Origin of the sequence: Rhizobium sp. NZLR1b, from assembly GCF_019685155.1 — a bacterium.
GTDB lineage: Bacteria > Pseudomonadota > Alphaproteobacteria > Rhizobiales > Rhizobiaceae > Rhizobium.
Genome location: NZ_JABDWC010000027.1, coordinates 1 through 57671 on the forward strand (window position 1 = coordinate 1; position 57671 = coordinate 57671).

The following is a 57671-nucleotide window of genomic DNA, read 5'->3' on the forward strand; positions in this document are numbered from 1 at the left end:
ACAGAATCGAAATCCTGTCGCCGATGCAGGGAGGTTGACTGATGCTGACGCTTTATGGGTCCGAAATTACCTCCCGTCTGCTGCTTGGCACAGCGCGATACCCCTCTCCTGCCGTCCTCGCCGAGGCTGTAAGGCAATCGGCGAAGGAAATCGTCACCGTCTCGCTTCGTCGTGAAATGTCTGGCGGCCGCAGTGGGGGCACCTTCTTCGAAATGGTCCGCGCGCTCGGCGTTCGTATCCTACCCAACACCGCAGGTTGCCACAGCGTCGCGGAAGCGGTGCTGACGGCAAGGATGGCACGCGAGCTGTTCTCCACCGACTGGATCAAGCTCGAGGTTATCGGCAACCATGATACGTTACAGCCGGATGTCTTCGGTCTCGTCGAGGCGGCTCGCATTCTCGTCGGTGAAGGTTTTGGAGTCTTCCCGTACACGACGGACGATCTGGTTGTGGCCGAACGACTGCTGGACGCCGGCTGCAAGGTGCTCATGCCTTGGTGCGCACCGATCGGCAGTGCCGCCGGGCCGCTCAATCCCACGGCGCTCAGAGCAATGCGGGCCCATTTCCCTGACGTGTCGCTGATCGTCGATGCCGGTATCGGTCGGCCGTCGCACGCAACTGCGGTCATGGAGCTCGGTTTCGATGCGGTTCTGCTCAACACCGCCGTTGCCGGCGCGGCAGATCCCGCCGCGATGGCAGCCGCCTTTGCCGCGGCAATCGCCGCCGGCAATCAAGCCTTTAACGCCGGACTGATGGAGCCGCGCGACATGGCCGTACCCTCCACGCCGGTGATCGGAAAGGCGGTGTTCACTTGAAGCGCGACCCGTTTTACCTGATCGTCGACAGCGCCGAGTGGATTGCCCGACTGGTACCCTCTCGGCATCAAGCTGGTACAGTTGCGCATCAAAGATCGTCCGGAGGCTGAATTATGTACCGAGATTAGTCGCGCAGTAGCAGTCTGCGCTAAATCGATGTGAGCTGATCGTCAACGACCACTGGCGGCTTGCGATCGAGGAAGGTTGCGGCTTCGTCCATCTCGGCCAGGAGGAACCTTGCGAGAGCGGACCTCGGCGCGATCCGAGCCCTGAAACTTGGCCTCTCATCGCACGACGAACGCGAGCTGGAAACCGCACTGGCGGCAAGCCAGGTCCTTTCTTCCGAGCCGGTGAGCCTTTCGCCGCAAGTGTCGCCGCCAGCTCCCACCCCCGTCGCAAGCCGAAGTGGGAGCAAGAGCGGAGATAGTTAAGGTTACCTGTCCTCATTATAGTGGCCTTCCTTTCTTCCGGAGAAAATCAAGGAAAAGCAGCGTTGAGCCGGTTCGATCCAAGGCAGCGATTGCATAGGCAGATAGCCGTATTGGAGCGGAGCCGCTAAGCGAGCAGGAATTGGGTGGAGGCCGGATGATGTCGATAACGCACGCCCTTGGCCGTCATTGGACGCTCAACTTCGATCGTTCAAGCTAACACTACATCTCTCGCCGTGCCGATCAGGCCGGCTTGGAACGGCGTATTCGCGAGATCTGCGAGAGTGCGCTACGGCTACCGTCGGGGGCATGTGCTCTTAGAGCGTGAGGGTTGAGGCATGGCCATGGACTTCGTTCACGACCAGCTGGCGACCGGAAAGAAGTTGCGGGTTCTGACGGTGATCGACACCTTCTCGCGCTATGTGCCGGTGCTTGATCCGTGTCACATAAGCATTCCGACTCCGGCAATGCCCTGTCGCGTCGCGATACCGAACTCCGCCAAGTGCCCCGGAAGGCATTCACCAGCATTGTGCGCTGCCACGCGCGGTTGCATCCTGTTTGACGTTCGAGTTCCACCATCCTTAAGGCGTCAAGACTATGAGCTCAGGCCGCGCCGTTCTTCGGCCGATTCCTTCAAGACGACGGCCGCTCAACGGCCTCCGCAGGTTTCTCGAACGCCCTGGCCCAACCTGCGGGCCATGAGCGTATCGCGCCGAGGCAATTCTCGAATGTTTGTCCGTCGCTCTCCGCTTGGGAATGATCAGTGCATCACTCCCTAGGAGCTTCCCTACCGGCTGAACGCTCCTGCCAGATTCGGAAGCTGATTGTGGGCCGTCGCGAGTTTGCACCGCAGTTGGGCAGCCGGCGGCGACCCGATGGTGAAAAAATGCCGATCCTTTGCCGCGACGGGTCTGAAAACTTCTCGTCGCTAGCGAACCACCACAATAACGTTACGCATCATGCGAACGCCGTTTGGCAGAGGCCAATTCCTGGAAGTGCGAAACAACCCTTCCTTCGCGGCTAGCGTCCTCCGCTTCCCAACCGAACTTCCACGCGTCGTGTCGCGCAAGCCGATCTCCGAGAGCGCTGCCATCACCAGTAGGCGTCCTGTGGGCGGCGAGGTATGGGTTCTCGTGAGCCTTCAGGCCGAGCACCCGCGCTCTTGAACCTGCTTCCTGTATATCGATCAGCTCTTCAATTGTCATACGCGATCCCCCCAGGTTGTCGGCGAACGGTATCATCGCAGTCTGCGCATGCAAGCGAATGCTAAATAGTGCGGTAATTCGGGACAGTTGTTCGTGGAGAGTGCCTCCGGTCGGATGCTGGCTTGCGGCGTGACCGATGAGGTCCGTCTGGCGCTGGTTCGTGGCCGTAGATCGCGCACGCACCTCACAGATATGGGCGGCACCCGCATCGTTACATCGACTCGGCTCTTCGGACTTTCCCGCATATTTCGTGAAGCGGGCTCGCGGCTTTCCGAATTCACCAGTGGGGTCGGTATCTTGTTGCCGACCGCACTATGTGGCCAAAAATCCTCATACGCTCGAACCACCATCCCGCCTTGCATCTCTGCGCCGATGGCGAAGCCGACGCTGTCGAACACCGTGATCTGGTCGGCGCTTCCACGGCCGTCCACTCTACCAGTCATCAAAGTTCGATAGAGGATGCTGGACCGGCAACTGCTGGATCTGGCCTTCGATGCGGCTCTGTGGCGGATACTCCAAAAAGATGTCCGAGCGCAGGAGGATATCCTTGCTAAGTTCCGTCTCGCCAGGCATCCCCACCACCGCGTTCATGTGGATGCCAGGCTGACATGGTTGTCCGACAGGATGGTCGCGCACTGTTGCCGTTACCGTGGTGACGATATCAGCTTCCTCAACGGCTCCGTTGACCGACGAGCACTGCTCGGTCGTGAAGCCGAGACCAGCGAGATGCGGATGCATTTCCGCGTCGCCGAGGCGTCGATATCTTAAAGCCGGAGCTTATCTGTCATAAAAATGGAACAACGCGCTGCTAAAGGCTGCGGGAGAGGGCGTGAACAAGGTCCGAAGCTGCGACTTGCGCTGTCGACCGGCTGCCACTCTCTTTGAACGTTGCGGACAAAATATCCGGAACCCTCACTCCCTGGCGTAACGTGGCTGCGGCATGTGTCTTGTTCGGAACCTTGGCTACCTCGTGATGATGCAACTCGATTTTGGTGCGGCTAAGCCTTCGAGATTGCACATGTTTCGTTGTCGCTATGCGGAGGGGTTTTGTAGGGTGGCCGACATGTCTTGCAATCCGCCCCGATCACCACCGCTAATGGAGGGCGGTCTCGATAGCTCCTGCGCATTTCAAGAAGGTTGCGATCCCGCTGGTGTCCATGAATCACCAGAGCACCGGAAACTCCTCGAACCCACCAGTGATAATCTCTTTGCGCAACTTTAGTTCTTCGGGCGCCACGGCCAGGCGTAGAGCAGGAAAGCGCTGGAAGATCGAACCTAACACCACTTTGAGTTCCACTCTGGCCAGCCCCACGCCGATGCAGTAGTGCGGCCCGTATGAGAAAGCCAAGTGCGGCTTTCTGTCGCGTCCGATGTCGAAGATTTCTGGGTCTTCGAAATGGCGTGGGTCGAATGACGTCGCCGGCAAGCCGACCAGCACCTTGCTCTCCGCGGGAATATGCACGCCCGCGATCGTCACGTCGGTCCTCGGATAACGCATGATGCCGTCCCAGCCCGAGCCCGGCGGGTACATTCGCAGGATTTCCTCCACCGCCTTGTCAACCAGGGATGGATCGCTGCCGAGACGTTCACGCTGTTGCGGATGGCGGAACATGGCCAGCAGGCCGAATTCGATCTGCGCGACGGTTGTCTCGTGCCCGGCCACCAGCATGCCGGCCGCCAGGCCGACCGCCTCTTCCTCGCTCGCCTTGCCCTGGTCAACCGCTGTGAGCAGATCCGTCAGAAGGTTGTCACCCGGATCCTGACGCTTGTCTCGTATCTTGCCCCGAATGTAGCTGCGCAATTCTTCCCAGGCCGAGCGCGCCGCGTTACGCGGGCCGCTTTCATGTTGGTGCGTCATCACCTCGTCGGACAGCCTGGCGAAAAAGGCGTGATCCTCATAGGGCACGCCCATCAGCGCGCTGATGACCATGGCCGGAAGCGGAAACGAGAGATGACGGCGCAGGTCGGCGGGCTGGGGCTGGGCCGCCAGCGTTTCGAACAACTGTGCGGCGATCGCCTCGACCTGCTGCGCGAGCAGCTTCAGCCTTCCGCTGCTGAAGGCCGGCGCCACGATCGTGCGTAAGCGGGCATGCTCGATGCCCTCGTGCGAGCCCAGCCACCCAGGGGAACCGAGAATAACCGTGGCCGGGGTGAATGCCGCCGGAGGCATTCCCGAGGGCCGAAAGGCCGCATCGGACAGGACGGCCTTAGCCTCGTCGTAGCCTGTTACCCACCAGCCTTCGTGCCCCGAGGGGAAGCGCACGCGGTGGATCGGACCGTTGGCGCATAGCGTCAACATTTCGGGTGAGGGCTCGATGTTATCGACGCGCCACATCGGCAGCGTCGGCAATGATTGTCCAGACATGATGACACTTCTATGCGGTGAAAGGGCGAAAGGTGACCGGCGGGCGCTGCCGGGAGCGAATGACTTAAGAGGCATTTAGAAGACTTCTCAGCGGCGATTGTCAGCCCGCAATACTTTACCGCACGAACAGCGGGGGGAAGGTACCGGCATGAAGCACTGGACGTCTTGCAAGCGTCAGCAGCAACGGGAATCGTTGATCTGTCGAAGCATATAGGAGCGTCGCCCTGCGGTCCCTAGTAGTTGGTGGGCAGCAGCAGATCTATAAGGCCTCCTTTTTCAGGCCGTCCGCATCTGACGTTTCGGCTAACAGACCCACGACCTTCAGGGCGCACTCGAATAATGGCCATGTTCTCTCGCGAAGAACTGGGACCGGTCCACAGCCACGACCCATTGCGGAAGCTCGCGCAAGAAGCGAGCGATCGGGTTGGATCTGCATGCGTTTTGCTCCAATGTTCGTCAGAATTCCTGTTGGAGCTGCCTGAGCAGCGCCAACAGGTTGCTACTTTCAAGGCTACTTCGGCGGAGGCATGATTCCCCCGTAAAAAGCCGCCTCGCCCTTATATTCCGTCAGGACCCGCAGCAAATGCGCCAGCCATTCCTGCTTATCTTCGTCTGGAAGTGGCCCTCCGTCTACCAAATTCAAAGCAAGCTCGATCAACCCCACCGCCAGGCCGTTATCGCCGCTCTCATTGTAGTAATAAGCAATCGTTTCGTAAGACTCAGCCCGTGAGAGCGCATCTTGCTGTGCACACAGTATCAGGATACGTTCGGAGAGCTCCTTGCCCAGCGACAAGCGTTCTGCAAATGGAAGCTCCGAGTAATCATAGTGTGGACCGAAGAGTTCTTCCATCGCCGCGAAAAGCCAATCTTCAGAGTTTCGTTCAATTGCATCGCGAGCGAATTGCCCTAATGCTATCCAGCCCGCCTCCATGTCGCGCATTTCTCCGATCAACATCGAGACTTGCGACTGGCGCAAAGAGATCCTGTCCGGGAAAAGGTTGATGCTTTCTTCAATTACCGAGAGCGCCGACTTCGATGATGTCCCGAGAGGTGGTGTAGCTCGTTCGATCGTCGAGCTTTCCGGTCAAGGCCGGGAGCAGGTCAACTTGCCGCGGGCAAGTTGATGAGCGGATCATCACTCATTGTGGCGATCGTCTCAAGTGTCATGTAGCGCGAGCGCTGAACAGCCCACTCATCATTTTGCTCCAGCAGGAGAGCGCCGACGAGTCTGACGATGGCATCGTCGTTTGGAAAGATGCCGACGACCTCGGTCCTTCGCTTGATTTCTCCATTCAATCGCTCAATCGGGTTCGTGCTGTGCAGCTTGGTCCAGTGCTGCTTAGGAAAGGTCATGTATGCGAGGACATCTTCCTCGGCGCTGTCCATAAGGCCGGCGAGTTTCGGCACTTTCGGCCTGATCTGATCGGCAACGTTGCGCCACTGTTGGCTGGCGGCTTCCGGCGTGTCTTGGGCAAAGGCCGTTGCAATGAAGGCTGAGACCACGCGTCGGCCGCTCTTGCCGGCATGAGCCAATGCATTGCGCATGAAGTGGACCCTGCAGCGCTGCCAGGTTGCTGAGAGAACCTTCGACACGGCGGCCTTGATGCCTTCGTGTGCGTCGGAGACGACCAGCTTGACGCCGCGCAGACCGCGCCGGGTCAGCTTGCGCAAGAACTCCGTCCAGATCGGCTCGGCTTCAGAGGTGCCGATTTCCATGCCAAGAACCTCGCGGCGACCGTCCGTGTTGACGCCCACAGCGATGATAACCGCGACAGACACAATACGGCCGCCGCGCCGGACTTTAAGATAGGTCGCATCGATCCAAAGGTATGGCCAGTCGCCTTCAATCGGACGCTCAAGGAAGGCCTTCACCTTGTCGTCGATCTCTTCGCAAAGCCGAGATACCTGGCTCTTGGAGATACCACTCATGCCCATCGCCTTGACCAGATCATCGACCGAGCGGGTCGAAACACCCTGGATATAGGCTTCCTGGATCACCGCGGTTAGAGCCTTCTCAGCCATGCGGCGCGGCTCCAGAAAGCTCGGGAAATAGCTGCCAGTGCGTAGCTTTGGAATTCGAAGTTCAACAGTTCCAGCTCGGGTCTCCCAGTCGCGATCGCGATATCCGTTACGCTGAGCAAGTCGAAAGTCATTCTTCTCGCCGTAGGCCGCACCGGTCTTCGCGCCAACCTCCAGCTCCATTAACTTCTCGGCCGCAAAGCCAATCATCTCGCGCAGTAAATCCGCATCAGCGCTCTTCTCAACAAGCGAGCGCAGGTCCATCATGTCATTGGTCATCGGTGGTCTTTCCATCAGGTTGTGCTTGAACAACCCAACCCTACCGGAAAAAGCCGATGACCACCGCTATCGAGCTACACCACCTCTCGGGACATCATCCCGACTTCCAATCCTCAATGTCTGTCGCCGCCCGAATTCGACGACGCAACGCGTTCTCCGTTGCATCGATCTCGCCTTCAGCAATCCGCTCCTTTTCGGCATTTTTTGCTTCCGCGCTGGCGCGCCAGCTTCCGTCAGTCACTTTTGGCAAAACGTCCTCGAGCGAGTCCGGGTGGCCGATAAACGCGATGCTGCCGTCTCGGTCGACAACAAACGCCTGTGGATGCTGGAAAGACAGACTGGCATCCATCCAGAGCTTATCCATTTCGCCTGAGTAGTCGAACGCGATCCGTATGTTCGCATTCGGGAGCCATTTGGTCACCCATGCGTCCACCTCAGCTAGGGCCTCGTCAACCGTTGCAGTCCGCTTATTTGCTACAATGCCGATGACCTCAATTCCGATGTACCGGTATTGCTCTTGCAACTGAGCCAGGCGGACCAGCGCCGGCCCGCAACCACTGCAGGTAATCGAAACGAACACAGGGATGTATATTTTGCCCAGCTTGAAGTTGGAAAGCGGATCGCCGCGCAGCCAGTGCTGCACTTTGATAGACGGGGCTGGAGAGCCGCTATTTAAACTAGAGGTCATTTCTTGTTCTCCACAGTCTTTCAGCCAGCGCTCCGTGCTCGAGGAATGAGCCCTTCCTGCCAAGTATCTGCTCGAGTTGCTCCGATATCGAAAGGCGGCGCTCGTTCCATCGGTTGGACAACAAACGCTGGTGATCTCGTCTTCTGAAGAAGTCTCTGCGGGTACGGGCTGCCATTGCGACGTGTCCATCTTGACGGATTATTATCGTAATGACGGTGTAATGCCGTCATGTGGAGCTCATATCGACTATTTTATGCAATGTCGAGGTCCAATATGGTGCCGCGGCTAACATCGGCTCGTTTTCACTCCGCGAGGGCGCAGCGAGCTCGACGATCCGCTCCGGTCAGGTGTAGACCCGTCTTCGGCCAGGAGGAACGATCCCCCATGTCGGTGTGGCCTCGCACGGGAAGAAGCAATCGACAACGCGCCACGACCTTCGCCATTGGCTCGTATGCTCGAGGCCCTAAGGATCAGCTCAAGCGGTCCGCAAGGCGACTGAGTTGCCGGAAAGGGTATGCTAGCCTTCGGGAGCCGGTCTAAATCTCGATGGTACGTCGCTCCTGCAGACAAAGGGACATCGTCGGTGAAAGCCTTGTCCTCGGCGATTGTCAGGATCTGCGCCGTCGCGCCGTCCACACGCAAGTTCCGACGCGCAATTAGCCGAAGCGATCCGGCAACTCCCGAAATCGATACCAAAGGCTTCGACGGACAGACCGAAGATCTCGTTTATCCCACATTCAACGATTGGCATTAAAGGCAGGGAGCACTGTCTCCCACAGACCACGGCATCACAACCGAACCTCCTAGTGCGCACGAGAAGCCTGACGTGCCTGTGGGCGACGTTATCGCTAGCTCTTCGCGACCTGGATCTGTGCGCTGCTGCGCTGCGGTCATCGACCGCCCGGAAGCCGGCGGGTCACCGCACCTGGCATCTGCTAAAGCGGCGATGTGCTGTTGCCGTGACCTAACGCGCGGCGGAACTTGATGCGCTCGCCCTTTAGGCCGCGCGTCCATGATCGCTCCATCGAACCTCCACGCGACTTGAACTTACTAAGCCCATACAGACGGCAACAAGGAGACACCGATGATGACTATCATGGCCTTTTGCTGCCGAGACCAACTAAAGGGACGTTCAGCAATGATTGATCAGTGAACAGAAAAAATTCGATTGCAGTCGCCCGCGGTGCACTCATGTGTCACCGAATCCACTCTCCCCTAAGATGAGTTTTTCTGATGCTTAACGGAAAACGGGAAGCAAATGCCTGTCCTCCCCATATAACTGGGTTAAAGAAGCCACTTGGAGTGATAGGAGGAATGGAAAGCCTAGCAACTGCCAAATTTCTGCAGGCTTTGGCTCAAAAGAGTGGCGGGGAGACAGATCGAGAGCACGTCCCATTTATTGCTCTATCACTTCCCAACATTTCTGATCGATCACACGCAATATCTATCGCCAGCGACGCGCCTTTACGGCAAATCCTGGAACGCGCGCAATGGCTCGAGAAAGTTGGATGTGGAGCTATAGCCATTCCCTGCAATACGGCACATTTTTGGTCGTCCGATATTGCAAATGCTCTAACAATAAATTTCATTAGTATGGTTGAGGTTACCCGCGACTTTATACATCAGCATAACGGCACGGATATAGATAACCTGCGAACAATTGTCTTAGGAATGGAAGCAAATATTGAACGCAAATTATATGGACATTCAGCTGCAGGCTGGGGGGGCGCCGTCCCTGACGTCGACTCAATCCAACAAGACGCAGCAAGGGTCATTGATGACGTCAAGAGCGGAAATATAAGTCGCGCCAGATTTAAAATGGCATTACTGGTAGCGCGAACACGAAGCCTCAAGCCTGACGCTATTATACTTGGATGCAGTGAGCTGTCTAGCGCATCGCGAGACATATTCAAAGGTACTGATGTTATAGATCCGGTAGATGTTCTTGTAGACGCGTGTATTTTGTGGTTTCGCAATTCATAAACGTCATGATCTTAAGATCAAAATGGTAGAAAATCTCGAACTTGTACGTGGAAATGTTGAGGCTGACCAATTCGCATACTCCAGTGGTGTGGTGCATACCGATGGCTATGGGGGTTACAAGAAGCTCTACGGCAATCAGATTTTGAGGCCGCCTGCATAGCGCATGTGCGCCACTGTTCCACAATGTGATCAAGCTCAAGCTATCACCGACCGCTGACGAAGTTCTGATCTGAACCCTTCAAACTAGACCAGTTTTGGTTAGAGTTTTCCGGTGCATTTTCCTCGCAGGGAAAGAAGGGAAGACGATGAAGACATCGCAATTTTCGGACGCGCAGAAGGCATTCATTCTGAAGCAAGGTGATGAAGGTGTCTTGGTTGCTGAGATCTGCCGCAAGGAGGGCATCAGCCAGGCCACCTATTTCAATTAGAAGAAGATTCTCTAAATCGTTGATGATAGAATCAAGATAGTCGAGATAGGGAATCATGCGAGCGAATAGCTCCGGGCTTGGTTCGATTACACCGGTCGAAAGTCCACGCAGATTGCCTAATAGCACGGTCGAGGACGTTCGGACTTCATGCGCAATCGCTGAGTTCCAGTATCTGAGGTCTGCTTGAAACTCCTCCAGGCGCTCGGCCATCGCGTTAATATTGGCGGTAAAAGCATAGGCATCCTCGAACGAGTTCGGGGGCGGTGTGACACGCACGGATAATCACCGGCGGCTATCGAATGGGTGGCAGAGCACTCACGATGTCTTGGGCTAGGCCGACGGCCGACAACGGCGGCGGGAATAAGACCGATTATTGCCATTAAACTGAGTGCGGCGACAACCGTCCAGGGCGACTCGGAGGCGTCCGGAGACAGTTCATCCAGTATCGTGAAGAAGATTGTAGCTTTTGCACACGAGCGCGAACGATCATTTTTTGCAAATTTCTAGCTTTAAATTTAACCATCTGTATTGTCCATTCGGTATCCAATGCCCCTGACGGAGACCAGCATGCCGCGCACGCCTGCGGCACCGAGTTTGTATCTCAGATTGCACATATGAGTATCTATCGTCCGGTCGAGCGGTACATTGTCTGGAAAACATTCGTCAATCAGTTCACCACGCTCGAACACGCGGCCGGGGGAACGAGCCAGACGAGCGATAAGCTTGAACTCCGTTTGAGTCAGCTGCAGATCTTTTCGTCCGGTCGGTTGATCTACCCATGCGGCGCGTGCTGACTGGTCGACAGTCAGTTTTCCAAGGCGGATTGGCAGATTGGCGATGCGACCACCGGCCCTCCGTAGAACCGCTGTGGTACGGGCTACCACTACGTCCGGTTCGAACGGTTTGACAATGTAATCATCTGCTCCGCATCGATAGCCCTGCAGTTCGTCAATAGGCTTGTCCCGGCACGTCACCACAATCACCGACGTGTCGCCGCGACGCCTGATTTCAGCCAATACCTCAAAGCCGTTCCGGCGGGGTAACGAGACTTCGAGCATGACGAGATCGGGTTTCAGCTTCATATGGTGCGCAAGGCCTATTTCTCCATCGGAAGCCTCCACGGTTCTATAACCTTCTCTCTCAAGGTAAAATTTTAGTAGAGCACGCGTTTCCGGATCGTCATCGATGATGAGGATCAACTCATTACACATGGCGTGCCTCCTAAAAGCAGTGGATTCCAGAGAGGCATCGCTACCCGTCGCGTCAGCATCGCTGCACCTTTGTTGAGCATGTAGCTTTTGTGCCCGCCCACAAAGTGGACACCAACCCAGGGAAGAAGGTCAGCGGCGACAACATCGCCTTCCGGCAAATATACTTTGCGAGAAGCGATCGCTAATATTTGGGAATGTCTATTACATTGATCATTATACTCGGCTGGGTCATTGGCATCAACTACCAGCCGGTCGCTTCATGGCGAGTTAACCTGACATCACCCCTGCTCACCCTTATACTCCGCCAGGGTCTGCAGCACGGGCATGTCCGGATCACCTATGAAGGCGATGCTGCCGTCTCGGCCGACAATGAACGCCTGTGGAAGATGGAAAGACAGGCTGGCTAACAGCCAATGCTTAGCCATTTCGCCTGAGTGGTCGAACCCGATCCGAATTTTCGTATTCGGGAGCCATTTGGTTACCCATTTGTCCACCTGAGCTAGGGCCTCGTTAGCCGTTTCAGCTTCCTCATTTGCTGCGACCCCGATGAGTTCAACTCCCATGTCGCTGAATTCCTCCTGCACCTGCGCCAAGTGGGACAGCACCGGCCCGCAATATCCGCAGGTAGTCGAAAAGAAATCGAGGATGTAGATCTTGCCGAGCTGGAAGTTGGAAAGCGGATCGCCGCGGAGCCAGTGCTGCGCGTTGATCGACGGGGCTGGCGAGCCAATACTTATATTAGAGGTCATGTTTTATTCTCCAAGGTTCAGGAATGGGTGTGTTCAGGAATGAGTGTGTTGAGGATCAGCTCGAGTTGCTTCGAGTTCAAAACGTGGCGCGCGTTCCATCTGTGGGACAATATACGCCGGTGATCTCGTCTCCTGAAATGGCTTCTGCGGGTACGGACCATCGTGACAGTATCCTTCTTTTGAGAGAGTGCCGGTGTCCTCATCGTGACAGGAAGGCGCCGACTTGATGCAGATGGAGCAGGAGCGACGACGTCGAGGGCTTCCTCGCCGGGGACGCCAAAGATGTACTCGACCCCCTCATTCAATCGCCGAGACAAGGAAGTTGGACCCCTTGACCATGCGCGGATTCTCAAAATGAGCAAAATTTACCTCCTGACGGACTTATGTATGCATTTTGCTTTTAATCCGTCGGAACGGATATAGAATCGTTATATGCCCGTCAACAGCCAAAAAGCTGCCGCGCCAACAAACTTCCGGCTCCATCGAAAGGCCTTTCGTGCCTAATTGAATTTTCTTTTAGAGAGGGCATAGCGAGACAATTTCCGCAGCGAGCTCCGCGGTCCGGCGTCGGCTCGCCTTCGGCCAGGAGGAACGATCGCCAGGATGTCGGTTGCGGAGATCCGCCGCAAAGCGGAGATCAGCCATACATCTGCAATACACCGCCCTTTGTCACGGTCGACGACATAGGTGCCCGTCATGCCAATCGCAATCTCGATACAACACAGATCGGCGGCGAACATTTCACCGCCTTTCGCACTACGCCGTCGAAGTCGCGGCTGCCGGCGACATTGGCGCAAGCACCGGCCTATCGTAAGAGCGGCATGTCACGGGTGAGACGCGCATACGCCTTCTACGGATGCTCCTTGCAAATGTGAGCGCGGCATCGCGCTCTCAATCGTCTGTCTAGATTTGGACGGGACAGGAACGAACTGTTACCCGAATGGGCCAATACCCGCTGGCGGGTGGACCAGCACACGATTCGGCACGAGCGACCTCAACCTGTTGCGAGATGCGCCCGTCCAAGCGCTAAACGTACACACTAAGGATGTACAAAGTGGAAAGCCTAGGATATAGTACATCCACGTACACACAAGGTTGATGACATGCACACCACTAAAGCGTTCAAGAATGGAAATTCCCAGGCGGTTCGCATACCGGCGGAACTGGCGTTTGAGCGAACCGATGTTGAGTTGGAAATCGAGCGCATCGGCGACGAGCTTCGCATCCGTCCTGTGCATCGCTCCCTGGCCGGCGTTCTGGATGTATTCGCCCGCTTCTCTCCGGATTTCATGCGCAACGGAAGAGAGTCCCATGAGCAAGAGGAGCGGGATAAGATCTGATGGCGCGTTACATGCTCGATACGAACATGTGTATCTACCTGATGAAAAACCAGCCGGAGCAGGTCGCTCGCCGCTTTGCCAGTTGCTATGTAGGGGACGTGGTGATGTCCGCCATCACCTTCGCGGAACTCGAGTACGGTGTTTCCGCATCCGATGATCCGGCACGAGAACTTGATAATCTCACCGCCCTGGCCGAGCTGATCACGGTAGAGCCGTTTGGGATCGCAGCAGCGCGTGCCTACGGTCCGGTTCGAATGGCGACGAGAGACCGGAAGAAAGATCATCTCGACAAACTGATCGCATCGCATGCGATCGCTCTGGACACGGTATTGGTGACCAACAACACGCGGGACTTCCTGGCGTATCCCGGACTGAAGCTCGAAAACTGGCTGGACGCGGAACGCAGAGAAACCAATTAACCCGTCCCAGCGGCTATGCCGTGAGAGGCGGGCAGGGAGTGGACCTTGACGGGGGTCGTGCTAAGAGTGCCAACGACCAAGGTGCGATCGGCGAAAAGGGCGATGTCAAATTAACTTCTCTAGGTGCGTTTGCGGTATGATGCGGGCTCAGGCCGTCACTGCAGTAGCCATTTTCCGTTGGGCGAACGCATCGAGACGATGCAGGTGAACCGCGATGGCGGAACGCGTTGGGTGTGAAGGGACGACGAGATTTCGCACGGCCGAGAAGATGTTGGTGAAGCGTTGCAACGCACCCGGTGAGCGAAATCGTTGCATCATCCGCTGACGTTTTCGCAGCGGCAAATGCGAATTCTCGGCACGATTGTTCGGGCCCCTTGTGCGATCGATGGTCGAGTAGGCATGACCTGCCGCCGTGCCGCTCCATAGGAGCGGAGCTTGTCGGTGACGATGCGCTTCGGCAGGTATCCTTGCTTCCAGCAGGCGTTTGGCCGCCTTGGTCTTTGCGTAATTCTGACCTACCCTGTTCCGTCCTATTCCCTTCGTTGGTTTGAGGAACTGCTTCCGGCGGACACGTGGCGGCGATCGATCGTCAACAGCCTGATGATTGGTGGCGGGACTACGTTGTTAGCCACCTTACTTGAAATGGCGGCTTCTTTGGGCCTTCGAGCTCGAACCCTTTTATTGCGCGGACATTCCGCACACTTTTCCGTCTGCCAATGGTGGTGCCTGCGGTGGTGCTTGGTGTTCGGATGCAGGTGCTTCTCGCTCGACTCGGCCTGACGAATACCTACTTAGGGTCATCATCGCTCATACAGTTGTTGCCGTTCCATTCGTTGTCATCAGTATTGGCGGAGCACTTTCCGGAATCGACGGCGAACGGAGCTTGCATCGCAAAGCCTCGGCGCCTCGCCGTGGATTGTTTTTCGCCGCGTAACGTTTGCCACTTGCAATGCCGGGAATTCTATCCTGTGCTGCGCAGCCGAAATGGCTCCGCACCGCAACCCGCCGCTACCGAACCAACAACAGCAACCAAAAACCGCTGGAGCGAACTCAAAACTGGATAAAACTTGAGGGCAAGGTCAAAACCTGTAATCACAGCTTCAGGCACTTGTCGAAGTCCTTCGCAACGCAAGCTTTGAGCGACGGAATCGATCCAACATCGACAATCTGCCTTATGTCAGTTAAGGAAATCTCATTTGTTCGCTCCCGGTTCCCGTCCTACACAATGACTGACCACCTTAAGACACGATGATTATCGACAGCGGGACCGCTATAATGACTACTGTGTTGCGAGACAAGTTCGAGATGCTGTCGAATATGAAGCCCTCGCTCGAAGACGGCGAGTATGTGTTCTGCTCGTTACCCAATGAAGGGAGCAAAGTTCACAATCTAAACCCGATCGCGACATTTCATGAAAGAGAAGGCTTGGCAGTCGTCCTCGAGAAAGGAGAGGCGCACGGAGCGGGGTTCGAAACTTCACTTGCGTTGCGCCAGATCACTCTCAATGTGAATTCTGCGCTCGATGGCGTCGGCCTCACGGCGGGCGTCGCTGCCTGTCTCGCAGAAGCTGGCATACCGTGCAACATGGTGGCTGCATATCACCACGACCATATTTTTGTGCCGGCGGGCCTAGCCGATCGAGCATTGCAGCTCCTGATATCGCTGCAGGGCGACTCCGCGCGGGCGATGCGCAATGTTGACGGACAATAAATCGCAGAAGGCCCGCGAAGCTTCACTAACTTTGCGAGCAAGCAGCAGCACAGGGTAATATAGAGCCGTCAAATCTACGGCGGATTTTGTCACACACTGGGGCGAGCGCGTATGAACCTAGAAGGCGGGCATCGACGCGGAGAAATCTGCTCGTACGCACGATTATGCGCCCCTACACCAAGCGCGAGCTGGCCCACGACCGAGGCCATCGCGCGGCGCAGGACCATTCAACCCAATATCCAGCGTCGTCCCGGCCGTCGCTCGACCGTTGTCAGGAGCCGATCTGCAGGCGATCACGCCGAATTTACGAGCGAAAGAACTGCGCCAGCCGCGCCATTCCCCTTGAAGAGTCAGCTGGTTGCCGAACATCACAGCCGAGGTTCCCTGCCCTACCCTTGAAAACCGTGCCCGAGTTGAACAGCATCCCATTGAAGCGCCCCGTGAGTTGCTGCACCCACCTTCCTTGAAAAAGGTGCAGCCGTGGAAGAAGCTGTTCAACGATGTCAGCGCGGCGCATCGCATATCTTTTCTAGAATCCCTAGAGCGGATGCAGTCCTTCGAATCCTGGACGCGTCGAAATCCGCGTCATTCTCCAGAGCTGTCACCTCTGCCACAGTCAGACCAGTGGTTTCTGCGACGTCGTTCAGCGAATAGCCACGAGCCAGGCGAGCTTCTGCAAGCAGAGCGCCAACGGACGGGGCAACTGGGGGTTTCGCAATCTTCGAGACCATGTTCATGTCGATTAAGGCTCCTTTTGGCAGCCGGAAAACGTGCATCCGTTTTCTAGCTCCACCGCTGCCGACCGCGTCCGGCAACGGACAGTTTCTTCGAATTCCGCAGGCGCACTTTCTACCAGTTTGTGCAGCAGAGTACAGGTCTGACGCGATGAAGGGCGGACACCCTTGCGTAGCAGCCGACGAGAGGTAACCCAAGCTCCCAACTGCGGCGCACACTCACGACGGCCGACAAGTAGCTTCTGATCTGGCAGGAGCGTTCGCCCCGGTAGGGAAGCTCGTAGAGAGTGATGCACTGATCATTCCCAACCGGAGAACGATGGACAGACAACTCGAGAGTTGCCTCGGCGCGATACGCTCGTGGCCCACAGATTCGGCCAGAGCCTGTGAGAAACCTGCCGGGCGCTGTTGATCGGCCGTCGTCTTGAAGAGATCGCCTGAGAAAGGCGCATAGGGATCAAGCGCAGCAGCCTGAGCTCAAGGGCCCTTCATCTTTAAGGATTTGAGGAACTTCGATCGCCCGAAAAGATGATGCGGGCAAAGCCCGCATCCTGCTTGGCACTCGTCTCAGTTCTTGGCGACGAAGTCCTTGACGTTGGCAGGCGTCACGAGCTGGAAGGGAATGTAGACCTTCTTTTCGATCTTTTCGCCCTTGGCGAGCTTGAGCGCTGCATCGAGCGAGCCCTTGCCCTGGCCGGCGGCATCCTGGAACACGGTAACGTCAAGATCGCCCGCCTGCATGGCGGCAAGCGCGTCCTGCGTGGCGTCAACGCCGCCGACAACGACCTTGCTCATATCCTTGCCGGCCGCCTTCAGCGCCTGGATGGCGCCGATCGCCATTTCGTCATTGTTGGAGATGACGGCGTCGAACTCGATGCCGCTGGAGAGCCAGTTGGTCATCAGGTCGGCTCCCTGGGTACGATCCCAGTTGGCCGTCTGCTCTTCGACGATCTCGATGCCTTTGCACTCATCGGTCTTGATGACGTCATGGACGTCCTGGGTCCGCATGCGCGCAGCCTGGTTGGAGAGCTCGCCCATGATGACGACGGCCTTGCCCTTGCCGCCGAGAATACGGCAGATTTCCTTGGTTTCCAGCGTGCCGGATTCCAGCTCGTTGGAAGCGACGAAGGCCTGCTTGTCCGGCAGCGTGTCGACGTTGACCGGCTGACGGTTGACGTAAACCAGCGGAATGCCGGCATCGGCTGCGAGCTTCGACATTGCCGTGGTCGCATCGGTATCGACAGGGTTGACGATGATTGCATCGACCTTGGAGGCGATGAAATTCTGGATCTGGCTCTGCTGCTTGGAAACGTCGTTCTGTGCGTCTTCGACTTGCAGCGTCACGCCGCTCAGTGTCTTTGCATAATAGGTCATGCCGTTGAGCAGAACCGTCAGCGCGGCTGGATTGATTGCTTCACCTGCAAAGGCCCCCGCGATGGAGGAACATACTTCCGCTCGAAGACTGACCCACGCCCGAGCCCGAAGCGGGTCGCCGAGGAAATGCTTCGCTGCGCTCTCACGAAGAGGAGCAATACAACTACATCAGATGAGGCTGACGAAAGGCCGTCTCGATAGAGCGATGAGGCGAAGCATATTGACTGCTGCCTACCTAATGTCGTAATAGAACCGTCATTCATTACAAAACCCGTCACGAGGTTTTTATGCCACAATCCGAGAAACCAGACGATGAAGAGCGTATAGTGGAGCGCGTTCGGCGCCATAGCGATAGTATTTGGGCTTCCATAAAGGCGCAGGGCGTGGCTGCCAGAGCACCACTTCCAGACCTCAGGACCTTGCGCTCGTTCTCGTTGGGCGAGGTCGCTGAGATTCTCGGTGTGTCGGGTAGCTATCTGCGCCAGTTGTCAATTGATGGGCAAGGCCCGACACCCGAGCTTGGGACCGCAGGACGACGCTCCTATACACTGGAACAGATCAACGAACTCCGTAATCATCTCGCTTCAGCCCGTCCAAAAGAGGCTTTGAAGTTTCGCCCGCGGCGACGCGAGGGTGATAAGCTGCAGATCATCTCGGTAGTCGCCGGTCCCGCAAGCACCACCACATCGTTTTATCTGGCTCAAGGCCTTGCACTTCAAGGTTTCCGCGTCCTCGCTATAGATCTCGATTCGCACGGCTCGTTATCTAAGATGTTCGGTTTTTACTACTTTGGTTATCCAGTCCACAATGCGAGCATCTATGCGGCGATACGCTTTGACGAGCATCAGGAAAGTATGCGGCCAGCAATCCAACCCACCCTTTTTGATGGTCTTGATCTCGTTCCGGGCTCTGCCGAACTCTCTTTTTTTGAAGAGGAGTGTGACCGGCGCTTCCGTAGCGAGAAATTGAGGTACCCGGACGCTAGCGCCAGGATGGTGTCTGCGCTTAAGGAAGTTGAGGCGGATTATGATGTGATCGTTCTCGCCTGCGGAGATGGAGGCTTTCTGACCGCGGGTGCATATGAAGCAGCAACCGGCGTTCTTGTGACGGTCCGCCCTGAGATGCCTGAGATCGTGTCAATGACCTCGTCCCTCTACTCTTTCACGCATTTCGTCGCACTGATCGAAAGGGCTGGGAGGACCGTAAATCATGATTTCTTCAAATATCTGGTGACAAGGCACGATCCGCGTGACGTCTCACAGCAGAAGTCAATCGCAATGTTGCGGGAATCCCTGGGGGATGATCTGTTGACAGCAACCGTCTGGGAGTCGGACGCGATCCGGCAAGCGCGGGACAAAGGCCGATCATTGTATGAGCTCTCAAGCGGAGCGGTAGGCCGATCGTCGTACGAGCAAGCGATGAAATCGCTGAATTGCGCCAATGCAGAGATAATGGACATCATGTTCGAGGTTTGGGGCCGCGCCCCGTTCTATGTCTCGCTGGCTTCGCGCTCGACGACTGCAGGAAAGGCGAGTTCCGAATCCAGAGGCTAAGCAAGTGAACTCACGTATTTTGCGCATCCACGTGCGCTCGACGGATAAGGACCTCAGCAAGAAGATCACATCGGCAGAGGAAAACTAGCAAATGAGGTGTTGCAAGAACATCCCGCATTTGCGTGAGGTTGAACCGCGCCAGATTTACTCGGGACCATTTCGTTCAAGTTATGCGGCCATGGCTGCTTCCGCTTAATACCGCTCTTCAGCATTGGTTGATGGTATATTCCCGCGGGATATCGCGCTTACCGTGTTCGACGGCCTGGTCACCTACCCGCCATCGCATGTCATCGGAGCGGCGGCTGAACTTTGCCGCCAGCGCGGCATCGAAGCTGTCCTATCGATCGGCGGCGGCAGCGCGCCGCATACGGCAAAGCTCGTCGTCTATCTCTCGAAATCCCCGGGTTGGCTTGATGATGTCTATGGTATCTACCTTGCCACCGGCGAGCGGCTGCCGCTTTTGCGGGCGGCGACCACGGCGGGCCGATCGCCATCGTAGCGACACCGCCGAACGGAAAGTCGTGATCTCGTCGCGCCTCATCAGGAGTAGGCGATCCTCGATTCCGAACTGACGCTCAGCATGCCGCCGTACCTGACCGCCCACGGCATATATGGTGCATGCAATCGAGGCCTACTCCGGTCGGCCGCCATCTACGTCGCGTCGCTGCCTGGTCGGCGGGCCGCGAGCATTCCAAGGTTGACAAGGCTGCGCTGCTTGAGGTCGAGGCCATTGTCGGAGCAGGCGGCACCCCAGCAATATTCACTGAGAACTGGAAGGGCGGGAGAAATCGTCGGCATTGCCGAGAGCCCGATTAACATACTCGTCCCCGAGCACCTTGCGCGGGCGCATTAATGATCGAAACCATTACGATCAATACACGCTCCAGCGCCGGTATCGATAAATGAACGGCCGGTTCGCCTGGATCTCTCACAGGGGAGGCGGGCAACAGCCATCTGGTGCAGCCGTGACGGTTCGCCAACGCGCTCGATCGTTGGAAGGCTTCGCCTGCAGTGCGCCATCGTCGCTGGAAGGTCGCAGATCCTCTTGTCGAGAATCTCCGCCGGGTTCGTCTCAATCCGTCGGTCTATGCCGGGCTCATGATTGATTTGCGAAGCGCGTACCTGCAGTCGACGGGCGGAAGGGTTTCGGCTGCGACGATGTTTGGTGCGTTATGTCGCGCAGGACCATTCAACTCAATATGCAGCGTCGCCCTGGCTGACCAGATATCTGAACGTGCAATGATTCCCAGTTCCCGCAAGTGCATGGAAAAATACCTGCTGCTAGGTTTGATCTCCAGGACATGACGAACGCTCCGTCGCTACTCTCCGGGCGAAAGCCGGGGCCAATTACGACAGAACATGTCGGCGACCCTACAACACCCCTCCCTACAGCGACAACGAAACACGTTCAATCTCTAGAGGTTACCGGCGCAACCTGATTGGCACGAGTAGTGCTCAGAGTAAGCCGGGTCCCTGATGCCCGAATCTGATTGGGAGCTTAACTATGCACATCGTGGTCTGTATCAAACAAGTGCCGGACACTGCGCAGATACGCGTCCACCCGGTGACAAATACGATCATAAGCCACTGCCGTCGAGGGTATGCTCGGCCGACGCTTCTTCTATGCATCGGCCTTGCAACTTCGCATCGACTCGTTGCGGAGTTTAAGGTCCCTCTCTCTTCGGAATCAATCAATTGGCACGACGATCACAAGGACCGTTGTGACCAGCAATCGAAAATGAGGGGTGATTATAACGCAATACCTCAGCGCCGCGCTGATCCCAGCCAAAGCTTCGCCGTCAATCGCAATGGCGATCCGGTACCTAAGATTCCGGCACGGTGGCTCTGCAAGTCGCCGCTCGGAGAGGTGCACAGGAGGCTTCCGCGAAATTCCGGACAACCCGAAAGCCGCATACAAACGTCAGGAGTAGGGCTATGAACGAAGTTGTTGGCCATTACGTAGATTACGAAATGACTTCACCCCTTCAAATGGCGCGGCACTCTGCGCAAATAAAGCCAATGGGTGTCGATCTCGCAAGACGTGGACTTCTTTTGCTGACGACTTGTTTGCGAGTTGAAGTTTATGGCGAAAAGTTCGACGTCGAAAGCACGGACATCGAAGTATTCCGTGGTTTTCCACACAAGGTTGTTGAAGGATCAAACGCTGTCGCCCAGCGATTAGCAGAGATCTCCTCAGGTGCCAAATCCCAGATCCTTGGGGAGCCCTACATTCAAGAGCAACTTTCGAAAGCTGTGGGACTGCTTGATCCGGACCTTCGGATTTGCCGCATCTCGCGATTGGCAATTGACGTGAGTTGCGGGTCACGCGAGCGGCAGCGCTTCACGGCACCATTCAACTACGATCGAATTGTCTGCGACATGATCGCGGAGCAGCTTGGGGGTTCAGTTGTACCTGATCGCCTTTACGTGATCGGCGCCGGTATGCTCGGCCGCGAGCTTGTCAGTACTGGCCCGGGAAAAATGTTTCGCTCAACTGTCGTCGTTACGCGGAATCCCAAAAATCTTCGCAAACGTCTCGGTTCCAGGTTAAAAATAGGAGTCGACATGATGCGTCCAGGAGAGATCGGGTGCATACCGGAACCGCATTCCGCCGTTGTCATCGCAACCGCTGACGTAAACCCAGAATACCAAGCTGTTCTTCAAGACGCTCTTCTACGGCTGGCACCGCTAATTGTAATAGATCTCTCGTCAATCCCGGTGTTGCAGGCAGCCGCAGTTGCGAGGCTCAACTATGTGACCATGTACGATCAACAGTTTCTCCAGCGTATAGCGGAGAACAACAAGTATCTTATGTCCAAGCTGCCGCAGCTTCAATCCGATATCCAGACCAGACTTCTGGCGGGGGGCATACCATGACTGAGACTTGCAAATCATTCCACTCAATGATCGGAGGGACTCGATCGGTACACGTGAACCTCTGCATCCGGAGAAATGGCTGCAGAAACCGGTTTTTTTGGAAACCCGTCGCGGACGCCCAGATAAAGCTCGCACGTCAAAGGTCACCACGATGAAAAGAAAAGCACTCATCCTCGTTGAAGGTTCGAGGAATAATGGTCAAATGTATGTTCACGCGGCACAACGCCAGGGACTTCATCCAATTACGCTGGCCACTGACCCAACCGACTATCACTACATTATTGCGGAAGGCAGTGAGGCGATAGCGGTTGATACCGAGGATTTCCATGCGATGTTGCATGAATGCCTCAAGCTAGCTGCAACTTATGATATCGCCGGAATTACGGGTTTTACCACTCGCGGCGAATCAATCTATGTGACCGTCGGAAAACTATGCCGACACTTCAATCTGCCGGGCCCTGATCCTGAATGTATCGAACGGTGCTCTGACAAACTCGCTCAACGTCAACTCCTCATGCAATCCGGTTTACCGGTTCCAGGTTTCCGGCGGGCAACTAGTGCAAAAAGCGTGAATATGGCAGCCACCGACATAGGGCTGCCGGTTATTGTTAAGCCAGCAATGGGCAACGGCAGCAGCGGCGTACGGTTATGCCGCGATGCGGGCGAGCTCGCCGAACATACGGCCTACCTGCTAGGAGAGACGATCCCACGGCGTTCTTCGCAAACGATTCTTGTCGAGGAATTCGCACAAGGCCCTTTCTACGACGTCGTAACAATGGGGAATGAGGTTGTTGCCGTCGGTTCCGGCTACTTCGGTCCCCCGCCGCATTTTGTCCCCTACCAGAGTATTTTCCCGGCCCAGCTGACCGAGGAACAGTATGATCAAATTTCGGATATCTCGTTACGATGCCTGCAAGCACTAGGTCTTGGCTGGGGCCCAGCCAACATCGAATTGCTTTGGACCGAAAGCGGCCCCGTCATAATGGAAGTCAATCCACGTCTTCCAGGGTGGACCACTCCACGGCTGATTCAGCTTGCCCACGGTGTGGACATCATTGAGCAGCATATCAAGTGCGTGATTGGAGAAGAGTCTGATCACCCCATAAGACAATCCCGCGCTTCGGTAGCCCAATTTTTAGCGCCCGATTGCGACGGCACGCTAGCCCACATCCGCGGTATCGACCTTGCCGCCGCTGTACCAGGAATCGCTGAGGTCGCCTTCTATGTTGAGCCCGGTGTTTCCCTTGTCCGGAGAGGCGATTGCTCGGATATAATTGGACATATTATCGCCAGCTCGGCCGATCTCACTGGGGCTGAAGCGATCCTTCGGCGTTCTATCGACTTAATAGATTGGGAGGTCACACCGGTGGATAAGGGGAAACAGCTTGGGACTTGACCTGCATACACAGCCCCTTCTGTGATGTCTGATATGCAATAGACCGTAGTTGCTCTTTTAGGCACCGATAGCACCAATGAGCCACGCGCCAGCTTTGCCTGGTGATTTTGGCTCCCGGTTCATGGCTGGCGCGGCGCTCGGCGTAACGGCAACCGCCTAAATCATGCGGCGAGCGAAAGCGTTGCAATTGGCAGGCAATACAGAGTCGGGAACGACCGCGTCTTTGGGATGACGAAAAAAGCTAGACATTGTCATATCTCTCGGTCGGGGAGGTGCATGACCTTCACACTCATGGGCCGCGGTTTTCCGTCGGCCCTTTTTTCTTTGCCAAAACACGTCGCATGGTGTTTAGAGAAAAGCGGGGTCGAAGCCCCGCGGCTCGGCTACTCAAACGCTGACATCTGGGCAGTCGCGGCTTGTCTGTCGAGTTGGAGGGCTGCCCGAGATCGTGCTTGAGAACCGCGATGACGGACCCAGTCATTGAGATGGCGACATTCGAATTCCTGACTGTCGCGCACATGAGACTGACGGCCGTTCAGTGTGATGCCCGTGACGCGCTCTTAGGCAGTAGGGGAATTGTCGCGAGTCTGCGATCGGCCACCCGCCGCTCATAGCCGTTGAACAGCCGCGGGAACGCATGGGCAACCTTCGCCCCTTCACAATCCTCCCAATAAAACCTGTCGTCATTTGTCCCGTGGAGCACGGTATTGACTTCGTAGATGGCCCGCCAAAGGAATTGGTGGGCCCGATGTCCTCGATCGCCTATGCTGGCGGTTCAGCCTAAACGTCTTCGACGTGAGATTTGGAAGGACTTCTTCGTCACGCTGAACCGCATGTTGACATGGGCGGAATGGATAGTGACACCACAGTTTTATTCCGGGATAGCTTATCCGCTGCTCGATTTTTCATGCCGTTCGAGAGCATCACTCTTAGCCACCCTCCTGGTTGAGTTCCAGCGCCTACCTATAACCACCGGCTCTCAAGCGTCACTCCTGATGATCTGCGCGATCATCAAGCGACCTCAGGTGCTGCACAGTAAGCTTTTTGATCTCCCCGCCCGGCTTGGTGGCTTTTCTACCCACACAGGCGGCCGCTACAGCCTTAATTCCAATTGGACCATAATTAGCCCTCAGTCCATCAGGCGCTCTGTCTTCATTGAGTGCGGCGTCTTTTCCGACCTGAGTATTTTTGCTTGAAGAATGCATCGTTACCTCTCGGCCATTGAAAAAGCCGCGCCCGAAGGCGCGGCGAAGAAGGCCCGCCGCTTAGTGTGCGGGCCAGGGAAGTGATGAAGGTTGTTCTCAGATGGTCGCCAGAGCACGTCGTTTCTCGCCGGTGGCCTTCACATCAACTTTGGAACCATCGCGGACGGGATAGCTGTCGAAGATGACCCCATAGACGTCGGCAGCCCTCTCCTCGGTCTCGTACCGTTCGAGGACATCGTTCAGCACGCGCTCGGGATCACGTTCCAACGGCGAACCGTACCCGCCGCCGGAGCAATCGATTCCGCGAACGGCATCACCTGGAGCCAGCTCGATGCGAGCTGCGTTAGGCAGCTTGGTGCTCTCACCGTTCTTACGGATGACGAAGCGTTCTGCACGGGCACCATCGAGACCACCCCGCACGCCCTTTGGTGGTTCTTCCTGACCATCGCCAGGGTACATCACTGTCATCGCGTCTGATTTAATCCCGAATTCGATTTCAGCGCTCGGCGCTCCACGGAAGCGCCCTGCCCCGCCCGTGCCAGGGAGAAGAGCCAGACGCCGAACTTCCAGCGGATGCTTCAGTTCGTCGATCTCGATAGAATCTCGATACATTAGACCTGCAACGACCGGGATGCCGTAGGTTATCCAACCATCGGCCTTTGGAGACGCCGGACCTCCGTTAATGTTGAGATGGATTTGGTTGATGAACGGAGCACCATTAAAGCGCGGGTCTCGACCGGATACGACCGCCATACCGATGCCTGGGCCAACCGCCCCTTCGGCCAACCCCTGCCCATCCCCAAGCTGAGCGAATGCCGCCCCCGTGAGATTGATCATACGGTCCGACACGTTGGTTGTCGCGACCGAGCAGGAATGCGGGAACTTCGGGATGCCAGCCACCGCACCTTCGCGGAGATGGACGCGAACGCGACGGAATGAACCCGCATTTTGCGGAACGTCGCTGTTCAAGCTGTTGAACAGACCGGCCAAGACGGCGGAGGTCGCTGTGGCTTCGCTCTGGTTGAGACCGCAATCGACGTTGTCTATATTGTCGCGAAGGTCAATGTCGATGTAGGCCGAGTCCGGATCGACCGTGACCTTCACCTGGAGCGGGATACCTTCAGGAAGGAATGGCATGCTGTCATGTCGGCCATGATTTTCAAGTTTAGCCGCTGGAAGAGAACGGACGGCGTTGACCATGCGCTGCTCCGAATAATTAAGCCAGGATGTGATAAAAGTCTTGATCGTTTCCTTGCCGTACTTTGCGCACATCTCTTTCAGACGACGCTCAGCGATGCGAGCAGAACTAATCCCGGCCATGAAGTCACCGTACCACTGCGATGGAACCCGGATGCGCTTCTGCATCATATTCACGACGTCGCCCACCATCTTGTAATCGCGCTGGATGCGTACGGCCGGGAAAATCAACGCCCCTTCTTCGTAAACGTCCTTAGCCATCGACATGTAGGTCGTCGGTAGGCTGTTGCCGCAATCGGCCTGGTGAGCCTTTGCGACTGCTGTAAAATGGTGCTCGCCCTCGAAGAACACAGGCACCATGAAAGCGTGGTCGGCGGCGTGCGTATTGCCGGAATATGGGTCGTTATGCAGAAAGCAGTCGCCCTCGGCGATGTCCGGGTGATTGTCGCACATTACTTTGGTCTGCAAGTCTGTTCCGAAAATGTGGATCGGGAGGCCCTCAGCGCTGGCGAATAACTCGTTCGTGGCGGTCACGATAGCGCACGAGAAGTCACGGGCGGAGTTGATGACGGCGGACCGTGCCGTCTTCAGCATCGTATTGGTCATTTCTCGGACGATGCCATCGACCCGGTTGGCTAGAACTGCCGTTAGGACGGTATCGAGCTTAGAGTTATTAGTGTCGGTCATATCAGGCCTCGGTCAGAACGTGAGAAGATAATGGCCATTGGCCGTTACGCGGGCGGTCATGTCAGGGAACACAACGACGGTTGTCGTGGGCTCTTCGATAATGCATGGTCCATAGAAGATCATGCCGGGCTTAATGTTGTCGCCCTGATGAATCCTGGTCCTGGCTGGATTACCGGAACCGAAAAAGCAGTTGCGGTACATTTCCGGACCGGAGAAACTCTCCGAGTATCCGACCGGCTCTTTGGCTGTCTGCGAGATGCCCGTTTCGACGCTCAAGCGGGCCTTCCAGCTGATGAATTCGATGGAGCTCCCTTCGTCGCGCATTTCAAAGAGACGCTCGTGTGTGCGGTGGAAGCTCTCGATGAGTGCGTTCCTCGCCTCGTCAGACGACAAGTCGGGATCGACCACCGGTGTCGAGATTTCCCAAACCTGGCTCGCGTAACGAGCTTCGACGAAATACTCAATGCGGTGCTTGGTGCCTTGCGGTAGGTTCGTCAGACCGGCGTAGAAGGCGTCAAGCTTCTCGGTCAGACCCTGCAATGTGTTAGCCAGACCGGCGCTGTCGAAGTTGGCGCTTGTCGTGAAGTGGGTAACAGACTCCTCCGTCAGAATGTTCGCGAAGTGCATACCGGACGCTGACAAGGCAGATGCCTGCTTCGGGAGCAGCACGTTGTTGCAGCCCAACTCCTTTGCAATCAGCATGATGTTGACGCCAGCGGCCCCGCCCCCGGCAAGAATGACACTTTCGCGCGGATTGATACCCTGCCCGATGGTGATGTCGTGGATCGCCTTGATCATTACTTCCGAAGCCAGGCTCAGGATGCCGTATGCGGCTTCTTCAATGGACCGACCAATGCTTGTCGCAACCGTTTCCACAGCTTTGCGGGCGGCTTCGTTGTCGAGCGTCATCCGACCACCCAGAAAGTAATCAGGGTTGAAATATCCCAGCACACAGGCGGCGTCCGATACCGTAGGCTTCTGACCCCCGCGTCCGTAGCAAGCCGGCCCCGGAACCGAGCCAGCCGAGTGAGGACCGACGCGCAGAAGGCCACCGTCATCGATCCAGGCAATGGAACCACCGCCAGCGCCTACGGAGCGGATATCGACGGAGGAGATTCCGAGGAGATGACCGGTCCATTCTCCACCCAGCCAGGTGTCACGCGAGTAGACGAGCTGATTCTCTCGGACGAGACCGACGTCGAAGGTCGTTCCGCCGGTATCGCAGACGATGATGTCGCCGCCGCAGTTCTCGATGGTGCTGAACGCACGGGAGGCTACCGGTGCCATCGAGGGACCGGACTTCGCGAGCTGGATTGGCTTGCTGATGACGTCGGAAATCTGGTTGCAGCCGCCAATTGAGGTCGAGACTAGGACGTCTCCTTCGTAACCCGCTTCGCGCAAATCGCTGTTCAGGCGACGGAGATGCTGTTGCATCAGGGGCTTCAGCGACGCGTCGATTGAAGTGGCGGAAGCGCGACGATACTCACGAACAATAGGGATCAACTGGTGCGACAATGTATATGGCAAACCCGGAAGGTGTTGCTCAATCAATTCGCCAATGCGCCGTTCGTGCGCAGGGTTCGCCACGGACCAGATCAGGCTCACAGCAATGGCCTCGTAGCCCTCCTCCTTCAACTGCAGCAACACCTTGACGGCGTGAGCTTCGTTGAGGGGACGGCTTACGGTACCTTCCGAACTCATCCGCTCGTCGATTTCAAAGGTCCGGCGACGAGGAATGTACGGTTCCGGGAAATCGACACTGAAGTCGTGGGGGTTGCGCTTTCCACCTTCCTTGAACACCAAAACATCCGGGAAACCATCCGTCGTCAGGAACGCGGTCTTTGCACCCTGGCGGGTAACAATCGCGTTCGTGGCGCGCGTGGTGCCGTAGATGAACAGCGAAGTTTCCGCAAGCAGCTGGATCAGAGTCTTGCCGAGCTGCTCCGCTGCGTTGGCGATTGAGTTGCTGACGCCTTCGAACGCTCGATCCGGCGTGGTCAGCGATTTACCGATGGTCAGATTGCCTTCGGGGTCCGATACCACCACGTCAGTGAAGGTGCCGCCGGTATCGACCGAAATACGATATGTCATTGGGTTCTCCGTCAAATTCACGTGCGGCAGCGCCGCCAACAAAGGCCTTCACGAAATATCGCCCTAGAGCGATTGCCGCGTGCGATAAATCCAAGCTGTCAGTGTGTGGCAGTCGCCGTTTGACTGGCATCCGCTAATAATTTTTCCGAGTGGCGCTTCCTGCCGGTCAGGGCGAAAAGTTCGCGTCCACCAGCGATGCCACCGGGTCTGAAGATCAGAATCAAAGCCATGATGATGCCAAGACCGATCTCCTGGCTGCCGGGCGGCAGGGCAATTGAAGTGCTGCCGAGCGTAAAACCCCGTTCCAGAAACCGGAGAACCTCGACGATCACCGTCACGACGACTACTCCGGATACCGCCCCGGACAGGCTGCCCACTCCACCGACGACGAGCATCGCCAAGGAGATAAATGTCAGGTTGAGGTAAAAAGCATCGATAGCCAGAATTCCGAGGAACTGGGCGTAAAGCCCGCCAGAGACACCGGCTACGGCAGCGCTCAGTACGAAAGCAGTTAGTCGAACCCGTACCACGCGAACGCCGGAAGCTTTGGCAGCAACCTCATCGTCCCGGCAGGCTCGCAGCATGATGCCAAATCGCGAGGTCTGAAACAGGTTGGCGACCAGAATTGCGAAAATTGCCCCACCAGTTGCTACCCAAGGACCCACGACCGTCGGAATGCCGATGATTGAGCTGACACCGGCGGTGACGCTATCCCAATTGGCAAAAACGCTGTTCACGATGATGAGGAAGGCGAATGTCGCAATCGATGCCGCGATCCCGTTCAACCTCATTATGGCCAGGCCGAACAAGAGCGCAACGATAGCAGGTAGTATAGCCGAACCGACCATTGCCATCCAGAATGGATACTGGTTTTCCTGCAGGAACATCGGAAGCCCCGACAGCATCATTTGCTTGAACATCGGTTCTGCAGTCGCCCAGCCGACCGCGTATGCGCCTAAGCAGGAGAACGCGACGTGACCGAATGAAGTGATCCCTGAGTTACCAATGAAGATGTAAAGGCCGACCACCAGCGTCATTCTGATCAGCATTTCTGTGACGGAGGTTACAATGGCCTCATCGCCAACGAGCGTGGTGACAAGTGCGATTGCTGCGACGGCCAACGACAGCACGACTGCTGAAGAATGCTGGCCGAAAAGCGAAAGATTTGTGTGTCCCTTCATGGCTCAAACTCGCTCAATGATGTTTCTGGATGGCAAGAGACCCGAAGGACGACCGAGCAGGACGAGGACAAGGATGCCGAAGGCAAAAGCATCTCGGAAGCCACGAAGATCGGCAGGTAAGTAGGCTTGCAGCATCACCAGCAGAATGCCGACCAAGAAACCACCGACAACCGCTCCAACCAAGCTTCCCATTCCTCCGATGACGACGGCCACGAACCCGAAGAGTGCCAGTGGAACGCCCATGGTATGGCTTAGAGAGCCAGTCTGAGTGACGTAGAGAAGTGAGACTGCCGTTGCCAGGATACCAGTTACTGCGAATGCCATCCCGATTACGAAGTTGCCGTTCACACCAAGATACTGGGCCATGCGGAAATCTTCTGCGGCTGCTCGCATCTGGACGCCGTATCGAGTGCCGCGCAGGAAAGCGATCAGGGCAACCATCAATACCAATGTCGTCCCGATGGTGGTAAGCTGAAGGACCGGCAGGCGAACAGCGCCCAGTTCGATCTGAGTGTTCAACGACGGCCAGAGATCGACGGCCTTGGCACGTGAGCTGTAGACCAGAAGGAGACCATTCTGGATGATGTAGCTCAAGGCGAATGATCCGATCATCAGAGTTGTCGCGTTCGCGCGCCGAAGGGGTCGGAATACCAGTGCGTCTGTGAGCAGGGCGACGATCACAACGATCAGGCAGACCGACGGAAGCAGCGTCCACCAGCTCCAGTTTCCGATGAGCATCTGGGAGGTAACATCTGCGGATGGCACGATCAGGCTATAGCCACCGATAGTGATCAGATCGCCATGTGCGAAGTTGATGAGCCGAAGAATGCCGAACAGAAGACCGATACCCAGCGCCACAAGAGCGTAGATGCTGCCCAGGCTTAGGGCATCAACCATGTTCTGAATGAAATTGATCATTGTTGTGTCTCCCGAGCGTCAGAGTGCTGGAAGCCGAAGTAGGCTTCACGGATAGCTTCGCCGTCCGCGAGATCAGCCGCCCTGCCCTCAAGTTGGATCACTCCGCCACGCAACACGTAGATGCGGTCGGCATGCTTGAGAATGCGGTTGGAACTTTGCTCGTTGATCAGGAGGGTGAGACCCTCCGTGCGGCGGATATCCAGCAGGATTTGATAGATTTGGTCGATGATTTTCGGGGCCAGACCCAGCGAAGGCTCATCGACCATGATCAGTTTTGCACGGGTCATGAGTGCCCGTCCGATTGCCAACATCTGCTGCTCACCACCAGAAAGGCGGCCAGCCGGAAACTTCAGGCGCTCTCGAAGACCGGGGAAATATGTCAGCACCCGTTCGACGTCCTGCTTGGCCTGACTGCTGTCCTTCTGGATGTATCCAGCGATCTGAAGGTTCTCTTCCACAGTCAACGAGCCGAAGACATGTCGTCCCTCAGGCACCAGGGAAATTCCGAGGCGAGCAATCTTTTCCGGAGCCACTCCGGTGATCGCTTTGTCATTGAACTGAATGTTGCCAGAGACAACCGGTGCGCCGCCAGCGGCGGCTGCGAGCATAGTGGACTTACCCGCTCCATTGGGGCCGATTATGCACACGACCTCGCCCTTATCGACATGGATCGAAGCATCTCGCAACGCGGTCATCTGTCCATATCGGACTGTAATGTGGGATAGCGATAGGATGGTGTTTGACATCGGGTCAGGCCTCCATGCCGAGGTAGGCGGCGAGAACGCCCTCATGTCGTTTGATTTCATCCGGCGTACCGACCGCCAGGGTTTTGCCCCCGTCGAGGACGTGCACGCGGTGACAAATGCTCATCACGACGTGCATGTTATGTTCGATCAACAGGACCCCGCATCCGAAGCGATCAGGGATTTCGGCAATGTGATGTACGAGTTCGTCAGCTTCCGCGTCCGACATGCCAGCTGCTGGTTCGTCGAGGAGAATGAATTTGGGGGCGACGGCGAGGGCGCGCACGATGCTCAATCGGCGCTGATCGGTGTAGGCTAAAGCTCCGGCTGCGATGGAGGCCTTATCTGCGATGCCAATCCATTCGAGCAGCTCATAACTTGCCGCACGCGCTGGATTTCGTGCCAGGCCAAGCCCAAGGCCAGTGACCTCTACGTTTTCGAGAACGCTCAAGTCGTTGAACAACCGCCCCGACTGGAAAGTACGCGCGATGCCCTCAAGGCGAAACCGGTCGGCTCGCCAACCAGCTGTGTCCGAACCATGAAGAAAAATCGCTCCTTCTGTCGGGGTCTGAAACCCCGTGAGACAATTTACCAGCGTGGTCTTTCCGGCACCGTTCGGTCCAATCAGGCCAAAGATTTCCCGGTTACCCACGTGAAGTGAAACATCTGAAATTGCCGCAAGACCCTGGAAACGAACGGTCAGATTCCTTGCAACCAAGCCGCTAGCGGTGGGCGTAGCAGCGTCATTGCCTGAGTGAAGCGACAAAATGTCAGCCATGATATTCCCCTTTTTTTGTAGGGGCACGCCAGTTAACCGGCGTGCCCAGTTCTACGCCTTTACTTCTTCAGGCGGTAGAGAACGTCGTTTGGAATATCTTGGCTTATCTTCACTTCCTCAATGACGTTCTGTTTGCCGTCCTTGATCTCGGTAACGAACATCGGGATTTGCGTCTGGATGTGAATAAGGTCAGAGAACGAGCGCGTACCAAGAACCGTCGGAGTATCCTTGTAGCTGTTCATCTCGACAACAACCTTTTCGGCATCGGTCGAACCCACCTTCGTTACTGCCTTGGCGTAAAGGTCGAGCCACGCATAGATCGGGTAAGCATATTGCGTCGCAGGGCGGCTGCCGTACTTTGCTTCATACGCCTTCGTCAGTGCCTCAACCTCTGCACGCGGATCGCCGGAGAAGACCGCTTGGACAGGCACGTAGAAGTCTTTGAGGTCAGGAACGGCGCTATTCCAATAAAGGCCATCCATGCCGGTGTTGCTCAAGATCGGAATGTTGATTCCAGCAGCTCGGATCTGCTTGATCGCGCTTGCGCCGCCAGGGGTGACTGAGCACAGCATCACGTTGTCAACGCCTTCGTCGCGCACAGCATTGGCAAGTCGAGTGACCTGCGAACTGATGGAGGCGTCACCGTTCTTAAACTCGTCCTTCGCCATGATCGTACCGCCGTGAAGTGGGAACGCCCATTCGTAACCAGCGCAGGAAGACTTGTTGTACTCGAGGAGGTTGTCTACGAGCACGTAGCCCTTCTTGAAGCCACGCCTGTTGATACCCCATTCGGCCATTGTCGCGCCTTCAACCTGGCCAGCATTGTTGGCGGTGAAGGAAAGCTTACCAACGCCAGCGACACCGGCCTTGGGATCAGATGCTCCTAGGAACACGGAGATTAGGCCAGCCTTCTGAGCCTGGAGAGCTGCTGGAGCGCCGTAGTCGTAATCAGCCGTTACCAGGACAACATCTGCGCCACCCTGAACCATCGCCTGGCCCGCTTTGGCACCTTCGACGCGGTCGGACTTCGTATCTTGCTGAATTTGCTTGATCGGTTGGCCGAGAAGCCCGCCCTTTGCATTCTGCTGCTCGATCCACAGCTGAGCCATCTTAGTGGCTTCACCATCGTAAGCTGCTTCCCAACCCGTGAACGCCACAGCGAAACCGAGCGTGACGCCATCTTCTGCTGCATTTGCCGGCATCGCAGAACTAGCTACAGACGACGCCACCAGCGCCGAAGCAATAAGTCTCTTAAACATTGCTATTCCCCTTTTCATCGATTGGCCCAGTACGGGCGCTCAACACCAAACTTTCCAACGGCGTTGGAGAGTACTGCTGGCCTTTGGCCGTCTTTTTGAGCTTTCCGGAGAGAAAAGACGCTCCGCCGGGAAGCTATGTTCTGCTAGGCTCGCTTGGTATTCTTTTGAGCCGGCGATGCCGGTCCCGCGATGAGCATCGTTCCCACGATAAAAAGAAACCCTGCAGCCGCGTTCGCGGGACCGATATTTTCTCGAGTTGTCGAGAACATTTGGCGCGCCGATGTTCTTTGCCTTGGCCCCGCAAAGAACAAGGTCAGCGGCCCCGCAAAGAACAAGGTCAGCACGGTCTCGTCCATCGAAGTGGCGAAGGGGAAACTGCACGAGCCGGCGCGAAGAAGATCTTGCGCCGTGCCTTTTGGATGTTCTCGCCCCGGGATACACTTGTCAGATCACGCGGCTATGGAAACCGCTAGCCGCGAGAACAGTTGACGCGATGAAAGTAGCTTTGCAAAGAACCATAGGACGCTCCCCCTTTTAGTTATCGACCTAGCAAAGCAGGTTTTGCGACTTAGGGAAGCAGGGATAACGCCCCCGGTGACTATACTCACCAGCAATAGATGACAGCAAAGTTAGTATGTCGGAGGGGTAATGGCACTCAAGATTTCACTCTGTCCATCATGTAGGTTTCGAAAGCGATGTGGAAGGCGACTATCGAAGTAGTAGCCGTCACCCGGCTTCAGAACCTTTTTTTGGTTACCGACGGTGATTTCGACCACTCCGGAAAGGACCATGCCTGCCTCTTGTGCCGCATGCGTAAACTCTTCGCCGGTGTCAGCCCCGGGTGCATAGCGCTCGTGTAACATTAGTAATTGTCGATTGGGATGATCGAGGCCGATGACACGATATGAAATTGTTTCAACCTTTCCAATCTCCACCAAGTTCGCAGACGAATAGAATGGAGAATATGGCAGGCTGGATTGGAGATCGGAAAAAAATCCCGGAAGGGTCGTTCCTAGAGCGTCCAATACCGCGCCGAGCGTATCTATTGAAGGGCTCATCTTGTCTCGCTCGATAAGCGAAATCGTCGAATGTGAAATTCCTGAGCGCGCCGCCAACTCCCTCACACCGAGATCGCGGCGGCGGCGCAGTTCCCGGAGCTTACTACCAATCTTTGGCAATTATCGTTCCCCTTTATTGCACCGCCTGAGCATGCCACCTTCGCCACAATCGAGATACCTTCGTGGAGCTAGCGGCTACTGAGTTGGTGATAATAATGAACACGTTGTTTGTAGGCAATTGCGAGGGTGCCAAAGTTTCACGATGCTCATCAGGATCATCCCACATAGGAGGTTTTGATGACGTCGCGTCTCGATGCGCTGAAAGGTAAGTTTACACGGGTCAAGGAACCGACCCGAGATGCTGTCTCGGATACGGCTCCTGTCGAAAAGACCGTAAAGGATATAATTGCGAATGTCCGTAAGCATGGCGACGCCGCCGTTCGCGAATACTCTGTCGCGTTCGATAAGGCCAACGTGACCAACTTCGAAGTTACTCACGAAGAGAAGCTCAAGGCTATCGCCGATCTCGACCCGCAAACTCGCGAAGACACCGAGTTTGCCATTGCAAACGTCCGTCGCTTCGCCGAAGCGCAGCTGGGCACGATACTCCCGCTGGAAATTGAGGCGCTTCCGGGGCTGCACCTTGGCCATCGCGTCATCCCGATAGAAATCGTTGGCTGCTATGTCCCGGGTGGTCGCTATCCGCTCCTCTCGGCACCCGTCATGACGGTTGTCCCTGCAAAAGTCGCCGGGTGTGACCAGGTCATCGCGTGCCTTCCACCGAATGCCCATCCGGCTATGATTGCCGGCTGCCATCTCGCCGGTGCAGACCGAATCTTCCGCGTCGGCGGAGCCCAGGCGATTGCTGCAATGGCCTATGGTACTGAAACGATTCCTGCCGTCGACAAGATCGTCGGTCCGGGCAATGCGTTTGTAAACGAAGCAAAGCGGCAGGTCTTTGGTCAGGTCGGTATCGACCAGCTTGCAGGCCCAAGCGAAATCTTCATCGTCGCTGACGAGACCGCCAACCCCGCAACCCTCGCGACCGATATGCTGGCTCAGGCTGAGCATGACGTGCGCACCCGTGTAGGGCTGGTTACGACGGACCGTAAGCTTGCTGAAGAGACGATCAAGGAAGTCGAAAAGCAGCTCGAAACCTTGACGACCGCTCAGGTTGCCAGCGTTGCGTGGAAGGACTACGGCGAAGTGACCGTCGTCGAAGACGAAGAGACGATGATCGCCTACTCCGATTACATCGCCACTGAACATCTTCAGGTTCACACCCGTGACCCTCAGGCGACCGCAAAGAAGCTCCGCAACTACGGTTCGATCTTTATCGGCGAACTGGCCAGCGTTGTGTACTCTGACAAGTGCTGCGGTACGAACCACACCCTGCCAACGATGGCAGCCGGTCGCTATACGGGTGGCCTTTGGGTTGGCTCATACGTCAAGATTGCCACGCACCAGTGGCTCGACGAGCGTGGAGTCGCTGCCGTAGCTCCGGCAGCTATTCGCCAAAGTGCCACCGAGCAACTGGAAGGCCACCGTCGCGCAGCTGCGCTGCGTCTTAGCCCTCAACAGGTCGCCGCAGAGTAATTTGACTCCCAAGCCTCTGCGATCAAAAGGGCCGCTAGAAATTCTAGCGGCTTTTCAGCTATCTTCCTGATCAGACCGATGTGCTGGGATGTTTCCAAAACGTAAAGCTACTCGGACTCGACGTGTTCGGCACGGTCGTCGATTGAGGCAGCGTCGCCCGCCAGTACTCGGCGGCAGAGTACAAGAGTATTCGATAGGGGACCATCTTCCGCTTTTTGCACCCTCATAATTTCAGCGGCTATCGACGGCTATGGATGGCGATCGGCGGAAATTGCGCGCGCCTTGAAGGGACTCGAACCAGCGACGCGTTATCTAGTAAACTCAAATAATTAAAAATATTAAATAATTACAAGACATCTTAAACGCGTATGGGAGAATAGATACTCACTTGTGTTTGAGCGTTGTGTTGTTCCCACCATCGGCACCTAGGGCGTTGACCAGAAAGGACGGTTGCCCCTCGCTTTCTGTTGCCCGGGCCCATTGGAATGACGCGTGCGGCTGGAGCGCACACGGAGGATCTGCCGCCGCCTGAATTTTGCTCGCCCGAGCAGCCGGCGAAGACGGCGGGGAGATTTTGGCGGCGGCAGGTTTGGCGAGAACCTCAAGCCGCAGGTCGGCACGGCGCGCCATTTGTTGCGTGCTGGTGACCAGGGCGGTCCAGTTACAGTTGCAAGCTGAGCGCTCAAGTGGTAGCGCGACTATGTACCTTCCGTCTCAACGCAGGGTGGATTCAGGGGAGCCGGGATGTCTAGCGAAGTCATATTTTGGCCTGGCCTTCCCAGCCTGCCCGAAGACCTTCTTCTTGCAAGGGATCAAGGACGTGTTCTTTTTGTTGTCGGCGCGGGCGCTTCATACCCGAAACCGACCCAGCTCCCCGATTTTGGCGGGCTCGTCGCGAAAATCTACGACATTGTCGATCCGTCCATGTCGTCTGCGATCAAGGCCGTCTCCAAAAAAGATGGTCCGAAATGGTATGAGGTGACCGATCTGCTCAGCCACGAGCAGAGAACGGAGTTGAAATTTTTCTGCCAGCGCGAATTCGACGTCGTTCTTGGCATGCTCGAGCGTCGGATAGACGGAGATCCAAGCAAAGAAAGCACAATGCGACAAGCAGCGACAACGGTTCTTTCGCAGACGATCGAACCGAACCCGGTCCATGACGCGCTGGTACGCCTCGGGCAGCGTTACGGTCAGACGCTCCTCGTTACGACCAACTTCGACAGGCTCCTGAGCGAGGCTGCTTCAAAGCTTCGCGTCCAGCATGAAGCCTTCGCTCGAGGTGAAATACCTAATCCCAGCAGCAGCCGAGACTTTGCCGGTATCCTTCATATTCATGGGAAACTAGGCTGGCGTAAGGAGAAGGGGTCGGCGCTGATTTTGACCGATCAGGATTTCGGGGACTCATATCTCCGGCGCAATCTCATCACGTCTTTCCTTTATGACGCAGCCAGAATTTTTCACATCGTTCTCGTTGGTTATAGCGCCAGTGATTCACCTGTCCGCTACCTTCTTAATGCGATCGCTGCTGACGAGCGGCACTTTGTCGATCTTAAGCGGCGTTACGCTTTCGTTGGTTGCAAGCCTGGTGATGAGCGGATGGCCGTCGAATGGCAGAGCCGGGGGATCACGCCCATCGTCTACGACAAGATCGACGAACATAAGGCCTTGGGTGATTTATTGGTGCGGTGGGCCGACATCATCCCCGACCGACGGAATGAGAAAGGGACGAAGTCCTACCTAAAGAAACTCGCTGCCCTCGACCCCGACAGTACCGAAGGTTTGGCTGCCCAATCATTTCTCAGATATTATGCGCGGAGGTCCAACCCTAGCGAACAAGCTGAACTTGCAAGAATCCTCTCTGGCGCCAGCCGGTCGCCTCGTTGGCTAACGTTCTTGAATCGTATTATCCGCGATTCCGGGAAAGGGCGCTGATATGCCTAGATTGAGCCTTACCGATACCGAACGTAGGATTAATCTAACAACACGAGCTTTCGCCGACGGACGACTTGAGGACACAGCGATTCTCGAGTGGGCAATCGAGCTGAAACCAGATCAGATCGCAGAACGTGAAGCGCTGCGAGATTTGGTTGAGTACCAGCCGAAGCCCGTTCGCGATCCGTACAGCTTGGCTTGGAGATGTGTCTTCGAATATTGGGAAAGGCCCGATGTCGAAACGCACCGGGAAAAGTACGAGATCCGTAGGCAGCTAAAGGGTGGTGGTAGCCCGCGAGAGACGATCCGTCTGATTGTGGATGCGGTTCGGCCGTGGCTCCAGATCGATACGTCCAAGCGATTAAGGGCCCTTTCCGGAGAGGCGCAGCCCGCCAGACCGCGGCATCTCAAGCATCTCATCTATGCGTCCATATCCAGTGGCAGCCGGTTGATGCCGGCCGACATCGGGCTTCAGGCGAATGAAGATCGCAACTTCCTTTTCGAATTGGCGACGGCCTTGAACGCAGCGCTGCTCGCAGGACTAAATCTCGGGCATATGATTGGTTCAATTTCCAAGGATATGGACGTCACAAACTGGCAGATTCACCGAGCCTATTTCGTACCTCCGGAGCAATATCCGGATGGTGGCGGTGAGCCGGATCGTCATAGTGAAGGGTTCGCACCATCGACCAAGCTGATGTTTGCGGTGATGGAGCGTCTCAGCAGCCTCGACCTTCAGGCCGCCCGTAGGGTTATCGACAATTGGGACCGGGAAGGTTGGACGCTTTATCGGCGGCTTTGGGCCGCAGCGGCCCGGAACCCGGCGCTTGTTGACAGTGATGAGGTCGCAGCTTTCCTCATAGAGCTTTCCGACCGAGAATTCTGGTGGGCGAGCGCATATCCAGAATTCGCTGAGTTGCGCGCGCTTCGATGGGCAACACTTTCTACCGACAACCAAAATCGCATCGAGCAGCGAATACTGAGAGGGGAGCCCGCGAAGCTTATTCCCAGCAGGATCGAGAAATCGGACAGGGCAGGTTACAGGGACCACCACGTGTTCGTGGAGCTTCGACGAATCCAAGCTGCGGGCGGCAACCTTACGGATAAAGGTCAGGAATGGCTCGACGACTTCGCAACCCGGTCGGGAGACCTGCCAGCCATTGAACTGACACACGGTTTCAATCAGGGTGTCCGCCTGATCCATCGCGTAAGGACTGTCGAGAACACCTTCGACGCGATCCCGACAACCAAACTCCTGGACGAGCTGGCGAAATCGCTCGCAGATACGGGCTGGGACGACAAAAGTCAGAACGCTTCGGAATTTATTGCAGAAAACGCATCTGTGGTGCTCGGTCTTCTGACGAAGGCTGAGGGTGCTGTCGCTGCCAAGGTGTGGCAAGCACTTGGATACGCTTACCGGCCCGCGAACCTTAACGCCACGCCTGACACGGCTTCGCAAGAAGACAAGGATAAGATCCTGATCGCGCTGTCCATATGTGTTTCAATTGTCGACGAACGTGCGACTGTTTTGTTTAAGGCCATTGACGGCCTCGCGTCGTTCATGACGAGTTGGGATCGATTGCTCACGAGCCGCGAGGAATTCCAAAATGCCTGGCTTCGGTTGTGGCCCTTCGCTGTCGAGAAAACGAATTCGAGCAAAGCGGATCGCTCCGGTTATAGTCAGGAGGCTTTCAACTCCCCCGCCGGCCAGCTCGCCTTGGCCTTCGTCGAAACCTGCCCGACAGTAAAGAAGGGCGATAATCCACTGTCTCAGGGCCGTTGGCCACAAATGCTCCAAGCAATAAGTGAGACAATCGGGATAGCGCGCCTTCACGCGCAGTTTGTTCTCGTCAGGGAACTGGCTTACTTCATCGCTGCTGCAGAACAGTGGTCGAGAGATTTCCTTCTCCAGCCGCTTATCAACGCACTTGAAAGCCAGGAAACCACCGTCTTGTGGGAAGCGTTTTCGATGGCGCACCTCCCTCAAAAGGAGGTCGTGGCAGAACTCGCCCCGTCGTTGGTGGCAGCAGCTCTATCCGACCGCTTGTCGAGCGAGGTTCGAGGGGATCTGTCGGAACGCGTCGTCTGGTCGGCGCTGACGGATCGTGTTCAGAACGCAGAACCCGCCGTGTCCCTCGATCTGATCCAACAGATGTTGAGGCTGGGGACAGATGAAGTCCGCACGGAGGCGGTGCGTGCCTTTTCGCAGTATCTTGCACCGGACGATGATTTGACGGAGGAGGAACGTTTCGAGATCGTCAACTCCGTCTTCTCGGACGTGTGGCCGAAGGAACTTACTCTTAGCTCAAAGGCCGTTTCCGAGAGGCTTGCTCGACTACCGGCTGAGGCTGCATCCTGTTATGTCGAAGCAACCGAAATGGTTCTCCCATATCTTACGCCCTTCGACTGCTGGTCGCTTTATGATTTCGGAGTGATCGACCTGGATGAAGATCGAGGTGATTTCAATATTATCAACGATCCTAAAAAAGCGGCGGCCCTTTTGTCGATCATGGATCGGTCGGTTGCGGGGGATGACGGAGCGATCGTTCCAAGTGGCCTCGATAAAGCTCTTTTCCACATTAAGAAGGTCGCACCAAAGCTCGAGAAGGATCCTCGATATCAGCGTCTTCTTACGCTCGGCAGGCGCTGAAAAAACCTCGCGCTCCGTAGCCAAGAGAGCGGGTTTGGACGGCTGCTTGGAGATCGCCAGATCAGGGTAGGGTATTTCTGCATCACGTCTGCGCCCGGCTCCCGTGATTTGATGCGAGGGCACCGTCGCAGCCTTCCGCTGTCGGAGGAGAAGAACCAGACTTTGACGCAACAACCTCAAAGAGTATAGATCAGTCGAAGAAAAAGGGGGCGCCGCTTGGAATTGCTTTTGAACGGGATCAACGGCAACTATCTCCGAAACATTCTGTTGAATGCTGTCGAAGACACTGATCGGGTTGATGCTGCGGTCGCTTACGCCACGGAAAACGATCTTCTTTTTGATTGGTGTTGGGAAAACAAACTACCGCTGCGTTTCTGGGGACGTTTTGATGAACAGGTGCCGGTGAGTATCCTCATTCTCGAACGTTTCCTTTCCCGAAGGTCGGGGCGCTATACGTGCAAGCTCGTGCGCCAATTCCATCCGAAGGTAATCTGGTGGCGCGGCTTCGGCGCATACATCGGCTCTGCAAACCTTACCCAAAGCGCGTGGTGGAATAACGTCGAGGCCGGTGTTTTCCTCACCGAGGACGAGCTGGTGGCTAGCGGTCACGATCTTCAGCTGGAGCAATTCTTTGCTGAGATTGAGACCCATGCTGCCCCGTTGACTCAGGAGCTGTTCGATCTTATCTCGGCCAGGAACAAGGAACTGACAAGGCGCAAAATTGCTCAAAAGGCTGCGGATGAAGCGTTCACCGCAACCACCCTCGTTCCGCATTTCCGCGGGCTGGCACGTTCAAGCGCGAAGTCAGCGGGTGAGCAGCGCAAGCAAGCGTTTCTGAATGAGTGGAACCGCACTCTTCAAATTATTCGAGACATCTCCGTCAAGATTTCAGTTGACGGAAACAGGCCGTCTTGGGTGAGCTCCACCGCGCCGTTGGGTGCCCATGCCGACCAGTTCCTCCATGCTCACTACTACCAGCATACATTCGACGGCAGGAGAGCAGACTTCGAGACGCATTTTGGCAGAAACAGATTGGATCCAGATACCGCCGTTGAGACTGCAATTCGATGGTGGCAGAAGCGGCCGGACAGTTCAGACGAGAACCGGATGCTCAATAAGACTGCCCCCGCCTTGCAGCGGGCGTTTGCGGAAGACCGTCTAAAACGCCTTACGGAAAATGAATTCATTCAGGTGCTCGGCAAAATCCACGCAACGCGGGAGTTTGCCCGACGTGCGCCCAATCGACTTATCGGGCTAAAGGGCGACCGGCCATACGACATATCCGAGAAAGTTGATGCCCTGGCGAGACATATCTACCGGGCGCCAAACCGCGGTGGGGTATCCGCATTGGAGACTCTATCCTACATTCTCTATGATGGTCGAATTGAAGACGTCCCTGTTCGCCTTTGGAACGCGATTGTCGATCCCAAGCGGAAAATCGAACTGATCGGCGTGAGCGCTCTGGGGGAGATTGTAGGGTGGGCATTGCCGGACAGATATCCGCCGCGCAATGGGCGGACCAGCAAAGCCCTTCGATCGCTTGGGTATGACGTAACGGTTCATGTCGGCTAGAATCACCATTATATCATTATGTATCAATGTCTTAAGTCCATAAACTAGATTATGCGACGACCGTCGTCTACGACATTCCTGGGGGGAAATTTGGCATCCGTGAAGTCTCTATCGCAGGCTGAAGTCAGTGTCATAAAGGGTATGCTGAACCTCAGCCCCCGGCCAACTGATCAGAAAATCCTGGCCTATTTCACCCATCCGGATCGAGACCTCAATCACCGCCTAATCGGGCAGATTCGCAAAGGCCATTGGTTTAGCGCGATCAGACCCGCATCTGAGACAGCGGTGCACGCCTTTATGCTCGCGTGCCAATTTGGCGTTTATCCTGACGCAACACTGTTCGAGCCGCCTGCTGGTGGTCCCTCTCTTGGAGGGCATGGCCCACGATATCTCTTGCTCGATTGGTGGCCCGTAGGCCAGGGCCTTTTCTCCTCAGGTGCAATTTTGGCGGACAACGGCCCCCGCTTCAATTGGGTCTATGACTGCGGAACGACATCAAAGGACAGCCTCTTGGCGGATGCCATTGCGTCCTGCAATTTCAGGCGTTCTGCACTGGGTTTCAACCGGCTCGATCTGGCCGTCCTCTCCCATTTCGACCGCGATCATATCAGCGGCTTTTCGCGCCTCGTGCAGACATCTCGAATTCGGATGATCTTGCTCCCCTATCTCACGCCGCTCCAGCGCCTTGTCTTGGCGCTTCAGCAAGGCGTATCAGCCGACGACGCCGAGTTTGGCTTCTACATTGACCCGGTTGGCTATCTCAGAGCCTTGGACGGTGGCGATATAGGCGAAATCGTGTTTGTACTGGCCTCCGGACCGGATGACGAACTGCCACCTCCGCCTATCGAACCGGGTCCAGATCTTGAGGGACCGGAAGAGCCCCCTATCAAGTTCCCCGAGGACACGCCACCGGAAGGGTCACAGGATGAGCTATTCTGCGCGCAAGACAATGCGAATGTGCGCTATCTGAAGCGAGGCGGAACGATATCAGTACCGTTCGATTGGGAGTTTCTTCCCTATAACGACCCGTCAATGCTGCCAAAAGCCACGAAAAGGTTCCAGTTAGCAGCGTCGAAGTTGGTACAAGATATCCTGACCGTACCGACGACACGCAGCGCCACGCTCGACAAGCTAAAGAAGCTTTACGATGCCCACTTTGGGAAATCATCAAAGAACCGGAATATTATCTCGCTTTTCCTTTATTCCGGCCCCGTCAATCAATCTGCGGTCCTGCTTTGGCACTCCTCCAATCGTCCGCTCGGCTCCCTCGCCGGAAGCACGCGCTTCTCGCAGATGTATACGGGCGACGGAACCCTCGGCGCAGGGAAACAATTCGCCGATTTTGAGAAGCATTATCGACCCGGAAGCCGACTTGCACGTGCTGGCATCCTCCAGGTCATGCATCACGGGGCCGAGGGTAACTGGCACTCAGGTTTGGGATCGCTTCTAAAACCGGAAGCGAGCATTTTCTCATCTGACCCAGACCACAAAGGCTACGCGCATCCGCACGCAGCTGTCCTCCGTGACTTCTGGTCCTTTCATCCGGTGCAGGTCGACGGATCTCAAGGATTGCATTTATTGGGTGCGTTTTAAGACTATGGCCAAAACTCAGTCGCCTGAAGCTATCCTGGAAGCGGTGTGCGCAACACGAACAATTCCCTCGTCCTGACTAGCCACTCTCAGACTACCCGCTCGCTTCACAACAACGTGCTGCTTTCCTCCTCCGCGAGGACTTCTTTCTGACCCAAAGTTCGGCGGTTCGTCCCATCGGGTCATCGACGCCTCATTACTCCTTTTTGCCGTCCGTAGATGGTTCAGGACGGACAAGGTCGTTGACCCACTCGCCAATCAAGACCTTCGATTCCAGAAACATTGCGCTGAATAGGAAAAGGGATGAAAACGGAATTCCTTCGATGCGGAGAAGATGCGTTCGAAAGGTAGCGTCATGAACGCGGCCATTCTGGAGGCTGCCGTCAAACCTCTTTTTCCGGTCCTCGTCCTCATAAACATTAATGGCTAAATCCAGATGCTGCATCTTCACTTCGCCAAGGGGCGTAAACGCTGGATCACGAGTATCGAGATGAATACAGCGTCCGATCATAAGACCGCTTGAATCATCGGGGCGTGGCAACTCTTCGATCATCATAGTGAGGTAGTTCTCCTCCCGTCGCTCGACACACACCTCGAGACGACGCACCATTTTAACGTCATAATCCCAATATTCTGCCTGTCCGTCGGAAATTGGCCTATTAAGCAATTGATACGATCCGAAGTCCTTCATCCCTTTGCGGAGGCCGAAGTTGCTCAGCCAGCTCGGGCTCGCTGGAACCATCGCCGATTCCCAAAGCCTTTGCAGCGGCTGTTCCGCCGTGTAGCAATCTGCATCCAATCGAATGAAAGTGGGCGCACTCGGCCATTCCTCCCGAGCCCAGTTCACTATTTCAGGAGAGAGATAGGGGCAGAGTTACGTGTAACCGTTGCCGGCGCGATAGACTTCACTGCCATCGATGGACGTCGTGGCCAAGACGTCGATCAGTTCCTGATCCGGCCTGCCGTTCACCCGCTTTCGAATTTCGTCGAACATGTGGGGAGCATGTTTGAATAGTCGCTGGCTTTTGGCGTACGGCTCGCAAAGGGATCGAACCTCAATCCTTTTCCACTCACGCTGCGCCTCAAAGGTAAGCGCAAATGCGGCGAGGCGCTCGCGACGAGTCCAACCGGCGAAAAAGCCGATGGGTAGATATCCACTGAGCCAGTTTTCGTCCTCCGAAGTTAACATGCTCTCGCGAAAGGAAAGGAGTGTAACCAGCAGTTGCTGATCGCGCTGCTCCACCAGTTCCTGAATGGCTAGACCGACACTTTTGGCGTGATGCACTAGTTTGGCCAGTTTCTCGAAGTATCCGTCAATATTCATGCTGGGCCACCGAAATTTATATCTCAAATGTCTGTACGCGCTGGATTGTTAGAGCGACACTGTATCGCGATCAACCCAGGAGTATTACTCTGTAAGACAAGCCCACCGCCGCGCAGGGGCCTATCGATGTCGGCCGACCAAAGGAAAGACCACGGCCTTGCGCTTGCCGATCCTTCGAGGTGAGCAATTAGACCTTCGTTGAAGAAAGGCACGGGCCACCACATTGCAAACTGTCAGAAAGCTGCATATATTTCTGACAGGAGAAATAATATGCAACGACTGACAAGTCAGATCATGGCCTATGCCGAACAGCTGCCCGAGGGAACAGCGCTGTCCGCAAAGGCCCTCCTGCATTTGGGAAACCGTGCCGCGGTAGACCAGGCACTGTCGCGCCTATATGAACGCGGCGAGCTCGTCCGGGCCGGTCGTGGGATCTATCTCAAGGCGATCAAGAGCCGTTTCGGGAGCCGACCGCCGACGGTCGAGCAAGCCGTCGAAGCCGTTGCACACCAGCGTGGCGAGGTCATCGTTTCGAATGGCGCTGCGGCTGCAAACTCACTCGGGCTTTCTAGTCAGGTGCCGATCCGGTCCATATACTTCACATCCGGTCGCAGCCGAACCATGACTGTCGGCAGCCAGACGGTCGAGTTGAAGCACGTGCCACGTTGGCAGCTTGCCTTGGCGAACAAGCCTGCCGGCCTGGCTGTCCGCGCGCTGGCCTGGCTCGGTCCGGAAAAGGCCGACGAGGCTCTTCCGAGCATCAAGCGGAAGCTCTCCGCAGAGGCGTTCGGCGAACTCGTTGCCGCCGCCCCTCAGTTTCCCACCTGGCTTGCCCGCAGTGTAGGAAAGGCCGCTCATGGCTGAACAGTTTTTACGACTGTCCCGAGAAGATCGACGCGAAGTCCTTGCGATCGCAGCGGAGAAAGCCAGGCGGCCTATCCACCTCCTGGAAAAGGACGCGTGGGTCGTGTGGGCACTGCAGACCCTTTACGGAACGGCGCTTGGCGACCACCTTGTCTTCAAGGGCGGCACGTCCCTCTCGAAAGCCTACAACGCCATCCGTAGGTTTTCGGAAGATGTCGACCTGACCTACGATATCCGCGAACTCCCTCATGATCTCGTCGGCGAGAACGAGCAGGCGTTGCCGGAAACCAGAAGCGAGGAAAAGCGCTGGTCGAGCGAAGTCCGCAAGCGTTTGCCGACCTGGGTATCGGAGACCGTGAGCCCGCTCATTGTCGATGCGATCGACGCCCAGTCGCTTCCAGCCACCGTCCGTGTCGACGGCGACAAGCTCTTCATCGACTACGAAGCAGTTGCTGGAGGATCCGGCTATGTCGCGCCGAGCGTCATCTTGGAGCTCGGGGCTCGGTCGACCGGAGAACCGGCAAGCGTTCGTGACATTTCATGCGACGCTGCTGGCCTTGTCGATGGTATCCAGTTTCCCACCGCAAGGCCGCGGGTCATGCATGCCGAACGCACGTTCTGGGAAAAGGCGACGGCAATCCACGTTTTCTGTCTGCAGGAACGGCTCCGCGGAGAGCGATTTTCACGACACTGGCACGATATCGTTCGTCTCGACGAAATAGGCATCGCCGACAGCGCAATCGCTGATCGCGAGCTGGCCAAGTCGGTGGCGCAGCACAAATCGATGTTCTTCGCTGAGAAGGCGGCTGACAAAACGCCGATCGACTACGAAGCAGCAGTGGGCGCTGGGCTTCAGCTGACGCCCTCCGGCGCAGGGAGGGCAGAACTCGAACAGGACTACGCCCGAATGCTGGATGACGGCCTCCTTCTCGATCAGGCCGAGACCTTCGACGAACTCCTCGCTCGATGCGCAAAAATCCAAGACAAGGCCAATGCCAGCGGCTGAGAAAAGCGCCCATGATCGCGGGAACCCAACTGAAATGACAATTCGCGCGATGGCCGACCCGTGATTTTCAACCGCTACACCACCTATCGGCCCGGCCTTTTCGCCCGTCTGTTTCCCTCCGGCAGATGGAAGCTCCGGCTACCGACGGCGACCTCGGCTTCCGTCGAACTCCACACCGGAACGCGGGCCGAACTGCTATGCCTGGACATTACCGCCATCGGTATCAAAAAGGCGCTGCTTTGGCACACGGTCGAAATCCGCACATGCAGTCATGTCGAAACTCTGTCGTGCCTCGGCGAGGACGCCGCTACTCGGCTCGCGACGGACCTTCACAGGTTCATCAATCGCTACCTGCTCGAACTGATCCGGTCGGATCAAGAGGTTTTGAAAGAGGTCGATGCGAAACTCGAGCCATTGATCGAGGGGAAGCGGCAATACCTCGCACAGGCAGATCTGGCGCAAGCCATCGCGAGTGTTTCTGGCCCGGCCGCCGCAGCACTCTCCCATCCCTTGTTCGACGCCGACGGCTTAACCGCGGCCATGGAAGCCGATCTTCCACGGTCCCTGTTTTTCCTGACCGACCCCGACCGGCGCCATCAGTACAATAATGAATTTGTTGCGACCGAGCTCACCAGATACGCCCCCTTCTTTGACGATCTCGATGGCCGATCATTGTCCGACCAACAGAGGGAGTCCTGTATTCGCCTTGAGGACAGCAATCTCCTCATCGCGTCCGCAGGGTCAGGCAAGTCGGCGACGATGGTCGGCAAGGTCGCTTATGTGCTGGACAAGGGACTGTATCAACCGGAGGAAATCCTTGTCCTCGCCTACAATCGGGCCGCAGCTGAAGAGCTGAGGGAACGAATTGCGCAGCAGCTTGGCGTCCAGCCAGCGGATCTGCAGTGCAAGGTCACGACGTTCCACGCTCTCGGTCGGGGTATCATCGAACTGGTGGAGGCCAGGCCACCGCAATTGGCGAATTGGGTGGACCACCCTACTGGCGAAGCACGGGTCATCGCAAAGATCATCGAAGACTTGATGCAATCGGACGCGGGCTTTGCCAAGGTCTGGATTGACCTTCTCGTGCTATATCCGCAAGCCGATATTCCAGCGTCCGTTTTTGACAGCGATGCGGACTACAACCGCTACATCTCGGCGCGCCGGCGTGGTGGCGACGCGTCTATCGGCGCATTTGGCGGGATCTATGTCAGATCTTTGCAAGAGCAGACGATAGCGAACTGGCTGTGGCTCAACACGGTCGAGTTCCAATACGAGCGCCAAATCGACACGGAAGACGAAGACGGGACGATCAGATATGTGCATCCCGACTTCTATTATCCGGCAAGCAACACCATCCATGAACATCTTGCCATCGATAGCGCCGGATCCTCGCCATTTGCCAACTATGTGGAACATGCCGATAGCAAGCTGGCGGCCTACAACCGCGCAGAGCTTGACGTTTTCACGACGAAATCGGCCCAGGCAAACGACGGAACGCTTCTTCTTCAACTCGAGGCCGAGCTTGCAAAACGAGAAATTCAGTTCCATCAACGCAGCCTTGAGGAAATCCTGAAGGCGGTCGAACCGGTCGTTATCAAACACTTCCAGAAGCTGATCGCCATCTGCATCAAGCATATCCGTGCTGGCGATCTGACATTGGAAATGCTCTTGGTGCGCGCAAATTCCCTTCACGACAAGAAGCGTGCCAAGGCGTTCGCGCAGGCAATCTGGAAGATTACCGAGGCCTACTCGAAAAAACTAATTGATGACAAACGCATCGACTTTGATGCCATGATCGCCAACGCGACCCGTTTGGTGGAAGAGGCCCGGTATAAGAGCCCCTACTCCCTCATCCTCGTCGACGAATTCCAAGATATCTCAGATTCCCGCGCCAATCTGATTAAAGCACTGAAGCACCAGAAGCCATTCTCGAAGATCTTTGCGGTCGGAGACGACTGGCAATCGATTTATCGCTTTGCCGGCTCTGATATCAGCATATTCACGCAATTCGAGGAAAATTTCGGCGCAAGCTGGCAAGGCAGGCTCGAGACGACCTACCGATGCAATCAGGTGATCGCCGATGCTGCCGCAAACTTCATACAGCGAAACCCCGCTCAGCTGAGAAAGGCAGTTCGCTCGGCCAGACCGGCGATTGCGCGATCCATCAGAGCAATTCCGATAACGGGCGAGCAAGGCAAGCCCGACTTCGGTAAGGCCAGCCTGCGGCTCCTGGACCGGCTTGACCGGTTTCTCGGCGGGATCGCAAGCCAATGGCGCACGAGCAGCGCTGCCCGGCTGAAGGTCATGGTGCTTTGGCGGTATAACCTGCTTGATCCGTTTGCCGGCGGGCTCCCCCGGTTTGAAAACATCGAGGTATCGGGTTTGTCATTTCATCGCGCGAAGGGGCTGGAGGCGGATTACACAATCCTGCTAGATGTCAGCGAGGGTGAATATGGTGTTCCCAGCCGAATTGAAGATGACGAGCTTCTAAACCTCGTCATGCCGCAGCCAGAGACCTTCGAATACGCTGAGGAACGGCGTTTGTTTTACGTCGCGCTAACGCGGGCAAGCCGAGGTGTCTTCCTGCTGATGAACGATCGGCAGCCATCACGTTACATTCACGAGTTGGCAAACATCGCCGGTGGCAACTTCCGACTGGAGACAATTGACGGCGAGGCGCTGCCTCAATGTCCAACATGCCATGTCGGGCATGTCATCGAAAGAAAGAGCAAGACCGGAGACCGCTTTATGGGGTGCACGCAGTACCCAGATTGCAGTTACACAGCGCAACTTGGTGTGCGCTGAAGAACATCCGATCATCGTGGACAACCAAAAATGCTAGAACCGGCTCAAGAACTCCCACGGGTACCCTTGGAAACCGTGGACCCGATAGCGCGTAAGTGAATAGTCGTTGCGATTACGATGTCCCCGGGTAACGAGCGTTCGCCGTTTCGTCGCGGCGGTCGGCTGGGACTGGGATGACGGTCGAACGGAGTCGTTCCGGGCTCCGATGACCTCATAGTTGACTAATTGTCCAGTGCGCGCCAGGCGGGCCGGCAAATTGCGGAAAAGATCACGGATCCCGGTGGTGTCCGCGCATCACCAGAGCACCGGGAACTCCTCGAACCCGCCATTGATGATCTCCTTGCGCAACTTGAGTTCTTCCAGCGCCACGACCAGGCGCAGCGTGGGGAACCGCTGAAGATCGTACCGAACACCACCTTGACGGCGCGTCCGATGTGGAATTTCCGGGTCGTCGAAATGGCTTCGATCGAACAACTTCGCCGGTAGCCGATCAGCACCTTGCTCTCCGCGGGAATATGCACGCCCGCGATGGTCGCGGCCGCCCCTTGGATAGCGCACGATGCCATCCCAGCCCGCGCCCCGGCCAACGCCTTGTCCACCAGGGATGGATCGCCGACCAGGGTTCGGCTTAAGAGAGCGCGCGTATTCGTCCGGTCATCGCAGGCGCTCGGGCTGTTTCAGGTTCCGCAACCAGCAATCGGTTAATGATACTGGTGGATATACAACTAAAAGTGCAGAAAAGGTCCGACCCTACTCTCGACTAAGAGACGCATCAGCGGTTAAACATCCATCGGGTGGAAGCAAATTTCGCACGGCAACGCCGCTTTACTTCAGCGGAGTGAACACCTGTTGCCGTTCAGGGGGGTCTTATGAAATTAATCTATTCGCTCTTTCTTGCCTTTACGCTATCAGCAAGTTCGGCTACCGCACACGGCGGCGGAACTGACGGGAACGGGTGCCATACCAATCACAAGACCGGGGGCTACCATTGCCATTGAGAACTCTTGCACTGATTGGAATGTTTTTCGCCTCGAGCAATATTTGCCTTGGCTGGGATGGCGTCGATAACGAAACGGGGGCCTCAGTCGAGATCGGTAAAGGTAATCTTGTTAGATCCGGCCAGACTATTGAGATCTACGACCACGGGTCCGGTGAATACCGCGACGTTGACGTCCAAAGCATTCAACGTTCCGGTGGATCCGTTGAAGTGGAAGTCTACGACAGTGAGAGCGGCGAATATCGCACTCTCGAGATGGATGATTGAAGCCATGAGCAGGCGTCATGGTGGCGCCTGCTTCATATTGTTGCACAGCGTTGAATCAAGTTTTCAAAGGCGCGGTCAGAAATTGACGATCGGCTCCCAACCCCGGTGCAAAAATCGCGGAGATAGTTGCGCTACGTAGCTCCTGCACGCTTGCTTGCGGGGTATGGGTTGCTTGTCACACCGAAAACCAGAGTAATCCATGTCTATTGGTATCCCTCACGCCGACTGGTGAATGCAGCATCGAGCCTGCTCCTGGAAGGCCTATCATCCTCCTCGGACCTAACGGTACTGGAAAGAGTCGCCTTGGCATCCACATCGATAATCTTGAGGAGACAGGAGCCTCTTATCGTATCGGGGCACAACGCTCACTTGAGCTCCCGGATGAAGTTTTTTCGGAAAGGTACGAACGAGCCATCGGCTTGCTTCGCCGTGACAGCCGGCGCGTCCAGGCCTCGCCGGGATCAATGGAGCATAATTACGATGAAGTACTTGTCGCCCTCTTTGCCGAACGCCTCCGGGCATTGGAACTTGCGCACGAAAAATCGAAGGGGCGGAAAAATTCCATTCGACCGGTTACCGTGATCGACAGACTTCAAGAGCTTTGGCATGAGTTGATCCCCAGCCAAAGCCTTCTGTTTTCGGAAGCCACCGTCCGGGCGGTCAGGCTCGATGGCGATGGCGAGTCATACGAAGCGTCCGCGATGAGCGATGGAGAGAGGCTTGTTCTCTATATTCTCGGTCAGGTCCTACTGATCGAGACCGATAGCCTTCTGATTGTTGACGAACCCGAACTGCACATGAACCGCTCGCTGCTTGTGCGGTTATGGGACCTTGTCGAGCGCGCCCGACCGGACTGCTCTTTTCTCTATGTGACACATGACATCGATTTCGCGGCGTCCCGTCGCAGCGCTCAACTATATGCCGTTCTAAACTATGTGCCGGCGACCTATAAGGAGGTGCTTGTTCGCACACGAACTCGGCTTGAGGAGGACACGCCGGCAATGTGGACGATCGAGCCCTTGCCCTCGGCGACTGAGCTCCCGCGCGATCTTCTTGTGCGGATGGTCGGAAGCCGCAAACCAATCCTGTTTGTTGAAGGGAAACAAGGCGGCCTGGACGAGACGATCTATAGGGCGATCTATGGCAATTTCACCGTCATCCCGTCCGGATCTTGCGGCCAGGTGATCCAGTTTGTCCGCAGCTTCCGCAAGCAGGAGGAGTTGCATTGGCTGCATTGTGCCGGTTTGGTGGATCGCGACAATCGCCATCCAGCGGCGGACGGTGCTCTTGAGGAGGGGATTTTTACACTTCCCGTTCACGAGGTCGAAAACTTGCTTCTCGCGCCCGAAGTTTTCTTTGCGTTGGCCGAGGAACTCAAGCTCGACAAACGTGAGGCGACGCGCCGCTTTGACACGCTGACGAGTGACGTCTTTGAAGCGGCAGGACGCGACGCGGACCGCGTTAGCCTGAGACACACCAGCAATGTTATCTGGCAATCCGGTAAATCAGTCGGCGCGAAAGCCAAGAACATCAATGAGTTGTCGCGCATTTACGCTGAGCTTACGGCTAAAACCGACCCCTCCTCGATCTATTCTGATTTTCACTCAAAATATCAGGGCGTCTTGGCGGCGCGGGACTTCGAGCAACTTCTCCTTCTATACGACAACAAGAACAAGCTTTTGGACATGCTCGGGAAAGCATTGGACCTGCAAGGCAGAAGCGCGCTCGAAAATCTCGTGTCTCGGCTTCTTGTATCGCCAACCGCGAGCCCACTGACTGGCGCTCTCGTGCAACGACTTCCGGTAATTGATACTGGTACGTACTGACACGCAGGCAACTTCCGTGAACCCCTCGTACGCGGCTCCTGCTTGCTTCAGAAGCTCGGGGGCCATGACATCTCCATGCTACCCTCGACCTCCGATCGATCTTCGCCTCCGCCCATGCTAACGCCGAAACGCGCAAGAGGTGCGGCAGCGTCGCCGATCGGTTGGTTGCAAAAGCCCTATCCGGTTGACGCTTTGATCGATCTGGCCGGGTGGCATCTGGCTTCATCGTCGTCATCGGACGACCTCCAAAAGGAACGGAAGTTAGCGCGCTCCTATGGGATCCGAACTTTGAAGCCGAAGGGGATTTCGAACGACGAGTTCGACGCCGACCACGTTCTGATCGCTTCCCTTACTTGGTGGCTTCCTGTCGGACGATCGGCGTGCGCAACGCTTCTGGGCAGATCTGCAGAATCTTGTCGATCCAGATGAGGACGTGCTTCTGAATGCGCTCGGCACTTATGACGCTGGCCGCGGTGCCGAGTGATCAGGCTTTTCAGCCCTTGATGATGCCAACGTCGGTTGCGGCCTTGACTTTCGGTTGCATTCTGGGGAATGCTCGCTCAGAGCTTTTGCAAGAAAAAAGTACGCTAAAATGGCTGGAGCGGCAGGGTAGACTTGGTCGTTCGGCAACGATCTGCGGTCGGGCTACCGCGATTTATAGATAGCCGTCAGATTATACGCCTTCAAGCAGTCTTACCTATGTCTTGTCCGGAGGGGTCATGGCAATTCGGGTTCTGCCTTCACAGATCATCGCGATGCTTGCGCCGCGGCGCCATCGCTTGCGCAACTTCTTGTGGCACGCAGTCCGCGGCGCCTGGAACAATCCACAGCTCACCTGCCCCGCCATGGCAACCGGCAGGACGATACGGATCTTCGCGATATGGAGGCGATCATACAAAAGCTCGGCTCCTACCGGGTCATTCGCAATTCCTACGACCTTCTACGCGACCCGGATTGATGCCGCAGCGCGAATACATCTGCAACCAACACTTTGGGAGGCAAGTCATGGCAAAGGTTACTCGTGGAAGCCGGCAATCAACGGGGGGGATTTCCGAAGAGGCGTTACGCAGACACATCCGCGCCAAAGGCGCTGACTATCTGCAGGATCCCAACGTCACATCGGTAGGGATCGGCCTGAAGAATGGGGACGGCCCGATCTGCATTCAATTCACGGTCGGCACCAAGGGAGATTCTGCGATTGAATCACTCGGCAGCCGCCGCATTCCTGAGGCAATCGAGGTCGAAGGGCAGATGGTCCCGACGGATGTCTTGCAGCGCGCCTTCCGTCCGTCGTTCGAAATTGTCGCAGAGGAACAAATTGATCTGCGCCGCCAGAGGCTCGATCCGATCCGGCCAGGTGTCAGCATCGCGCATACCGCTGAAACTGCTGGGACGCTTGGCTTGATCGTTTTCGATCGCGCGACCGGAGCGCCCTGCGTGCTGTCCAATTGGCATGTTCTCAACGGCAACGTCGGAAAGATCGGAGACAGATCGTTCAGCCCGGGCCCTACGATGACAACAATATCACGCTCAACGTCGCGGGAACCCTGCTCCGCAGCCATTTGGGCGCGGCCGGCGATTGCGCGCTATCAAAAGTTCAGCAACGCGGGTATGACCGCTCGGTTTTCGAACTCAATGTGGTGCCGGCTCGAATGGCGCGCGTCGCACTCGGCGACAAGGTGGTCAAATCCGGGCGGACGACCGCAGTAACCAGAGGCGTCGTGCGTCGCGTCGACGTCATGGCCAAGATCAACTACGGCATCCCCGCGGGCGAACAGGCGATCGGCTGCTTTGAAATCGGTCCCGATCCTCAGGACGTTCCCGCAGACGGCGAGATCAGCAAGGGCGGCGATTCCGGATCGGCGTGGCTCATCTTCGACAAAGGCAAGGCCACCGACATTTTTGCCGGCCTCCATTTTGCTGGGGAGACCAATGGCACGAGCGACGAGCACGCGCTCGCCTGCTACCCAGCCTCCATCCAGAAGAAACTCGATTTCGTCCTGGAGCCACTGACCACGGCGCCCACCGCAGTCCAGATCCAGAGTATCGTGGCTCGACGAGGCTACGATGCGGGTTTTCTTGGAGCAGCCGTCCCGGAGCCAGGCCTGTCTGCCGCGCAGAAGCGTGACGCTGTCAATTTCGGACGAGGCCAAACGATACCCTACACGCATTTTTCGGTCTGCCTGAGCGCAAAGCGCCGGATGGCGCGCTATGTCGCCTGGAACATAGATGGCTCGAGGATGGTGGCACTGCCACGCCGCGGCTTTTCGATCGATCCGAGGATCGATGCCAAATACCAATTCGGAGATGCGCTTTATCTCGAGAACCGCGTCGACCGTGGACATATTGCGCGCCGCGCCGACGTCTGCTGGGGACCCGTTGCGGAAGCGGAACAGGCCAATCGGGATTCGTACTATTTCACCAATATTGCGCCGCAGCACGAGCGTTTCAACCAGTCATCCAGAAAGGGGCTGTGGGGTGAGCTCGAGAATCTCGTTTTTGACCAGGCCGACCTCAAGGACCTCAAGCTCTCGGTCGTTGGTGGGCCGGTATTCGGAACGGAAGATATTGAGTACAGGGATGCCCTCATTCCTCGATCATTTTGGAAAATGATCGCCTATCTCGGCAAGGATGATCGGTTGCGATGTGCAGCTTTCATCCTGTCTCAGGAAAAGCTGCTCAACGATCTTGAGAGCCTCGATCTCGATCCCTTCCGTATCTATCAGGTGTCGCTTGCCGAGCTTGCCCGGAAAACCGATCTCAATTTCGATCTGCTTTCGGATGCCGACATCATTAGTCGTCCCGAGCTAGTTACCCGACCGGTCGGCCCTGAATCCCTGGTCGACACCACCAAGGCTGTGACAGAGATCCGTTCCGAGCGCGACATACGCCTCTGATCTGGTGGACGATGAAATCTCGACCGGGCTCGTCCTTGGACACCCAGGCCGGGCACCGCGGTTGACGCAGCGACTAACCGCGTAGTCGAGCAAGCGGGAGCTGGCTTCGGCTTCTCTGGTTCGATGCAATCACTCCCGGACGATTTCTCGTATGGGAGACGGATCGGCTAGATTTCGAGTTAGTCCAATCGGCCATGATTAAGCTGGAAAGTGCTTTAGGAGAGATCATGGAAATTCTTAGCAAGTTGAAACAGATGCGGCTTCCTACCGGTCATACAATTCGAGAGTTCTTTTGGCCCTGTGTTTTTTGCATTATCGGATTGTTTGCGCCTGTTTTGCTGGGCGACGCGGTTTTTGAGGTCTTACGAAGCGCGGCAGAGGATTTAGACCTGGCGCTCGGCCGGATACTTTTTGCAGGTTTTACGTATTGTATCCTCGGCCTTGCGACCTCCCAATTGCTTTATGCCACAGTTCAGGCTGTTAGAAGGCAACCAGGACGTGGCGCTCGCACGACGCCTTCACAGACGGATTTCCGCTCCGTGTGGATTGATTTAAGTATAGCTGTCGCGTCGGCTTTGCCGCTTGTGGGCATCGCTCTTGCAATTGCAAGAGCAACAGCGTCTCCAGAGTTAGGTGATTACGGAAATCCAACTGAGGCGCTGACCAGGCTTGAGCGCTACACATTGTGCCTCGCCCTGGCGTTGGCGGTGGGTATTTTTTGTCTTTCCCGAACTAAAGGTGCGAGACATAGATCGAACATCGTCGTTCCAGCGGTCGTGGCTGTTCTCTTCATATACTATGTCATACCACGCGCGCAGTTTCCCGGCTTCGTGTCGGCGATCTCCGTGTTTGCGGCATGGCTTGCTTGCATCGCGGCAATATCGATGTACCTCCGTCATCTGCGTCGGATATCCGGTATTCCAATTCTGTCTTTGCTTGTTCTATGCGGGCTCGCATTTACCCTTTTGGGCTGGAATAGAAATCATGAAATTCGAAAGGACGGAGGCGGTTCAGCCCCTGACCATCCTCTAGCTGACGGCGTCTTTCTTGAGTGGTTGAGCAATCGACCGGACCTCGAAGCCTATGAGGATCGCCCCTACCCCGTATTCGTTGTGACCGCCGAGGGCGGTGGGCTGTACGCTGCATACTTCACCGCAGCGGTATTGGGAGCTTTACAGGATACGTGCCCGCGCTTTGGACCACATGTATTCGCCATCAGTGGAGTTTCCGGCGGCTCGCTCGGAGCCGCCGTTTATGCGAGTTTGGCGTCGGAAGCTGTCCAACCTCTCAGCGCGTGCAATTTCGACGCCGTCAAGGATCAGGGGCTCAAGGAGCGAGCAACCAAAATTCTTGGACAGGAGATATTGACGCCCCTTATGGCGGGCACTCTCTTTTATGATTTCTTCTCGTCGGTGCTGCCTTTCTCCATCCCTGCACTGGATCGGGGCCGCGTGTTCGATGACGCAATTGAACGTCTTTGGTCAGGGCAACCCTCCGGCGGCCTACTTTCCCTCCCCATGCATAAGGCATGGCGGCCAGATGGAATGGCACCCGCGCTCATTTTGAATACATACGATCTGACGGGTTACGGCCCGGTGAGCGTCGCACCTTTCCGATTGAATCTCGGTGTTGTCGGCGACTTTTACGAGGCGGCC

General features: G+C 56.3%; 43 protein-coding genes and 10 pseudogenes (1 of these 53 running past the window's edge). 29 read left to right on the forward strand and 24 right to left on the reverse strand.

Going from position 1 to position 57671, the window contains the following annotated elements; genetic code table 11:
* Positions 1-41 precede the first annotated feature (41 nt).
* From HJB84_RS27965 to HJB84_RS27970, 3 genes and pseudogenes are all read left to right on the forward strand, one after another.
* Entirely contained in the window at positions 42-815 is a 774-nt protein-coding gene (locus HJB84_RS27965) for a thiazole synthase (protein WP_221117540.1), read from the forward strand.
* A pseudogene (locus HJB84_RS33780) lies at positions 812-1141 on the forward strand (thiamine phosphate synthase); the annotation flags it as partial. The gene HJB84_RS27965 and the pseudogene HJB84_RS33780, both read left to right, overlap by 4 nt.
* Positions 1142-1403: 262 nt before the next feature.
* A pseudogene (locus HJB84_RS27970) lies at positions 1404-1689 on the forward strand (IS3 family transposase); the annotation flags it as partial.
* A gap of 504 nt (positions 1690-2193) precedes the next feature.
* On the opposite strand, the gene HJB84_RS33785 reads toward HJB84_RS27970, so the two are convergent.
* The 6 genes and pseudogenes from HJB84_RS33785 to HJB84_RS27995 all read right to left on the reverse strand — a co-directional run bounded on the left by HJB84_RS33785 (position 2194) and on the right by HJB84_RS27995 (position 7799).
* Positions 2194-2448 carry a CrpP-related protein gene (locus tag HJB84_RS33785; RefSeq protein WP_131702558.1) on the reverse strand — a complete coding sequence of 85 codons (255 nt, stop codon included), beginning with the start codon at positions 2446-2448 and terminating at the stop codon, positions 2194-2196.
* A gap of 374 nt (positions 2449-2822) precedes the next feature.
* Positions 2823-3212, reverse strand: a pseudogene (locus HJB84_RS33790) (ornithine cyclodeaminase); the annotation flags it as partial.
* Between the two features lie 398 nt (positions 3213-3610).
* Positions 3611-4813 carry a cytochrome P450 gene (locus HJB84_RS27980; RefSeq protein WP_168260228.1) on the reverse strand — a complete coding sequence of 401 codons (1203 nt, stop codon included), beginning with the start codon at positions 4811-4813 and terminating at the stop codon, positions 3611-3613.
* Positions 4814-5324: 511 nt separating this feature from the next.
* Complete coding sequence (locus tag HJB84_RS27985) at positions 5325-5768, reverse strand: hypothetical protein (protein WP_221117541.1); 444 nt, start codon at positions 5766-5768, stop codon at positions 5325-5327.
* A gap of 146 nt (positions 5769-5914) precedes the next feature.
* Positions 5915-7111, reverse strand: coding sequence for an IS256 family transposase (locus HJB84_RS27990; protein WP_182566505.1), 1197 nt, complete (start codon positions 7109-7111; stop codon positions 5915-5917).
* Between the two features lie 94 nt (positions 7112-7205).
* The gene (locus tag HJB84_RS27995) at positions 7206-7799 is read right to left on the reverse strand and encodes a redoxin family protein (protein ID WP_221117542.1); all 594 of its coding nucleotides are present in this window, start codon (positions 7797-7799) and stop codon (positions 7206-7208) included.
* 1233 nt (positions 7800-9032) lie between these two features.
* Between HJB84_RS27995 and HJB84_RS28000 the strand changes: the two genes are divergently transcribed.
* The 3 genes and pseudogenes from HJB84_RS28000 to HJB84_RS28010 all read left to right on the forward strand — a co-directional run.
* On the forward strand, positions 9033-9782 hold the full coding sequence (locus tag HJB84_RS28000; protein ID WP_221941065.1) for an aspartate/glutamate racemase family protein: 750 nt from the start codon (positions 9033-9035) through the stop codon (positions 9780-9782).
* A 61-nt stretch (positions 9783-9843) separates the two neighbouring features.
* Positions 9844-10009, forward strand: a pseudogene (locus HJB84_RS28005) (transposase); the annotation flags it as partial.
* Between the two features lie 78 nt (positions 10010-10087).
* Positions 10088-10207: pseudogene (locus tag HJB84_RS28010) on the forward strand (transposase); the annotation flags it as partial.
* A gap of 518 nt (positions 10208-10725) precedes the next feature.
* On the opposite strand, the gene HJB84_RS28015 reads toward HJB84_RS28010, so the two are convergent.
* A complete protein-coding gene (locus HJB84_RS28015; RefSeq protein ID WP_168257815.1) occupies positions 10726-11421 on the reverse strand; it encodes a response regulator transcription factor in 696 nt (231 codons plus the stop codon).
* 278 nt (positions 11422-11699) lie between these two features.
* Positions 11700-12170 (reverse strand): TlpA disulfide reductase family protein, encoded by a 471-nt coding sequence (locus tag HJB84_RS28020; RefSeq protein WP_168277104.1) that lies wholly within the window; start codon positions 12168-12170, stop codon positions 11700-11702.
* Between the two features lie 1103 nt (positions 12171-13273).
* Between HJB84_RS28020 and vapB the strand changes: the two genes are divergently transcribed.
* Both vapB and HJB84_RS28030 read left to right on the forward strand, forming a co-directional pair.
* A complete protein-coding gene (gene vapB, locus HJB84_RS28025) occupies positions 13274-13510 on the forward strand; it encodes a type II toxin-antitoxin system VapB family antitoxin (protein WP_168277105.1) in 237 nt (78 codons plus the stop codon).
* Positions 13510-13929 carry a type II toxin-antitoxin system VapC family toxin gene (locus HJB84_RS28030; protein WP_018496488.1) on the forward strand — a complete coding sequence of 140 codons (420 nt, stop codon included), beginning with the start codon at positions 13510-13512 and terminating at the stop codon, positions 13927-13929. Before vapB ends, HJB84_RS28030 begins: the two co-directional genes overlap by 1 nt.
* Positions 13930-14076: 147 nt before the next feature.
* Here the strand turns inward: HJB84_RS28030 and HJB84_RS28035 are convergent.
* Positions 14077-14402: pseudogene (locus HJB84_RS28035) on the reverse strand (DDE-type integrase/transposase/recombinase); the annotation flags it as partial.
* Positions 14403-14433: 31 nt separating this feature from the next.
* Here HJB84_RS28035 and HJB84_RS33795 point away from each other — a divergent pair.
* Positions 14434-14896 (forward strand): annotated as a pseudogene (locus HJB84_RS33795) (ABC transporter permease); the annotation flags it as partial.
* 308 nt (positions 14897-15204) lie between these two features.
* Positions 15205-15639, forward strand: coding sequence for an ACT domain-containing protein (locus HJB84_RS28040; protein ID WP_168277106.1), 435 nt, complete (start codon positions 15205-15207; stop codon positions 15637-15639).
* Between the two features lie 503 nt (positions 15640-16142).
* On the opposite strand, the gene HJB84_RS28045 is transcribed toward HJB84_RS28040, so the two are convergent.
* Together HJB84_RS28045 and HJB84_RS28050 are read right to left on the reverse strand one after the other, a co-directional pair.
* Positions 16143-16376, reverse strand: coding sequence for a RodZ family helix-turn-helix domain-containing protein (locus HJB84_RS28045; RefSeq protein WP_131702551.1), 234 nt, complete (start codon positions 16374-16376; stop codon positions 16143-16145).
* 564 nt (positions 16377-16940) lie between these two features.
* Complete coding sequence (locus HJB84_RS28050; protein ID WP_168277146.1) at positions 16941-17810, reverse strand: sugar ABC transporter substrate-binding protein; 870 nt, start codon at positions 17808-17810, stop codon at positions 16941-16943.
* A gap of 224 nt (positions 17811-18034) precedes the next feature.
* Between HJB84_RS28050 and repA the strand changes: the two genes are divergently transcribed.
* Positions 18035-19300: a plasmid partitioning protein RepA gene (repA, locus tag HJB84_RS28055; RefSeq protein WP_221117544.1), complete on the forward strand. Its 1266-nt coding sequence runs from the start codon at positions 18035-18037 to the stop codon at positions 19298-19300.
* A 250-nt stretch (positions 19301-19550) separates the two neighbouring features.
* Positions 19551-19799, forward strand: coding sequence for an iron-containing alcohol dehydrogenase (locus HJB84_RS28060; RefSeq protein ID WP_168277108.1), 249 nt, complete (start codon positions 19551-19553; stop codon positions 19797-19799).
* Between the two features lie 179 nt (positions 19800-19978).
* Here HJB84_RS28060 and HJB84_RS28065 read toward each other — a convergent pair.
* Positions 19979-20150, reverse strand: a pseudogene (locus tag HJB84_RS28065) (carboxymuconolactone decarboxylase family protein); the annotation flags it as partial.
* A gap of 1085 nt (positions 20151-21235) precedes the next feature.
* Here HJB84_RS28065 and HJB84_RS28070 point away from each other — a divergent pair.
* The 3 genes from HJB84_RS28070 (at position 21236) to HJB84_RS28080 (ending at position 24769) form a co-directional block, all read left to right on the forward strand.
* The gene (locus HJB84_RS28070; protein WP_168277109.1) at positions 21236-22177 is read left to right on the forward strand and encodes a hypothetical protein; all 942 of its coding nucleotides are present in this window, start codon (positions 21236-21238) and stop codon (positions 22175-22177) included.
* 151 nt (positions 22178-22328) lie between these two features.
* A complete protein-coding gene (locus HJB84_RS28075) occupies positions 22329-23573 on the forward strand; it encodes an ATP-grasp domain-containing protein (RefSeq protein WP_127431729.1) in 1245 nt (414 codons plus the stop codon).
* A gap of 764 nt (positions 23574-24337) precedes the next feature.
* The gene (locus HJB84_RS28080) at positions 24338-24769 is read left to right on the forward strand and encodes a hypothetical protein (protein WP_127431711.1); all 432 of its coding nucleotides are present in this window, start codon (positions 24338-24340) and stop codon (positions 24767-24769) included.
* A gap of 105 nt (positions 24770-24874) precedes the next feature.
* On the opposite strand, the gene HJB84_RS28085 is transcribed toward HJB84_RS28080, so the two are convergent.
* The 9 genes and pseudogenes from HJB84_RS28085 to HJB84_RS28125 all read right to left on the reverse strand — a co-directional run bounded on the left by HJB84_RS28085 (position 24875) and on the right by HJB84_RS28125 (position 34810).
* The gene (locus HJB84_RS28085) at positions 24875-26662 is read right to left on the reverse strand and encodes a hydantoinase B/oxoprolinase family protein (protein ID WP_127431712.1); all 1788 of its coding nucleotides are present in this window, start codon (positions 26660-26662) and stop codon (positions 24875-24877) included.
* A 12-nt stretch (positions 26663-26674) separates the two neighbouring features.
* Complete coding sequence (locus tag HJB84_RS28090; RefSeq protein ID WP_127431713.1) at positions 26675-28753, reverse strand: hydantoinase/oxoprolinase family protein; 2079 nt, start codon at positions 28751-28753, stop codon at positions 26675-26677.
* A gap of 98 nt (positions 28754-28851) precedes the next feature.
* On the reverse strand, positions 28852-29934 hold the full coding sequence (locus HJB84_RS28095) for a branched-chain amino acid ABC transporter permease (protein ID WP_127431714.1): 1083 nt from the start codon (positions 29932-29934) through the stop codon (positions 28852-28854).
* A 3-nt stretch (positions 29935-29937) separates the two neighbouring features.
* A complete protein-coding gene (locus tag HJB84_RS28100; protein ID WP_127431715.1) occupies positions 29938-30852 on the reverse strand; it encodes a branched-chain amino acid ABC transporter permease in 915 nt (304 codons plus the stop codon).
* Entirely contained in the window at positions 30849-31598 is a 750-nt protein-coding gene (locus tag HJB84_RS28105) for an ABC transporter ATP-binding protein (protein WP_127431716.1), read from the reverse strand. Before HJB84_RS28105 ends, HJB84_RS28100 begins: the two co-directional genes overlap by 4 nt.
* Positions 31599-31602: 4 nt before the next feature.
* Positions 31603-32373: an ABC transporter ATP-binding protein gene (locus HJB84_RS28110; RefSeq protein ID WP_127431717.1), complete on the reverse strand. Its 771-nt coding sequence runs from the start codon at positions 32371-32373 to the stop codon at positions 31603-31605.
* Between the two features lie 59 nt (positions 32374-32432).
* The gene (locus HJB84_RS28115; RefSeq protein ID WP_164735997.1) at positions 32433-33632 is read right to left on the reverse strand and encodes an ABC transporter substrate-binding protein; all 1200 of its coding nucleotides are present in this window, start codon (positions 33630-33632) and stop codon (positions 32433-32435) included.
* A 143-nt stretch (positions 33633-33775) separates the two neighbouring features.
* Positions 33776-34000, reverse strand: a pseudogene (locus HJB84_RS28120) (hypothetical protein); the annotation flags it as partial.
* 261 nt (positions 34001-34261) lie between these two features.
* On the reverse strand, positions 34262-34810 hold the full coding sequence (locus HJB84_RS28125; protein ID WP_127431719.1) for a cupin domain-containing protein: 549 nt from the start codon (positions 34808-34810) through the stop codon (positions 34262-34264).
* A 177-nt stretch (positions 34811-34987) separates the two neighbouring features.
* Here HJB84_RS28125 and hisD point away from each other — a divergent pair, with 177 nt between their 5' ends.
* The 5 genes from hisD (at position 34988) to HJB84_RS28150 (ending at position 44033) form a co-directional block, all read left to right on the forward strand.
* Entirely contained in the window at positions 34988-36286 is a 1299-nt protein-coding gene (gene hisD / locus HJB84_RS28130; protein ID WP_168277111.1) for a histidinol dehydrogenase, read from the forward strand.
* Between the two features lie 744 nt (positions 36287-37030).
* A complete protein-coding gene (locus HJB84_RS28135; protein ID WP_127431721.1) occupies positions 37031-38218 on the forward strand; it encodes an SIR2 family protein in 1188 nt (395 codons plus the stop codon).
* 10 nt (positions 38219-38228) lie between these two features.
* Positions 38229-40868 carry a hypothetical protein gene (locus HJB84_RS28140; RefSeq protein ID WP_221117545.1) on the forward strand — a complete coding sequence of 880 codons (2640 nt, stop codon included), beginning with the start codon at positions 38229-38231 and terminating at the stop codon, positions 40866-40868.
* A 216-nt stretch (positions 40869-41084) separates the two neighbouring features.
* Entirely contained in the window at positions 41085-42440 is a 1356-nt protein-coding gene (locus HJB84_RS28145) for a phospholipase D family protein (RefSeq protein ID WP_183856064.1), read from the forward strand.
* 99 nt (positions 42441-42539) lie between these two features.
* Positions 42540-44033 carry a hypothetical protein gene (locus HJB84_RS28150; RefSeq protein WP_127431527.1) on the forward strand — a complete coding sequence of 498 codons (1494 nt, stop codon included), beginning with the start codon at positions 42540-42542 and terminating at the stop codon, positions 44031-44033.
* A gap of 193 nt (positions 44034-44226) precedes the next feature.
* Here the strand turns inward: HJB84_RS28150 and HJB84_RS28155 are convergent, their stop codons facing one another.
* The gene (locus tag HJB84_RS28155; protein WP_168277113.1) at positions 44227-44772 is read right to left on the reverse strand and encodes a hypothetical protein; all 546 of its coding nucleotides are present in this window, start codon (positions 44770-44772) and stop codon (positions 44227-44229) included.
* 132 nt (positions 44773-44904) lie between these two features.
* A complete protein-coding gene (locus HJB84_RS28160; RefSeq protein WP_168340246.1) occupies positions 44905-45354 on the reverse strand; it encodes a hypothetical protein in 450 nt (149 codons plus the stop codon).
* Between the two features lie 270 nt (positions 45355-45624).
* Between HJB84_RS28160 and HJB84_RS28165 the strand changes: the two genes are divergently transcribed.
* From HJB84_RS28165 to HJB84_RS28175, 3 genes are read left to right on the forward strand one after another with little or no spacing between them, the layout of a single operon-like run.
* Positions 45625-46218 carry a DUF6088 family protein gene (locus tag HJB84_RS28165; RefSeq protein WP_183856066.1) on the forward strand — a complete coding sequence of 198 codons (594 nt, stop codon included), beginning with the start codon at positions 45625-45627 and terminating at the stop codon, positions 46216-46218.
* Positions 46211-47224, forward strand: a complete 1014-nt coding sequence (locus tag HJB84_RS28170) for a nucleotidyl transferase AbiEii/AbiGii toxin family protein (protein WP_221117546.1) — start codon at positions 46211-46213, stop codon at positions 47222-47224. The genes HJB84_RS28165 and HJB84_RS28170 overlap by 8 nt, the downstream gene beginning before the upstream one ends.
* Before the next feature lie 60 nt (positions 47225-47284).
* A complete protein-coding gene (locus tag HJB84_RS28175) occupies positions 47285-50029 on the forward strand; it encodes a UvrD-helicase domain-containing protein (protein WP_221117547.1) in 2745 nt (914 codons plus the stop codon).
* Positions 50030-50323: 294 nt separating this feature from the next.
* Here HJB84_RS28175 and HJB84_RS28180 read toward each other — a convergent pair.
* Positions 50324-50649, reverse strand: a pseudogene (locus tag HJB84_RS28180) (cytochrome); the annotation flags it as partial.
* 249 nt (positions 50650-50898) lie between these two features.
* Between HJB84_RS28180 and HJB84_RS34030 the strand changes: the two are divergent.
* The 6 genes from HJB84_RS34030 to HJB84_RS28210 all read left to right on the forward strand — a co-directional run.
* Entirely contained in the window at positions 50899-51027 is a 129-nt protein-coding gene (locus HJB84_RS34030) for a YHYH domain-containing protein (protein WP_127431506.1), read from the forward strand.
* Positions 51018-51293 carry a DUF5334 family protein gene (locus tag HJB84_RS28190; RefSeq protein ID WP_244604864.1) on the forward strand — a complete coding sequence of 92 codons (276 nt, stop codon included), beginning with the start codon at positions 51018-51020 and terminating at the stop codon, positions 51291-51293. The genes HJB84_RS34030 and HJB84_RS28190 overlap by 10 nt, the downstream gene beginning before the upstream one ends.
* 464 nt (positions 51294-51757) lie before the next feature.
* Positions 51758-53119, forward strand: a complete 1362-nt coding sequence (locus tag HJB84_RS28195; protein ID WP_221117548.1) for a DUF4435 domain-containing protein — start codon at positions 51758-51760, stop codon at positions 53117-53119.
* A gap of 1005 nt (positions 53120-54124) precedes the next feature.
* Positions 54125-54829 carry a hypothetical protein gene (locus tag HJB84_RS28200; RefSeq protein ID WP_210298718.1) on the forward strand — a complete coding sequence of 235 codons (705 nt, stop codon included), beginning with the start codon at positions 54125-54127 and terminating at the stop codon, positions 54827-54829.
* Complete coding sequence (locus HJB84_RS28205) at positions 54772-56016, forward strand: DNA/RNA non-specific endonuclease (protein ID WP_221117549.1); 1245 nt, start codon at positions 54772-54774, stop codon at positions 56014-56016. The genes HJB84_RS28200 and HJB84_RS28205 overlap by 58 nt, the downstream gene beginning before the upstream one ends.
* 227 nt (positions 56017-56243) lie before the next feature.
* A protein-coding gene (locus HJB84_RS28210) for a patatin-like phospholipase family protein (RefSeq protein ID WP_221117550.1) crosses the window boundary here: on the forward strand, positions 56244-57671 show its 5' portion. It continues 768 nt past the right edge of the window; 1428 of the gene's 2196 nt are visible here — the first part of the coding sequence; its start codon is at positions 56244-56246; its stop codon lies off the right edge, out of view.

Bases quoted from the DNA above. Each gene is read 5' to 3' on its own strand.
- HJB84_RS27965 (WP_221117540.1), top strand. From the start codon at position 42: ATGCTGACGCTTTATGGGTCCGAAATTACCTCCCGTCTGCTGCTTGGC.
- HJB84_RS33785 (WP_131702558.1), bottom strand. From the start codon at position 2,448: ATGACAATTGAAGAGCTGATCGATATACAGGAAGCAGGTTCAAGAGCG.
- HJB84_RS27980 (WP_168260228.1), bottom strand. From the start codon at position 4,813: ATGTCTGGACAATCATTGCCGACGCTGCCGATGTGGCGCGTCGATAAC.
- HJB84_RS27985 (WP_221117541.1), bottom strand. From the start codon at position 5,768: ATGTTGATCGGAGAAATGCGCGACATGGAGGCGGGCTGGATAGCATTA.
- HJB84_RS27990 (WP_182566505.1), bottom strand. From the start codon at position 7,111: ATGACCAATGACATGATGGACCTGCGCTCGCTTGTTGAGAAGAGCGCT.
- HJB84_RS27995 (WP_221117542.1), bottom strand. From the start codon at position 7,799: ATGACCTCTAGTTTAAATAGCGGCTCTCCAGCCCCGTCTATCAAAGTG.
- HJB84_RS28000 (WP_221941065.1), top strand. From the start codon at position 9,033: ATGCTTAACGGAAAACGGGAAGCAAATGCCTGTCCTCCCCATATAACT.
- HJB84_RS28015 (WP_168257815.1), bottom strand. From the start codon at position 11,421: ATGTGTAATGAGTTGATCCTCATCATCGATGACGATCCGGAAACGCGT.
- HJB84_RS28020 (WP_168277104.1), bottom strand. From the start codon at position 12,170: ATGACCTCTAATATAAGTATTGGCTCGCCAGCCCCGTCGATCAACGCG.
- vapB (WP_168277105.1), top strand. From the start codon at position 13,274: ATGCACACCACTAAAGCGTTCAAGAATGGAAATTCCCAGGCGGTTCGC.
- HJB84_RS28030 (WP_018496488.1), top strand. From the start codon at position 13,510: ATGGCGCGTTACATGCTCGATACGAACATGTGTATCTACCTGATGAAA.
- HJB84_RS28040 (WP_168277106.1), top strand. From the start codon at position 15,205: ATGACTACTGTGTTGCGAGACAAGTTCGAGATGCTGTCGAATATGAAG.
- HJB84_RS28045 (WP_131702551.1), bottom strand. From the start codon at position 16,376: ATGAACATGGTCTCGAAGATTGCGAAACCCCCAGTTGCCCCGTCCGTT.
- repA (WP_221117544.1), top strand. From the start codon at position 18,035: ATGCCACAATCCGAGAAACCAGACGATGAAGAGCGTATAGTGGAGCGC.
- HJB84_RS28070 (WP_168277109.1), top strand. From the start codon at position 21,236: ATGAACGAAGTTGTTGGCCATTACGTAGATTACGAAATGACTTCACCC.
- HJB84_RS28075 (WP_127431729.1), top strand. From the start codon at position 22,329: ATGAAAAGAAAAGCACTCATCCTCGTTGAAGGTTCGAGGAATAATGGT.
- HJB84_RS28080 (WP_127431711.1), top strand. From the start codon at position 24,338: ATGCTGGCGGTTCAGCCTAAACGTCTTCGACGTGAGATTTGGAAGGAC.
- HJB84_RS28085 (WP_127431712.1), bottom strand. From the start codon at position 26,662: ATGACCGACACTAATAACTCTAAGCTCGATACCGTCCTAACGGCAGTT.
- HJB84_RS28090 (WP_127431713.1), bottom strand. From the start codon at position 28,753: ATGACATATCGTATTTCGGTCGATACCGGCGGCACCTTCACTGACGTG.
- HJB84_RS28095 (WP_127431714.1), bottom strand. From the start codon at position 29,934: ATGAAGGGACACACAAATCTTTCGCTTTTCGGCCAGCATTCTTCAGCA.
- HJB84_RS28100 (WP_127431715.1), bottom strand. From the start codon at position 30,852: ATGATCAATTTCATTCAGAACATGGTTGATGCCCTAAGCCTGGGCAGC.
- HJB84_RS28105 (WP_127431716.1), bottom strand. From the start codon at position 31,598: ATGTCAAACACCATCCTATCGCTATCCCACATTACAGTCCGATATGGA.
- HJB84_RS28110 (WP_127431717.1), bottom strand. From the start codon at position 32,373: ATGGCTGACATTTTGTCGCTTCACTCAGGCAATGACGCTGCTACGCCC.
- HJB84_RS28115 (WP_164735997.1), bottom strand. From the start codon at position 33,632: ATGTTTAAGAGACTTATTGCTTCGGCGCTGGTGGCGTCGTCTGTAGCT.
- hisD (WP_168277111.1), top strand. From the start codon at position 34,988: ATGACGTCGCGTCTCGATGCGCTGAAAGGTAAGTTTACACGGGTCAAG.
- HJB84_RS28135 (WP_127431721.1), top strand. From the start codon at position 37,031: ATGTCTAGCGAAGTCATATTTTGGCCTGGCCTTCCCAGCCTGCCCGAA.
- HJB84_RS28155 (WP_168277113.1), bottom strand. From the start codon at position 44,772: ATGGTTCCAGCGAGCCCGAGCTGGCTGAGCAACTTCGGCCTCCGCAAA.
- HJB84_RS28160 (WP_168340246.1), bottom strand. From the start codon at position 45,354: ATGAATATTGACGGATACTTCGAGAAACTGGCCAAACTAGTGCATCAC.
- HJB84_RS28165 (WP_183856066.1), top strand. From the start codon at position 45,625: ATGCAACGACTGACAAGTCAGATCATGGCCTATGCCGAACAGCTGCCC.
- HJB84_RS28170 (WP_221117546.1), top strand. From the start codon at position 46,211: ATGGCTGAACAGTTTTTACGACTGTCCCGAGAAGATCGACGCGAAGTC.
- HJB84_RS34030 (WP_127431506.1), top strand. From the start codon at position 50,899: ATGAAATTAATCTATTCGCTCTTTCTTGCCTTTACGCTATCAGCAAGT.
- HJB84_RS28195 (WP_221117548.1), top strand. From the start codon at position 51,758: ATGGAGCATAATTACGATGAAGTACTTGTCGCCCTCTTTGCCGAACGC.
- HJB84_RS28200 (WP_210298718.1), top strand. From the start codon at position 54,125: ATGGCAAAGGTTACTCGTGGAAGCCGGCAATCAACGGGGGGGATTTCC.
- HJB84_RS28205 (WP_221117549.1), top strand. From the start codon at position 54,772: ATGGCGCGCGTCGCACTCGGCGACAAGGTGGTCAAATCCGGGCGGACG.